This window comes from Hyphomonas sp., assembly GCF_013823385.1.
Classification (GTDB): domain Bacteria; phylum Pseudomonadota; class Alphaproteobacteria; order Caulobacterales; family Hyphomonadaceae; genus Hyphomonas.
This window is the reverse complement of sequence record NZ_PNMA01000011.1, coordinates 1-57671: the sequence shown is the minus strand read 5'-3', so window position 1 is coordinate 57671 and position 57671 is coordinate 1. Positions and strand designations below refer to the sequence as shown.

Below are 57671 nucleotides of genomic sequence, written 5' to 3'. Positions count from 1 at the left end.
TGCTCGAACACCGCCCGGTCGGCCAGCGGGCGGGACTGGTCGGAGGCAATCGCGCTGATCCGGCTCTGGGCCGCGCGGCTGGCGAAATAGGTGTCGGCCTCGGCCGCGCTCACGGGCGTCACCCCGCCGCGCACCCGCACCTGCCGGCGCTGGCTTTTCCAATGGAAACAGAGCGCAGCCACCGGATGAGCGGCCAGCTGCACGCCCTTGGTGCTCTCAAGATTGGTGAAGAAGGTAAAGCCCTCCGGGTCGACGCCCTTCAGCAGCACGATGCGCACATCTGGCCGGCCTTCGGCGTCAACCGTCGCCAGCGACATGGCGTTGGAATCGTTGGGCTCGCTGGCGCGGGCCTGCGCCATCCAGTCCTGGAAGAGGCCGATGGGGTTATCAGTCTCCGGCACCAGCGGGCGGTCGCCCTCGGCAGCATAGTCAGCCGCGCTGGGGCTGGGCGGAATTACGGGAGAGGTCATGGGCACGCCCACCTTTTCGCGGTTTGTAAGGCTTCGTTTTTCATATAGGACGAGGCCCGCAGCCGCGAGAGGATAGCCTGTCACATGTCGCACAATACATTTGGCCACCTGTTCCGCGTCACCACCTGGGGCGAAAGCCATGGGCCGGCCCTTGGCTGCGTGGTCGATGGCTGCCCGCCCGGCCTGCCGCTGGACGCCCCGTTCATCCAGCAATTCCTCGACAAGCGCCGGCCGGGAACCTCCCGCTTCGTGACGCAACGCCAGGAGGCCGATGAGGTGAAAATCCTCTCCGGCGTCTTCGAGGACGACCGCACCGATGGCCCCGTCACCACCGGCACGCCGATCTCGCTGATGATCGAGAACACCGATCAGCGCTCGAAAGATTACCGCGAAATCCGTGACCGCTACCGCCCCGGCCATGCTGACTATGCCTATGACCAGAAATACGGCGTGCGCGACTATCGCGGCGGCGGGCGTTCCTCAGCGCGGGAAACCGCCGCCCGTGTGGCCGCCGGCGCGGTGGCGCGGCGCGTGCTCGGCGAGGGCATCCTCATTCGCGGCGCTGTCGTGCAGATCGGCCCGCACATGATCGACCCGGAAAACTGGGACTGGGCGGAAACCCAGAACAATCCCTTCTGGTGCCCGGACGCAAACATGGCCGCGGAGTGGGAAGACTATCTCGACAGCGTGCGTAAATCCGGCAGCTCGACGGGGGCGATTGTTGAAGTTCACGCCTCCGGCGTTCCGGCCGGCTGGGGCGCGCCGGTCTATGGCAAGCTCGACGCCGAACTTGCCGGCGCGATGATGAGCATCAACGCGGCCAAGGGCGTCGAAATCGGCGCAGGCTTTGCCGCCGCCGCGATGAGCGGGGAAGAGAATGCCGATGAGATGCGCGCCGGCAATGGCGCGCCGCGCTTCCTCGCCAACAATAATGGCGGGGTGGCAGGCGGTATTTCGACGGGCCAGGATGTGGTCGTCCGTATCGCGATCAAACCGACCTCCTCAATTCTCAACGAAGTGAAATCCATCACCCGGGACGGCGAGGAAGTCGATGTGCGCACCATTGGCCGTCATGACCCTTGCGTGGGCATCCGCGCCGTACCGGTGGCCGAAGCGATGATGGCCTGCGTGCTGGCCGACGCCAAGCTGCGCCATCGCGGGCAGACGGGGCGGTAAAAACCATCAGCTGACAGAATAAAAAACCCCGGCGCGTTCTGCGCCGGGGTTTTTGTTCTGAGGTGCAAGGGAGGCTTAGAAGCGGACCACTGCGCCGATCGAGATCACGTCGGCATCATTGTCGTCGCCTTCATATTTCGTGAAGTCGCCGCGGATGCCGAAGCGTTCGGTGGCGAAGAATTTCGCGCCGACGCCGTATGCCACGCCGTCGAAATCACCCGAAGCCGAGCCGACGCCCGGAACGCTGGCGCTCAGTTCGGAGGTGGCGTAGCCAACCCGGCCGAACATGTGGAAACGATCAGAGATCGGAGCACGCACGACGCCGAAAGCGCCGATGGAGTGGTCGAGTTCGACCTTGCCCAGACCAACATCATCGTCTTTCACGCCAATGGATGCCTCACCTTCGACACCCAGGTGACGGGTGAAGAAGTAAGAGCCGCGGCCCGTCAGGGCGCCGAGATCGGCAGAGCCGATGTCAACGTTCGAATAGCCGGCGCTCAATTCGACATCGCCCTGAGCGAAAGCTGCAGGTGCAGCCGTGAGGGCAATGGCGAGGGAAGCAAGTGCGATTTTCATTATACGCTTTCTCCAAAAAACTGCGCTGAGCGCATGGCCGAAATAGCAATGAAAAATCCGTATGCCACCTTTCTTCGCAGCAATGTTGCGGAAATCCCTGACCCCTGTGTCAGAAAAGGCACGATTAATTACAGGCGCTTAATGTTTACCTTTGCGCAACATTCTGTCCACAGACAAAAACCCCGGCGCACGGGGCGCCGGGGAAGTGTTTGGGAGGAAATTGGCTGTGGAATTACATCAGAAGCGCATCACGCCGCCGATGGACACCACGTCGGCGTCGTTACGGTCGCCTTCGTGTTTGGTGAACTCGCCGCGAATGCCGAAGCGTTCGCTGGCATTGAATTTCGCGCCGACGCCATAAGCGACGCCCTTGATGTCAGCCGCTGCTGCGTTGAGCGCAGGATCGTTGGCGCTGAGTTCGGTTGACGAGTAGCCGAGGCGGCCGAACAGGCTGACACGCTCGGACACCGGCGCCTGCATGACGCCAAAGGCACCCAGCGAATGATCAAGCTCGACCTTGCCAAAGCCGAAATCGTCATCTTTCACGCCAACAGAGGCTTCGCCTTCAACACCGAAATTCTTGTTGAAGAAGTAGGTGCCCCGGCCTGTGAGCGCGCCGACTTCTGCCGGGCCGACATCAAAGTTCGAATAGCCGCCGCTGATTTCAACATCGCCCTGCGCGAAGGCAGCGGGCGTGGCGGCGAGAACAACTGCGAGGGAAGCAAGTGCAAGTTTCATGATCTACTTTCTCCTTATTACTGCGCCTGGCTTTCTGGCCGGGCACAGGCAGAGACGTAGCCACGAATCCTCCGTGTTCCATCTTTCCATACAGTCATTTTCCGGCTTTGCCGGCACACTGTGTCTGAAAAAACACGATTGATTGCAGAGACTTAATATAGTTGTCAGAGATGTGTCTTGCGCCAAGCCGTTACCTTGGTGAGGAACGCAAGTGTGCCACACTCCTTAACGAAACCGGCCTGCGTCAATGCGCCGTCCAGATCCCATGCAAGATAGTCCTTGTAATAGGGCTCATGAAAACCATGCGGGAAATATTCAAGCAAACCGTCCAGAGGCGGACGATCTGAAAACTGCAGGCTGTCTGCCAGAATGAACAGGCCGCCAGGCTTGAGGACACGGAGTATCTCGGACAGGACGCGCGGGCGCACGCGCGGCGGAAGTTCGTGGAACAGATAGATCGACACGGCGATGTCGAGGCTTTCGCTTTCCACCGGCATGGCTTCGGCCATCTCCTGGATCACGTCGGCCTGCCGCCAGCGGGCAAGCCGCGCGCGGGCCGCTTCGGTATAGGAGGGAGAGAGGTCAAGCCCGGTGACCTTGAGGCGCGGCCAGATCTCCAGCACCTTTTCTAGGAAGCGGCCATTGCCGCAGGCGACATCCATCAGATGAACGCCGCGCTGGTCGCGGCCTTTGAGGGCCTTGGCGATCTCGGCGAGCGCGGCACGGCGCATGGCGTCGGCCGTGCCGGAGAAGAGGGCTTCGACCTGGGTGTCGTAGAGCTCAGCGCTTTCATCGGTGAACCAGCCGCCGGTCTGGTAATGAAAGTTCTGCAGATAATAATCGGGGTAGCGGTTGGCGTTCCTGTGGAGGAAATCGCCGCCCGCCTGAAGATCACGCTGGAGCGCCTTCCCGTCCCTGGCGAGACGCCGTTCGTCCACCGCCTTCACATCCTGCTGGAAAGCGCGGGCGGCCTTCAGCGCGCCGGGAAGACCGGCCAGGCTCAGCTCGCGCGGCTCGGGATAGAGGCCGGCCTCGATATTGGCCCGGTCCTGAAGGAAAAGCTCGAAATAGGCGCGCCGCAGCTCTGCCATGTCGGGCCGGCCGCGGCTCGGCTGGAAGGCGGGCTCGCCGGGGCGGTTGAAGCCTTCGGCCCGGGCGCGGGCGGCCTGCATCTGCGCCGTATACCAGGCAGAGCGCAGCCCCTGGCCGGCCGCATACCGGGCCCGCCCTGCTGTTCTTGCGGCGATCCTGTGCCATTCCATGGGTGGAATATGTGCCCGGCAGGGCGGCGCGTCCAGACAGGTTTGGGGTGGGGGCAGTGCCTTCAGGTCCGGTTCAGCTTGACCGGGCCAGATTGGCGCAAACACTGGAGGCGCTCGGCCTTCATTCACAAGGAGTGTGGTGATGATGAAGATGGCCATTCTCGCCTGCGGCGTCAGCCTTCTGGCCGTTTCCCTGCCTGGCGAGGCCCATGCCCAATACGGCTATGGCTATGATCCCTACCCGGCGCCGGCGCGCAATGTGCAGTGCGAGCGGCAGAAATCGTCTGACGGGACGGCCGGCGCGGTCGTCGGCGCGGTGGTTGGCGGCCTGATCGGCGGCGCCATCGGCAACAATATCGACAATGACCGCTACTACACCGAATACCGCCGCCGGGGACCGCCGCGCACCTATAAGGAAAGCCGATCCAATTCCGGCCAGGTGGCCGTTGGCGCGACGCTGGGCGCGCTGGTTGGCGGCCTCGCGGGCAGCGACATCGGCAAGAAATCCTCCGGGGATTGCCAGGTGGCGTATGCGCCGGTCAGCAGCTATTCCTCGGTGCCTTACGGCTCGATCCCTCAGACGACGCAGGGCCTCTATGGCGGGGCCGAGGTGATGCGCGGGGCGCCCAACACCTATCCCCATCCGGCGCCGCAGCCTTATCCGGCATCAGGCTATCCCTCCTCCTATCCGGCGCCGGCGCCTGCCCCGTCCTATCCGCCCTCGGGCGGGTATCAGTATGGCGGCGGCCAGCCAGCTTCCGGGGGCCCGGACTGCCGGGTGATCCACCGCGAAACGCAGATGCCCGATGGCCAGGTGATGCGTGATCCGGTGACCGCCTGCTGGAACGACCGCACCCGCCAGTGGCAGATCCAGGATGGCTGGGGCGAGGAAGAACTCTACGGCTACTGAGGCAGCCTGACGCGCGGCAAGAAACGGAATTGCCACCAGGGGGAAGCTGATGTTCACTGCGCGCTGGTGCGGATCTGAACGGAGTTTTTCCATGCGCGTGTCCCTGATTACTGCCGCGAGCCTTTCGGCCCTGCTTCTGGCGGCGTGCGCGCCGGCAAACGAGCAGCCTGCGGGCGACGCCGCCGTGGCCACGGTGGAAGCTGAAGCCGTGCACGACGATCATGCCGGGATGCATGGCGATGACATGGGCAGCGCGGCTGACGCGCCGGTAGACCGGGGCATCATTGCCGGCACGCTGGCGCTGGTCGAAGGCAGCCTGCTGATGCCGCCCGCCGGGCGTGATGTGACCGCTGGCTTTGGCACTTTTGCGGCGGGCGCGCGGCCGGTGACGATCATTGCGGCCGAGGCGCCGTTTGCGCAGGCCGTTGAGCTGCACACCCATGAGATGAGCGCCGATGGCAAGATGGCGATGCGCAAGGTGGATGCCTTTACCGTGCCCGCCAATGGCGATCATTCCCTGACGCGGGGCGGCGACCATCTGATGTTCTTCGGCGTGCAACCCGACAGCCTCACGCCCGGCACCGCAGTTACGGTCACCGTCCGTGTACAGTTTGAAGATGGCACTACGGAAGATGTGGACGTGCCGCTGACGGTTGCTGCGCGCGACTAGATCTGAGGCCTGCGGGCGAGGAAGAGATATTCCCGGTTCCCGTCTCCGCCTTCAATCGGGCTGGGGATGGGCGCTTCGGCCCGCCAACCATTCTCTGACAGGAAGACCGGAAACCGTGCGAGGGCCTCGCGCACCGCTTCTTCATCGGTGACGATACCGCCCTTGCCGACATTCTCCGGCCCGACTTCAAACTGGGGCTTGAACAGGGCGATGAGCCGGGCGCCTGGCGCGGCAAGCGTCAGCGGTACGGGCAAAACCTTGTGCAGGGACACAAAGCTCAGATCACAGACGATGATCTCCGGCGCAGCCTTCAGATGAGCGGGCGTCAGATCGCGGGCATTCAGCCCTTCGAAGGCCGAGACGCGCGTGTCCGCAGCGATCTTCGGGTGGAGCTGGCCGTGGCCGACATCAATGGCGGTGACATGCGCCGCGCCGCGCTGCAGCAGGACATCCGTGAAGCCGCCGGTGGAGGCGCCAAGGTCAAGGCAGGTCTTGCCGGTGACATCGATGCCGAACGTCTCGAGCGCATGGGCAAGTTTCAGCCCGCCGCGGGAGACATAAGGATGGGCCGCTTCGGCCTCGATCCGGGCGCTGCGGGCGATCATGTCCGAGGGCTTGCGGATCAGCTGGCCATCGGCCTTGACCCGGCCGGCTGCGATGGCCGCCTGCGCGCCCGCCCGGCTTTCAAAATGGCCGAGGGCGACCAGCATCTTGTCGGCGCGATCACGCTCGGGAGGCGGCGCGTCTGTCATCAGGAGGGATCCTTTCCGGGCTTGGCAGGAGCCATACCCGCAAAAGGATAGGCGCGGCCAGTGTCAAGGTCACGCCCGGCGGGGCTTGCGCCGGGCGCGCTTGGCCGCCACCATGGGCGCCGATGAATTGCAGAGACTGCATGGGACCGGGAGCTTTCCTTACATGACACGACTGACACGCCGCGCCGCCCTTGCCGGGGGCGCCGCCACGCTGGCCCTCGCCGCCTGCTCGCCAAGGGCGACAGACACTGCCTCCAAGCCGGACATCGCGGCGGCGCCCGCCGGCTTCCGGGACGGGGTCGCCATCGCGGCCGCCATCGCTTCGGGAGAGACGACGGCTCTGGCAGAAGTGGAGGCGGCGATCACGCGGGCGCGGGCCGTTGAAGGACAGATCAACGGCATCGTGACCGAGACCTTCGAGATTGCGCGCGCTGATGCCGGCGGGGTGCTGGCCGGGCCGTTTGCGGGCGTGCCGAGCTTCATCAAGGATCTGATCGACTGGCGGGGCGCGCCGACGCTGAGAGGCTGCCGGGGCCTTGAGGGGCATATGGCAACCGCAGACAATGTATTTGCCGCCAGATGGCGGCGGGCGGGCATTGTATCGCTGGGCAAATCGGCAACGCCGGAAGCGGGCCTGATTTCCTCCACAGAGTCTCTGGCTAATGGCCCGACCCGCAATCCCTGGGATGTCTCCCGCATACCAGGCGGATCATCCGGCGGCGCCGCCGCGCTGGTCGCGGCCGGCGTTGTGCCCTTTGCCCATGCCAGCGACGGGGGCGGGTCCATCCGTATACCCGCATCCACCTGCGGCGTGTTCGGGATGAAACCTTCGCGCGACCGCCTGCCCTATACGGAGCCCGGCGCGGCGCCGCCGCCGCTTCAGATTTCGGTGAACCATGCCGTAACCATCAGTGCACGGGATTCCATTGAGCTTTTCCGCGCGGCGGAAGTGCCCGGCGGAGCGTATCCCGCGCTCGGAGAAATCCAGCCCCTGACCCGGCGCCTGAAGATAGGCTTTGCGCCCGAACCGATTGGTGGAACAATGCTGCATCCCGATACGCGCGCCGCAATCGAGGATGTCGCGCAGCTTTGCCGCGAGCTTGGCCATACCGTGATCGATTATACCCTCCCGATGGACGGGCCGAAATTCACCGACGCGTTCATCATGTACTGGGCTGCAGGTGCCGGAGAGTTTGCGCGTCAGGTCAGCGCCTATTCCGGCAAGCCGATCAGCCCGGACATTCTGGAACCCTGGACTCTGGGCCTGGCAAACATGGCGGCCAGCCGGATGGACGACCTGCCGGGCATCATCGGCTATCTGCTGGCCTTCGAGGAAGAGTATCACAGCTTCTTCAATGATCTCGACATTCTGCTGACCCCGGTAACGGGAAGCCCGGCCGTGGCCATCGGGGAGCAGGCCCCGGACAGGGACTTTGACGCGGTGATGGACAGCGTGCTGAGCTTCGTTGCCTACACCTCGCCGATGAATGTGGCGGGCGCCGCCTCGATGAGTGTGCCGCTTTCCTGGTCGCCGTCGGGCCTGCCCATCGGGGCAATGTTCTCCGGACGGCGGGGCGATGACCGGCTGATGTTCGAACTGGCGCTGGAACTGGAGGCCGCCCGGCCCTGGGCTGGGCGGAAACCGCCTGTCACCGCTCTGTAATATTCGCAAGAATTAATCAGGCAGATCAAGCAATTAACCAAAGTGGTCCAGTCCTTTGCAGGCTGGAAACCGGTCGTGTGCTAGAAATCTTTTAGCACAAACCCTGACTCTTGCGTCAGGATGCCCTATTTTACCGCCCGTCCTCCCAGGAAAGACCCGCAAAGTGAACCGTTCCGTCCTGATCGCCGCCATCATTCTGGCGGCTATTGTCGCCTACTTCGGACTTCGCAGCATGGTGCGGGGAAGTATCAGCACGGAGAAACCCGCGGCCGAAGCCTCCACCCGTTCCGATGTGCCCCAGGCCCTCGTCACCGAGGCGCAAAGCCAGCGGCATACGATCCGGATTGCCGCCAAGGGGCGCACGGCGCCGGACAAATCGGTGACGCTGAAGGCGGGAACCTCCGGCACGGTGATCTCAACGCCGGTACGCGAAGGCACGTTCGTCAAGGCCGGTACGCTGCTCTGCGGGCTGGAAGTGGAGGCGCGCAGCGCCCGGGTGAAAGAAGCCGAAGCGGCCCGCGACTCTGCGCTGGTGGAGTATGAAGCTGCCGTGAAGCTTGCCGAGAAGGGCCTGACGCCGGCAAACCGCGAGGCCTCGGCCAAGGCCAGCCTTGACGCGGCTGAAGCGGCTGTGAACTCGGCCAAGGTGGAACTTTCCCGCACGCAGATCCGCGCGCCGTTTGATGGCGTCTTCGAACGCCGCATGGCGGAAGCGGGCGATTATCTTTCTCCGGGCGGCGCCTGCGGACTTCTGGTCGATCTTGATCCGGTGATCGTGGCGGCAGAAGTGACCGAAGCGCAGGCCGGCCTGTTGCAGACGGGCATGGCAGCCGAAGTGGTGCTGGCTGACGGCCGCAAGTTCCCAGCCAAGCTGCGCTTTGTAGCGCGCACGGCAAACGAACAGACCCGCACCTTCCCGATTGAAGCCGAGCTGGATACCGGCGACGCGCTGGTGGCAGCCGGCATCACGGCATCGATGTCCATTCCCGCCGGCGAGACGGACGCAACGCTGATCAAGCCCTCGCTTCTTACCCTGTCTGATGGCGGCCAGCTGGGCGCGCGTTATGTGACCGAGAACAACACAGTCGCGTTTGCGGCGGTGCGCATCATCGACGAAACGAGCGAAGGCGCCTGGGTGACCGGCCTGCCTGACCGCGTGCGGCTGATTGCGATGGGCCAGGATTATCTCAATGACGGCGTGACGATCAAACCGGTCGCCGCCGATGGAGCCGGAAAATGACCGGTATTGTCGATTGGGCAATCGGCCGGACCCGGATGATCCTTACCATCCTGGTCTGCGTGCTGATTGCGGGTACGGCGACCTATATCAACATGCCCAAGGAAGCGGACCCGGATATTCCGATCCCCTTCGTGGCCATCACCGTGCCGCTCGCCGGCGTGACGCCCGAAGACGCCGAGCGCCTTCTGGTGCGCCCGATCGAGCAGGAGATCCAGTCGCTTGAGGGCCTGAAGACCTTCAACTCATACGGCACCGAGGGCGCTGCCCAGCTGGTGCTGGAGTTCGAGATCGACGCGGACATCAATCAGGCTGTGCTCGACGTCAAAGACAAGGTGGATATGGCGAAACGCTATTTCCCCGATGACGCCCGCGAGCCGATTGTCACCGAGTTCAATGCGGCGCAATTCCCTGTGCTGGTGGTGAACCTTTATGGCGACGCGCCTGAGCGCGGCCTCGCCCGGATTGCCGACAATCTCAAGGACCGGTTGGAAAGCAACGGCACGATCCTGGAAGCCCGCGTGCTGGGCAAGCGCGAGGAACTGCTGGAGATCGTCGTCGATCCGGTGAAGCTGGAAACCTACAATATTTCCTATCAGGAGATCATGGCGGTCGTCTCAGCCAACAACCGGCTTGTGGCGGCAGGCTCCATCGAGACCGGCCAGGGCAGCTTTGCCGTGAAGGTGCCCGGCATAATCCGCACCGGCGCCGACGCGCTCTCCCTGCCAGTCAAGCAGACCGAAAATGCGGTCGTGACGCTTGGCGACGTGGCCGATGTGCGCCGCACTTTCAAGGATCCGACCGGCTTTGCCACCTTCAATGGCGAAAACGCCCTCCTGATCGAAGTGGTCAAGCGCAGCGGCGCGAACATTCTTGATACGGCCAATTTCGTGCGCGAAGCGGTGGCCATCGAGCAGCAATCCTGGCCGCCGACAGTGCAGGCGGTTGTGACCTCAGATACGTCCGAGATGATCGGCACACAGCTGGGCCAGCTGCAAAGCTCGATCATGACGGCCATCCTGCTGGTGATGATCATTGTTGTGGCCGCGCTCGGCCTGCGCTCGGCCGCGCTGGTAGGGATCTCGATCCCGGCGACCTTCGTGATGGCGTTCCTGCTGCTCGGCGCGTTCGGCTTCACGATCAACATGATGGTGATGTTCGGCCTGGTGATCGCGGTGGGTATGCTGGTGGATGGCGGCATTATCGTCACCGAATATGCTGACCGGAAGATGGCCGAGGGCCTCAACAAGCAGGAAGCCTATGCCCTGGCGGGCAAGCGGATGTTCTGGCCAATCGTCAGCTCGGCGCTGACGACGCTGGCCGCGTTCGTGCCGTTCCTCTTCTGGAACTCGATGCCCGGCAAGTTCATGGCCTACCTGCCGATCACCCTGATCTTCGTGCTGACGGCTTCGCTGATTTCCGCGCTGATCTTCCTGCCGGTGATGGGGGCAACCTTTGGCGCCCGTCCCGGCGGCACCGATGAAGACCTCGCCGCTCTGGCAGCAGACGCAGATCCGCGCAAGGCGAAAGGCTGGCTGGGCGCCTATGTGCGCGTGGTCAGCGAAACGATCCGCCGGCCCCTGCTGACGACGGGCGCGGCTTTCGGGCTCGTCATTCTGATCTTCATGTGGTTTGGCTCAGCGCAGCACAAATCCGAACTCTTCCTCGATATCGAACCGGAACAGGCCTATGTGTTCGTGCAGGCGCAGGGCGCGCTGTCCGCAGCTGAGCAGGCTGAACTGGTGAAACGCGCCGAAGCGGCCATCGCTGACCTTGACGGGATCACGGCGCTGTCGACGCGCGCAGGCGCATCCGGCAGCAACGGGGTCAACATGAACGCCTCTGGCGGCATGCCGGCCGATACGATTGGCCAGATCCTGATGGATCTGAAGACGACCGCTGACGGCCCCTATAACGGCCGCGTGACGCTGGAACGGGTGCGCGAGCGTCTCTCCAATGTTCCGGCTCTGCGCTTCCAGATCAGCCCGCGCGAACAAGGCCCGCCCGGCGGCAAGGATATCCAGGTTGCCCTGCTCGGCTTTGACAATGGCGAGCTTCATCAGGCTGCGGACATGATCCGGGGATGGCTCGAAGCGCGCGAGGATGTGCGCGAGGTCGACGATTCCCGGCCGCTGCCGGGCGTCGAATACCAACTGACGGTCGACCGGTCCGAAGCCGGCAAGTTCGGGGTGGACGTTGCCCAGGTGGGCGCGGCGGTGCAGCTTGTCACCAACGGTATTCTTGTGGGCCGCTACCGCCCGGACGATTCCAATGATGAAATCGATATCCGTGTACGCTTCCCGGAAGATGCCCGGTCTGCCTCCGCGCTCGATAGCCTGCGGATCGCAACCCCGCAGGGGAATGTGCCGCTGTCGCTGTTTGTTGACCGCGAGCCTGCCCCGCGCGTCAGCACGATTGAACGCCGGGATGGCAAGCGCGTGATTTCCGTACGCGGCAACGCAACGGAACAGGGCGCGGGCGCCGCCATCGTGGCGGAGCTCAAGCAATGGATCGACGCGCAGGACATGCCTGCCGGGGTCGAGGTGCGCTTTGAGGGCGCCGACGAGGACTCCGCAGATGCCGCCGCCTTCTTCAGCGGGGCTGCGGCGGCTGCCCTCTTCATGATGGCCGTGATCCTGCTCTGGCAGTACAACAACTTCTGGCAGGTGATCCTGACCCTGACTGCCGTGATCATCTCCACGGCCGGGGTGCTGGTGGGCATCAACCTCGTATTGCCCTATGTCAGCATCCTGATGATCGGAACCGGCATCGTGGCGCTGGCCGGTATCGTCGTGAACAACAATATCGTGCTCATCGACACCTTCAACCGCCTGCTTTCGGATGGGCGCCCCCCTGAGGAAGCCGCCCTGGCAACCGCAGCCCAGCGTATCCGCCCCATCCTTCTCACCACCGGCACAACCGTCTGCGGTCTGCTGCCCATGGTGCTGCAGATGACGGTGGTCTTCTCCGAAGGGGCGATCAATTTCGGCGGGGCGACCTCTGAATGGTGGGTTCAGCTGGCAACCGCCGTGGTGTTTGGCCTTGCCTTCTCCACCATGATGATCCTGCTGGTCACGCCAACCTGGCTTCTGGTGCCCTACCGGATGAAGCGCCGGGCACGCCAGGTCATCAACTGGCTGAAACCCTATGTGCGCAAGCTGCTGAGCTGGCTGCGGGCCCGCAGGGGCGGAAATCGCACGCCGCCCCCATCGGGCAGTGTCGCTGCCAATGAGGATGGAAAACCGTCCAAGGAAATTCTGCCGGCCGCAGAATAATCCGGCCGGTCAGCCAGCTTTCAGCCCGCCGGGCGGATGCGGTAGACGACCGTGGCGGTCATCACGGCGCCTGCCGGGCCGGCGGCAGACCCGCTCGTGAAGAGAATGGTGCGCGTCTTGCGGTCAATCCGGGGCGTATAGACGAGGGCGCCGGGCGCTTCAGCGGTGGCGGAAAGATCAAGCGTTACCGACACCAGATCCAGAGCGTCCGGCGCGCAGGCGGCTTCTGCATCGGCGCGGATCGCCTGCATGAGGCGAACGGCGATGGCTTCATCCGCGTGAAGGCTTTCAATCGTCATGATGGCGGGCCCCTGTCAGTCCGTGCGTCAGTTCTGACGAGGGGCTCTAGCGGGCTTGGAGAGGCTTGAAAAGCCTCGCCCGTGCGTCAGGCTGCGCGGGCAGCAGCCGCCGCTGCCGTCTCGGCGTCATACGCAATCAGGGCGCCAAGCTGGCCCAGCCCTTCAATCCCGCAGACATCGTGCATCCAGCTGCCGATGGACGGCAGGAGACGGCCCATGGTTTCGTGATCGATGCCAGCCGTGCGCAGCGCGCCGAACATATGCTCGACAACCCGGCGCCGGCCGCCGGGGGTGAGCTCGATCAGGCGGGCAATTTCACCGGTGGGCGCGCCGATTTCAGCGCCGGCCGAGGCGGCAAGGGCGCGCGCGCCCGGAACGGTGCGGAAGGTGACAGCGGCCAGCGGCGCACCTTGACGGTCAGCGCCATTGAGCAGGATGCCCAGCGCCTTGCGGGCGAGGGATTCCTCGAGACCATTGGTGTTAGCGATGTGCGCTATGAGATCATTTATCATGGCGAAGGCACTCCTAAGATCCAACGGCCCCGTGGAGCCCGCACTAAACGCGAGGTGTGGTTTCCGATTTCTGAATCGGGTGAATCTTTTTGGGTCACTTATCAAGAAAGGGGTTAAGCAGCGTTAGGCCGGGGTAAACAAACCGCGCGCGTTTGTTTACCTATGGCCGGAGGGAGGGCCTCTGCATGATCCGGATCGGCATTCTCGGCGCAGCGAAAATTGCGCCCAAGGCCCTGATCCCGCAGGTAAAAAAGCGGGGTGATTGCTGCATCACAGCGATCGCCGCGCGGGATAGCGGGAGGGCCGCACTCTTTGCCGGCAAGCATGGCATTGCGGAAGTTGTGGAAAGCTATGAAGCGCTGATCACGCGGCCGGATATCGACCTGATCTACAACGCCCTACCCCCGCACCGTCATGCGGATCTGTCGATTGCGGCGCTGGAGGCCGGCAAGCACGTATTGTGTGAAAAGCCCTTCGCGATGAATGCGCAAGAGGCCCGGAGAATGGCCGCGGCAGCAGAGCGGGCGGGCAAGCATCTGATCGAGGCGTTTCATTACCGCTTCCATCCGATGTTCCTCGATATTCTGGAAAAGGTGCGCTGCGGCGCCATCGGCAGGCTGTGCGCGATGAAAGCGGATTTCTCGGTGAGAATTCCCTATGCACCAGAGGAGCTGCGCCACCGGCCGGACCTGGGCGGCGGCGCGCTGATGGACCTTGGCTGTTATCCGCTTCACTGGCTGCGCACCGTTGCCGGCAGCGAGCCGCGCCTTGTTTCCGCCCGCATGGAAGAGGGCGCGCCCGGTATCGACCTTCTCACCGAAGCGGAGCTGGAATTTCCCGGCGGGGTTCCCGCCCGGCTCAGAACCAGCATGAAGCCGGATCAGAAGTTCAAGGCGTTGCTGGCCATCAAGGGCAGCGAAGGCATCCTGCGCGCCACGAACCCGATCCACCCCAGCTTCGGGAACTCCATCTCGATCCAGCGCAGCGGAGAAATTACCCGTTACTCCGTAGCCGGAGAAACGACCTATGACTATCAGCTGGCCCATGTGCTCGACGTGATTGCGGGCCGGGCCGCGCCCCTGACAGGCGGCGCGGACGCCGTGGCCAATATGGCGATGATCGACGCGATCTATGAGGCGGGCGGACTGAAGGCGCGAGGGAACTGATCAGGCAGTTTCGTTCGCCATCTCGATCCACTCTTCGACTTCCTCCTCCTCCAGCGTTTCCCCCGGCCGCAGGACACGCGAGCCGGCAGATGTCTGGAGGAACTCCATGGCAAGTTCGAAGATCGTCGCGGCAGACGCGTTCGCCAGATCCTCGCGCGAGGAAATCCCCGCGCCCACCAGCAGCTGGGCATCATGCACCCGGAGGCCCGGCACTTCGATCATCAGCGTCGCCTGCATCTGCCAGGTCTCGATGGCGTCCACCGTGATGTGCCGGACACCGATGGCTTCTGCCGCCTCATCCGGGTCGCAGATCAGCAGATCGCCCACGGTTTCAATGCCGGCCCTGGCAAGATGCGCGGCCGTTTTCGGGCCGATGGACGGGGCCTCCACCACGGGCGAGTCAAAGGTCAGCGAAGCGCGGTGACGGCGCGCGGCGGCCGGCGCGATGATGGCTGGCGGCGCGGGGTCGCCTTCCTCCTCAGTCTCGTCTTCGGCATCTGCCTCAAACTCGTCCTCCAGGTCTTCCTCTTCTTCATAGACGTCCCCCTCGTCTGAGGCGTCGAGTTCTGTCTCGTATTCGTCTTCCATATCGGCTTCGGCGTCTGCATCAGCCTCTTCGACGATGTCTTCGTCTTCATCCTCGATCGCTTCGAGGATCTCTTCGTCCTCAGCGTCGAGTGTTTCGCCGGGCAGATCTTCAGCATAGTCCTCAGACTGTACGAACTCCGGATCCCGCTTCGTGCCCAGCGGCGCGATGGGCTCCGCATTCAGTTCTTTCAGAGAGATCCGGCGCACTTCCTTGGCGTGCTGCTCACGGATAAGCTTGTCGTCTTCCGGCAGAGTACGGATGACCTTTCCGGTCTTCTGGTATTCCTTGTACATCTTCTCGACCTGGCGGCGGTCGCCCATGTCTTCGAGCTTTGCCGTGATCCAGCGCAGGGGAATGTCCAGCGTTTCGATATAGCCCTGCAGGGTGAGGTTGACCTTGGGCGGAGAGACGGCGGCCTCTTCTATGGCCCGCGACATGATCGCGGCCAGGCCGGCGGTGGCGTAGGCGATCAGGTCCACAATGGCGGCGCGCATCGTCTCGTCGAGGCCCGAGGGCGGATCGGCCACACCAGCATCGATGTCATAATGGTCGATGAAAACATTATAATAGGCATGCGAGCGGAGGGCGCCTTCGCGCACCATGTCCGACACAAAGCCGAGCCCGGCCGGCACCGTGATGTCCGGATAGCCCTGCTCGGCGATCCGCGCGTCGATTTCGGGACGCGACTTGGCGATGCTCCACTCCACGGCGCGGTGAATGACGCCTTCGGCTTCGGTCTGGCCGGTGTGGAAAGGCTGGATCGGGTCTGCGTAATAGTGGCTGAGCACGCCCAGCGCCCATGCGGCATCACTCCAGCGCTTGCGGCGCAGCAGGTCTACCGCGACGGCATACCATTCGGCCGCCTTGGCGCGCGCCCCGCCCCATTCGCCCTCGCCGACATGCAGGACATGGTTCTTGAAATCCTTGAAGGTATCGTCGGGTGCCTTGGCGCCTTTCAGAAGGTGCTCATGATGCACCAGCATCAGCGATTTCCAGCCTTCGGCTTCGGGCCCCTCGATCAGGGAGAGCGCATCAAACGCGATGAAATGATGCGTCGAGCGGCAGCGGTGCGCGCGGATAACGCGTTCAAGCAGGGTCATGGTCTCATCCTGAGAGCAAATCAGGACGCTATTGGTGGCGTGAAATGGTGAATGTGCTGTTAACCTTATTTCACCTTCTGCGCTTGGCAGGGGGCAACCCGCCATGATAAATCCGGCCTATCGCAACAGGCGCTGAGCGCGGCCGTCATCCAGGCAACTGGAGAGGCAACCGCGGCGCGACCAGTTCCTGTGCGCGGGGCTCTGCCATCAAGGCCCCACTCCCAGGAATGTTTCAGCCGGGAGTGAGCCCAATGAAGACCATTATCGAACCTTTCCGTATCAAATCGGTCGAGCCGATCCGCATGACGACCCGCGCCGAGCGCGAGCGCCTGCTGGCGGCGGCCGGCTACAACCTTTTCAAGCTGCATTCGGAGGATGTAATCATCGACCTTCTGACCGATAGCGGCACTTCCGCCATGAGCGCGGCCCAATGGGGCGCGGTGATGACGGGCGATGAAAGCTATGCCGGGGCGCCGAGCTTCTACCGCTTCGAAGCGGCGGTGAAAGACCTGATGGACTTCGCCCACATCATTCCAGCCCATCAGGGCCGGGCCGCCGAACATCTGCTTTTCAGCCTGATCGCCAAGCCGGGCGACCTTATCCCGTCGAACACGCATTTCGATACAACACGCGGCAATATCGAGGCGATGGGGGCAGAGGCCCTCGACATTCCGATTGCCGAGGGTCGCGTGCCGTCGCTGGATCATCCGTTCAAGGGCAATATGGATCTGGCTGCGCTGGAGCGCGTCCTGGCAGAAGAAGGCCACCGCATTCCCGCCGTGATGATGACCATCACCAACAATGCCGGGGGCGGGCAACCTGTCAGCCTCGAAAACATCCGCGGCGCGGCCGCGCTGGCGAAAGCGCATGGCAAGGCGTTCTACATTGACGGCTGCCGCTTTGCGGAGAATGCCTGGTTCATCAAGCTGCGCGAGGAAGGCCAGCAGGATCGTTCGATCAAGGACATTGTGCGCGACTGTTTTGCCGTTGCCGACGGCATGACGATGAGCGCCAAGAAGGATGCCTTCGCCAATATCGGTGGCTGGCTGGCGCTGAACGATGATGCCCTGGCCGAGCGCGCCCGCACGCTGCTGATCCAGACTGAAGGCTTCCCCACCTATGGCGGCCTGGCGGGCCGCGACCTTGACGCCATCGCGCAGGGCCTGAAGGAAATCATCGACGAGGATTACCTGCGCTACCGGGTACGGAGCAATTCCTATATCACCGAGCGTCTCGACGCGATGGGCATTCCGGTGGTCAAGCCCGCCGGCGGGCATGCCGTGTTCATCGACGCGCGCGCCTTCCTGCCCCACATCCCGCCGCTGGAATATCCCGGCCAGGCGCTGACCTGCGCGATGTACGAAACCGGCGGCATCCGCGCCTGCGAAATCGGCACCGTCATGTTCGGCCGCAAGCCGGACGGCACCGAAGCCCCCGCCGCCATGGACCTCGTCCGCCTCGCCATGCCCCGCCGCGTCTACACCCAGAGCCATGCGGATTATGTGGTCGAAGTGCTGGAGGAAGTGGCCGCCAGCAAGGACAAGCTCAAAGGCCTGCGCATCGTGAAAGAGCCGCCCATGATGCGGCATTTCACGGCGGAGTTTGAGAAGCTTTAGGGGCCGGCATTTTCATAGACATTTCCACCAGAACGTGGGACCTCTTCTCCTATGGAGGAGATAATGAAACGGTATTTCTTCAGTGCGGTAAACTCGGACGGCGAAAATGCAAATGTGTTTATCGATGCCGATAGTCCTGAATCTGCCATCACTCAGTATCATCTTTGGTCGGCAAGAGTGATGGGCACCATTCAGACCGTATTCCAGATGTGGCGATTGCCCGACGTGGGGACAACAGAGCGCGCTTTAGAATGGTATGAAGACGTATTTCGCTTTAACTGAGTCGGCTTCAATAAATTTCTAGAGTTACGCTCATGGTCAAAGGCATTTTTGCGCATCGTCCTGATTCGATCTATGATGACTTGCCCGAAACCCGGTATCAGTTTCCAAAGATCTACAAGTCTCGCGTTGATAAGCTCATCGGCGATTGGATCATATACTACGAACCCCGGGGTGGCGGTGGGCGCCTTGGATACAATGCCGTGGCGAAGGTTCAGCAGGTAATTCCCGATCCGACCATAGCAGACATGTTTATCGCGATTATAGAGCCCGGCTCCTTCCTGCCGTTCGAGCGGTTTGTTTCCTACTATTCAGAAACTGGATTTCTTGAAAGCGGGCTGGAGACCGGAAGCAACAAGCCAAGCGGCTTGATAAGAAACGCAGTCCGCGAAATATCGGATCATGATTTCTATCGAATCCTTTCGAGGGCTTTTGAAGCAGATGACCAGACTTTGCCTCGGGTTGGAGAAGGTCTAAGGGAAAGCCACTATATTGGCGTTCAAGAACACGCTACGGGGTTTGACTTCGAGATCGAGCGGCCACGAATTGAACAGACACTGAACCGAGCCGTCCGAGATCGGATCTTCCGAAAGACCGTAATAGAAGCATATGATCGAAAGTGCGCCGTGACCGGTCTGCAGCTAATAAATGGCGGCGGCAGAGCAGAAGTTGAAGCGGCACATATCAAACCGGTTGCGAATGGCGGCCCTGACAGCATCCGCAATGGAATTGCGTTATCCGGAACCGTACATTGGATGTTTGATCGAGGCTTGATCTCCTTCTCAGATGATCTCGACCTTTTGGTTTCCCGCCAAGTCAACAATCCAGATCAAATCTGGGTATTGGCCAACAAGGATCGAAAAGCGCATCGACCAATTGATGAACAATTGAGACCACACCCGAATTTCCTAGGGTGGCACCGTGAGAACTGTTTCAAACACTAGTGAGTGCTTGACGCCCCTTCGGTCATACCGTCCAGTCTGCTCAAAACAGCAAGTTTGGGAGGAGACAGATCATGGCCGAGGATGGCGCACCGGCAGTTTTTGCAGGCTTCAAGCGGGGCCGGATGGATGATGAGATCGTCAATCCGGAGCTTTATGCCAGTGAAGAAATCCACGATGTCTATACGCGGCTGAGGCGGGAAGACCCGCTGCACTGGACCGAGCCGGAAGGCTTCCGGCCGTTCTGGTCGGTGACCAAACAGGCGGACATCCTCGAGATAGAGCGCCAGCATCCGATCTTCATCAACAGCGCGCGCACCTATCTCAGCCCGATTGCCGGCGAGGAGTGGATCAAATCCACGACCGGCGACACGCATCTCTTCCGCACGCTGGTCGATCTTGATGATCCCATGCACATTAAGCTGCGCGCGCTCACGCAAGGCTGGTTCATGCCGCCGAGCCTGCGCAAGCTGGAAGACCGGATCGCCGGCCTTGCCAAAGAGCATGTCGATCATATGCAGAGCCTGGGGAGCGAGTGTGATTTCGTCAAGGAAGTGGCGCTCTGGTATCCGCTGCGGGTGATCAATTCGATCCTCGGTATTCCGCGTTCGGATGAGAAATTCATCATGAAGATGACGCAGGAAATCTTTGGACCTGGCGACCCTGATGTCGCCGCCGAAAGCAGCAATGTCTCCGAGGACGGCGCGTCGATGACCAGCGATCAGGGCATCAACCTGCTGCAGACCGCCCAGGAACTCTTCGCCTATTTCGGCGCGATTACAGCTGACCGCCGTGCCCACCCGAAGGACGACCTTGCCAGCATCATTGCCAATGGCAAGATTGACGGCGCGCCCATCGGCGAGCGCGAGGCCATGAGCTATTATATCATCGTGGCCACTGCCGGCCATGACACGACGAGCTCAACCGCCTCTGGCGGCCTGCTGCAGCTGATGCGCCAGCCCGATCAGCTGATAAAGCTGAAGAATGACCTCTCATTGCTGCCCAATGCTGTGGAAGAGATGATCCGCTGGGTGACGCCGGTAAAGCATTTCATGCGCACCGCGACGCAGGATTATGATCTGCGCGGCAAGACCATCCGCAAGGGCGACGGTCTCGCCCTCTTCTACTGGTCCGGCAACCGGGACGAGGAGGTGTTCGACCAACCCTTCGAATTCCGGGTCGACCGGGATGTGAAGAAGCAGGTGGCCTTCGGGCACGGCGTCCACCTCTGCCTCGGGATGCACCTTGCCCGGATGGAAATCAGGGCGCTCTTTGCCGAGCTACTGCCGCGCCTCAAATCCATCGAGCTGGCCGGAGAGCCAAAAAACACCCGCGCCAATTTCGTCTCTGGCCTGAAGAGCCTGCCGGTCCGTTTCGAGTTCAACTGAAGCTGGGCCCCAAAGAAAAAGCCTTCGCGGTCATTCCGCGAAGGCTTTTTTGCATTTGAAAGGCAGGGCGTCCTTATCTCACCGCGAAATCCGTCGGCTCGGTGCTTTTGCCCTTGCCGTCGGTTTCGCCCTTGGGCTGGCCGTGCTTGCCGGGGCCCATGAAGCCGAACATGTGGCCGGCCACTTTGCGGATCTGGATCTCTTCGGAGCCTTCAGTGATCCGGTAGCGGCGGTGGTGGCGATAGATGTGCTCGAACGGCTTGTGGCGCGAATAGCCGATGCCGCCATGCACCTGCATCGCGCGGTCAGCCGCTTCGCAGACAAGGCGGTTGGCGTAGTAGTTACACATCGACACCTTGTCGGAGAGCTTGATCGCCACTTCCGGCTTCGACATCTGGTCCATTTCCCAGGCCGTCTTGAAGATCAGGAGGCGGAGCATCTCGGCTTGCGTGGCCAGTTCCACCAGCGGGAACTGGATCGCCTGGTTGGTGGCCAGCGCCTTGCCGAAGGGCTTGCGCTCGAGCGCATATTTCACGCTTTCTTCAATACAGTAGAGCGCCGCGCCGCAGGACGAAGCCGCCTGGCGGATACGGTTTTCGTGAACGAAATGCTGAGCAAGCGCGAGGCCGCCTTCGGGCGGGCCGAACACGGCGTCTTCGGGCACCCACACATCCTTGATGGTAAGGCGCGGGTGGTCGGTCGGCATGTTGAAGGTCCACATATACTCTTCAATGATCACGCCGGGATCGCGCGCTGGAATGAGCAGGCAGGTGATACCCTTGGCGTCCCCATCCTTTCCGCTCGTGCGGCAGAACAGCATGATGTGGGTGGCGACATGCATACCGGTGATCCACATCTTCTCGCCATTGATCAGCCAACCATCCTTGCCGTCTTTCTTGTGGCGCACGGCGCGGGTTTCCATATGCGTCGCGTCCGAGCCGTGATTGGGCTCTGTCAGGCCGAAGCAGGCGATGAACTTGCCCGCAAGCGCAGCCTCGGCGAGGTGTTTCTGATCTGGGCGCGCAAAGTCGCGCAGCATCAGGATCTGCGGGAAGTTGCCGACGATCGAATGCTCGTTCTGCAGGTCGTTGTGCAGGCCGAGGCCCTTGCGGGCGAAATGCTCGCGGATGATGGCCATGCCGAGATTGGTGCCGTCCTGGCCGCCGAATTCCTTGGGCAGGGCGTAGCGCAGGTGGCCGGCCTTGTCGGCGCGGCGCTTGGCTTCCTTCAGCAGCTGCTCCCATTCCGGGCGCGGCAGGCCGCCATTTTCGAAATCGGTGCGCGCCCATTCACGCCGATGATCGAAGAAGCGTTCATTGTCGTCCTGGGCCTGAAGCGGCTTGATCTCGTCTTCGATAAATTTGTCCAGCACCACCAGATAGTCGGCGATGTCCTTTGGGATGTTGAAATCCATGGGCGTTTCCTCGGGCTGCGTCAGTATGCATTCACCTTACGCCACCTCCGGCGCTGGACAATTTGTGCCGCCGGGGCAATGAAGCCGACGGAATGTGCTGCAGCGCAGCAAATGGAACGATCCGTTCTCCAAAATCCTGAATTCAGCACTCTGAACGCTTGACGAAATGTTCAGCATTCTTTAGCCTGAAAATTAGGCAGCAATGCCCCACCGAAAAAAATCGCAGCAACAACCAACCGAACACAGGCAACCTCCCATGCTCCGTTCCGCTATCGCCGCTCTGGCCCTCGCTGGCCTCGCCCTTCCGGCTTTCGCCAGCTACACCTTCGAAACCGCTCAGCCCGTCTCGCAGAAGCGCGTCATCGCGGAAAGCGTCGTCTGGACCTGCGACGCGACCGTCTGCACCGGCGACCTGAAGCGCAAAGCCCCGACCGTGCGCGTCTGCAAGAAGATCGCCAAGGAAGTTGGCGCTGTCACCGCTTTCCGCAACGCTTCTGCTGAGCTGACCGCTGAAGAACTGGCCGAGTGCAACACCGCCGCCAAGAAATAAGGCTACCCTCTCCAAGCCTTTGTTATGAGCCGCCGCGCAATTTACGCGGCGGCTTTTTTTGCGTTTTGCGGGCATTTCCGAATTCACCGCGATGTTAACTTACAATTGGCGAAAATCGTGATTAGCTTTGCCTTGCGCTGGATGGTCCAGGGCAAAAGTACGTGCCTGCAGCACGCCTGAAAGGAGGTGATCCAATGTCGAGTGAGAAACCAGGTGAGGCCGTTGGGTCTGTATCCTATGGTGTCTGGCTGGAGCAGCCTCCGGTCAGCGCCTAGAGATACAGGTTCGGCGCTGAAACGCGCCGCGATCTGACGGGCCCCACGGGGCTCACGGAAGCCGCCCCTCGACAGGGCGGCTTCTTTGTTTTCAATCATCACACAATGGCCATTTGCGGCAGGAAACGGGTTCGCGCAGGGCCGCAATTCCGCTAACAAGCCGCCAGAAACCATTCCCGGAGCAAGAATCATGACCGCGCTGACTCACATTCCCTCTGGCTGGATGATTGGCGGAGGCGGGCCGCTGGCGGTGATGGCCGGGCTCAACGTATTGGAAGACGAGGGGCTGGCGCTGGAAGTGGGCGCCGAGCTCAAGCGCATCTGCGCCGATCTTGGTCTGCCGTATGTGTTCAAGGCAAGTTTTGACAAGGCCAACCGCTCCTCGATCACCTCCTATCGCGGCCCGGGCCTGGAGGCGGGGCTGAGCATCCTCGCCCGGGTCAAGGGCAAGCTCGGCGTACCCGTCGTCACCGACCTGCATGAGCCGGGCCAGGCCGAGCCGGTCGCCGCCGTTGCCGACATCATCCAGCTGCCGGCCTTCCTTGTGCGCCAGACCGACCTCGTCATCGCCACCGCCAAGGCCGCCGCAAAGGAAAAAGCCCTGATCCAGGCCAAGAAGGCCCAGTTCATGGCGCCCTGGGACGCAAAGAACATCGTCTCCAAGATCGCCGAAGTCGCCCCGGAGACCGGCGTCATCCTCTGTGAGCGGGGCGTGAGCTTCGGCTACAACAATCTCGTCGTGGACATGCTCTCCATTCCCGAGATGAAGAAGCTCGGCTGCCCGGTCACCATTGACGCCACCCATGCCGTCCAGCTGCCCGGCGCCGATCCGCGCACCGGTGGAGCCTCCACCGGCGGGCGCCGCGACGGGGTTGCCATCATCGCGAAATCTGCTGTGGCGGCGGGCGCCGACGGGGTGTTCCTGGAGTTCCACACAGACCCCGACAAGGCCCTCTGCGACGGGCCAAGCTGCCTACCCCTCTCCGGCGCCGCTGACCTTCTCGCTACCCTCAAAGCCGTCCACATGGCCGTGAACGGATGACGAGGGCCGGCGCGGCTCAATGCTCGCTGAGCAGGATACCGCGCAGATAGTCGCCGTATTCGTTCTTGTAGCCGGCCGCGAGCTTTTCCAGCTGCGCGTCGCCGATGAAGCCGCAGCGCCAGGCAACTTCTTCCGGGCACGCCACTTTCAGCCCCTGGCGCTTTTCCAGAGTCTGGACGAACTGTGATGCCTGGATGAGCCCGTCAAACGTGCCCGCGTCCAGCCATGCCGTGCCGCGCGGCAGGCGTTTCACCTTCAGCAGGCCCTTCTGCAGATAGAAATCGTTGATCGAGGTGATCTCAAGCTCTCCGCGGGCGGAGGGTTTCACCTCGCGGGCAATATCGACCACCTGCTCGTCATAGAAATAAAGTCCGGTCACGGCCCAGTTGCTGCGCGGCTTAACCGGCTTTTCCTCGATCGAAAGGGCAACGCCTTCCTTGTTGATCTCCACCACACCAAACTCGGACGGATTGGTCACCTGGAAGGCAAACACTTCGGCGCCCTTGGTGAGGCTGCCGGCTTCCTGCAGGTCTCCGCGCAGGCCTGCGCCGTAGAACATGTTGTCGCCCAGCGCCAGCGCGCTCGGGCCCCCGCGCACGAAGTCCGCGCCGATCAGGAACGCTTCGGCCAGACCGCGCGCTTCAGGCTGCTCGGCATAGGTGAAGTTCATGCCCCAGTCTTCGCCCGTGCCAAGAAGGCGCTGATACGCCGGCAGGGCCTCGGGCATCGAGATCACGAGAATGTCCCGGATACCCGCCATCATCAGTGTCGTGACGGGATGGAAGATCATCGGCTTGTCATAGACCGGCAGCAGCTGTTTCGAGACGCCGCGCGTGATCGGATAAAGGCGCGTGCCTTTGCCCCCCGCCAGAATAATGCCCTTCATGCACTCCAACCTTTCGTTCTGACCAGTTCTTCCACCACGCTGCGGGTGCTGTCCCGCCAGGGCGGCAGTGTGATTCCATAGGCTGCCGCCAGCGCGCTGCAGTCCAGCCGGGAATTGGCTGGCCTCTGCGTCGGCGTGGGATACTCGGCAGTTGTGATCCTTTTAATACGGGCGCCGGGCCCGCCAGCCGCCGCGCTCACCGCGAAAATCTCTTCGGCAAATTCCGCCCAGCTTGCTTCGCCCTGCGCCGTCATGTGAAACACGCCCGGCATCAGCGACGCCGCCTCGCGCCCATAACCCTGCGCAATCGACCAGAGGCCGGCGGCAATCGCGCCCGCGCTCGTCGGGTTGCCCCGCTGGTCATGCACCACGGCAAGCTCCTCGCGCGTCTCGCCCACGCGCAGCATCGTCCTGGCGAAATTCTTCCCCCACGGACTATACACCCACGCCGTGCGCAGGATCACCGCCTGCGGATTTCCCGCCGCCACGGCCCGCTCGCCCTCCAGCTTGGAGCGCCCATAGGCGCCGAGCGGGGCCACAGGATCGCTCTCCACATAAGGCGAGCTCTTTTCGCCATTGAACACATAGTCCGTGGAAAGATGAAGGATCGGCGCCCCGCGCGCTGCCGCCGCCTGCGCCAGCGCCCCGGCGGCCACAGCGTTCACCGCCCGGGCCGCCTCCGGCTCGCTCTCGGCCTGGTCAACCGCCGTATAGGCCGCCGCATTGATCACGATATCCGGCGCCACCGTTTCCATCGCCCGCGCGATGCTGGCGCTGTCCGTTATGTCCATCTCCGGCCGCCCGAGGCAGACCGCGTTCACGCCTTCGGGCACGGAGGCAGCAAGCGCGCGCGCCACCTGCCCGCCCCTGCCGGCAATGAGGACAGTTAATGTCGTCATGGAAACTCTCTTACTCCAGGCCGCGCGCGGCGTCAGGCCGGGGCCTTCTCGGCAAGGCCGAGGCGCTGCCCCGAATACACGCTCTTGCGCAGCGGGGCCCACCAGGCCTCGTTCTCAAGATACCAGGCGATCGTCTTGCGAAGACCGCTCTCGAAGTTTTCCTGCGCGCGCCAGCCAAGTTCGCCCTCCAGCTTTGTCGCATCAATTGCGTAGCGGTGATCATGCCCGGGACGATCGGCAACGAAAGTGATCAAATTACGGCGCGGCGCCGCCCCCGGCATCACCCGGTCGAGCTCATCGCAGATCGCCTCGACCACCTGCAGGTTGGTGCGCTCATTGCGCCCGCCGACATTATAGGTCTCCCCCGGCCGGCCCTTCGACGCGATCATCGCCAGCGCCCGCGCATGGTCCTCCACATAGAGCCAGTCGCGGATATTGTCGCCCTTGCCGTAAACCGGCAGCGGCTTGCCCTCCAGCGCGTTGAGCGTCACCAGCGGGATCAGCTTTTCCGGGAAATGATACGGCCCGTAATTGTTGGAACAGTTCGACACCACCACCGGCAGGCCATAGGTGCGCTGCCACGCCTTCGCCAGATGGTCCGAAGCCGCCTTCGACGCCGAATAGGGCGAGGACGGGTCATACGGCGTCTCTTCAGTGAAAAGGCCGGTATCGCCGAGGGAGCCATAGACCTCATCGGTCGAGACATGCAGGAAGCGGAACGCGTCCTTCGCGGCGCCCGTCAGGCCGTTCCAATAGGCCCGCGCCGCCTCGAGCATGCTGTAGGTGCCGGTGACATTGGTTTCGATAAAGGCCTGCGGGCCGGAGATGGACCGGTCGACATGGCTTTCTGCGGCAAGATGCAGAATCTGTTGAGGTTTTTCACGCGCGATAATTTCGGCCATCTGCGCCTGATTGCAGATGTCCTCGACGATCAGCTTCACCCGGCCGGTGTCTTCCACCGGGGCGATGCTGCCGCGCGTGGCGGCATAGGTCATCTTGTCGATGACAACGACCTCGACGCCCAGGTCCCTGACCAGATGGCGGACAACCGCAGATCCGATGAAACCAGCTCCCCCTGTAACAATGACCTTAGACACGGGAACACTCCTTCATGTGCAGGTTTTCGATCACGAAAACAGCTCTCAGGTTGAATCTCATTGTCACTAGCCACCCTGGCAAGGCCCCCGCAAGCAGTTTTCCCCAGCTTGTCGAGGATACGTTGTCCTTCAGGCCGCCGGAAAAGATGCCTTCTGAAATGTCATCCGGCCGCCGCAAAGTTAAGCTCATAGCTATGAGGAAACGGGTTCGTCAGCCCGGCAAATTCCGCTAACTAGCGGCCAAGATGATTTGCGGAGTAGCTTTGGAATGATCGCCCTGCCCCATACACCTTACAGCTGGGCAATTCTGAGGAGCGCTGCTCTGGCGGCAAAGGCTGGCCTGCTGCGCGGACTGAAGCCATGACAGCGCCAGAAATCTCAGTCGTCATCATCAACTACAATGGTGGCTTGTTCCTGCAGGATGCGGTGGACTCTCTGACGCGGCAAACATTCGCGGATTTTGAGCTGATCGTCTTCGATAATGCGTCGACGGATGGATCGGCAGATGCCCTGGACCTGTCTGGGATAGCGCAAGCGCGGCTGATCCGGCATGAATCCAATATCGGGTTCGCAGCGGGCAATAATCGGGCAGCAGAACAGGCGCGCGGCAAATGGCTTGTGCTGCTTAATCCGGACACGGTCGCTTCGCCTGACTGGCTGGAAAAGCTCATTGCCGCCACCCGGACATTTCCCGCCTGCAGGACGTTTACGTCGGCGCAGCTTGATATGAACGCGCCGGGGGTGCTGGATGGCGCGGGCGACGCTTATCTGATCTTCGGCTTTCCCTGGCGCGGCGGATTTGGCAGGCCGGCAAGCGAACTCCCCGCTACGGGATGGTGCTTCAGCGCCTGCGGCGCGGCCGCCATGTATGACATCTCCCTCTTCAGGGAAGTGGGCGGCTTCGACGAGCGCTTCTTCTGCTATTGTGAGGATGTCGATCTGGGATTCAGGCTCCAGCTGGCTGGCCATGATTGTTTGTTTGTCTCCGATGCGACCGTTCTGCACGCAGGTAGCGGTATTTCCGGCCGCAGGAGCGATTTCTCCACCTATCACGGCACTCGTAACCGTATCTGGACCTATTTCAAGAATATGCCCGCCGCCGTGCTGATCCTGACGCTGCCAGCGCATCTGATCTTCACCCTGTATGTATTTCTCAATGGTCTGAAGCGCTCAAATACCAAAGCCATGCTGCGGGGCCTGCGTGATGGGTTCGGGGGGCTTTCTGAAATCTGGAAGTCCAGCCAGTGGAAGTGCCTCAATCGGCGGAAGGGCATGATGGACCTGTTGCGTACCATGGCCTGGAATCCGCTCTGGGCGCATTTGCACAAAGTGCATGTCCGTAGACTGTAGCTAGCTGGTACGTTTCGTGACCATCTTGTGAGCGTGCCCGTCTCCAACTGCGCACACCCCGGGCGAAATTGCAGAGAGAAGCACCGCAAGGTTGTGCGCCCCAGCTCTTTCATGCAAAACCGGCAGGGGATGTTCATGGCGGAATCGGAACGCCCAAGTGAGTAGCTTACCTGCGCTTTCCGATGCGGGGGGACCCTTGATGACCGAAGATCAGACCACACTTTCCGGACGCGTGCGCCGGATTGCCTGGATATGCAGCAGTGTTGACTTCGGGGTCGCCAGCATCCGCTATCGCCTAGTGTATCCTGCAGCATTTCTGAACAAGCAAGGATGGGAAACCATTGTTACATCTTCGCCAGATTCCCTGATCAAACACCTGCCGGAACTCGACGCCATCGTTATCGTCAAGCGGCTTGATCCTGCCATTATCCGGATTGTGAGCGAGGCAAATGACGCGGGCGTGCCCGTCATTCTCGATCTATGCGATGACGTACTCGCCCAGGACTACCGCGCGACTGGGCATGAGATGTTCCGGATTGTCTTTGATGCCATTGCCCCGCGCGTATCCGCCCTCGTAACGACGGGCAGCTATCTCAAGCGCCGGTTCGAGGCCTATGGTTTCAAGGCGCCGATTTTGATCATTCCGGACTGTGTCGAAACGCCCGCACTGGCCGAGCTTGGCAAAAATTTTCTGAACCGGACTGTCAAACCCAGCACGCGGCAGGCGGCAGCAGCGTCGGCCGCCAAACGAAAGCTGAAATCTGCACGGGACTTTCTGTATCGCCTTTACAAGGCGTTTCGCCATCCGCGGCGTTCCATGCTGGACCTGCGCAAAGCCTTCCGGACCGTCATTCACGGAGATGGCAGCGCCAAGGCTCTGGATATCGAAGCGGCGAAGAACGATCCCTATTTTCTCGAAGCATTGAACGACAGGCGCAGAAGCCTGATTTGGTTTGGAAACCATGGCGGGCCGCACAGCGATTTCGGGATGGCGACGCTCCTGAGAATCGCGCCGGAATTGCGGGAAGCCTACCGCCGGTCCCCCTTTGTGCTGATCGTGGTCAGCAACGACCAGGAAAAATGGAAACACCTGATAGAGCCGATTGGCGTCCCGACCCGCTTTGTGCCCTGGAGCCATGAAGGCACTCAGATTCTGCTGAAAAGAGCGCGCGCATTTATCATGCCAACCGGCAATGACAGCTTTTCGCTCAGCAAGTCCGCCAATCGCGTCACGCTGGCTCTAGAGCAGAACACACCTGTGATCGCCGAGCCCCTCGAGAGCCTGGAATGGATGGAGAGCGGGGTCTACCAATCCGGCATCGCCGAAGCGATTGTCACCTGCCTTGAAGACCGCGAAACTGCCCTAAGGGCAGCTCAAACGCTTCGAACGTCGGCGCATCAGCACTTTCCGATCAACAGGATCACCCAGCTGTGGGAAGAGGCATTCGACACGGTTCAGCCATATGTCAGACCGCGCGGACAGTATGGCGAACTGGAACTCCGGGAAAATCTCCTTGTGCTGATTAACAATGCCACCGACCGCCCAATCGCCATGGCGGTTCTGGATGCCGCGCGCAGGTCAGGCATTGAAACCGGCGTGATCGTTTCGCGAGAGGCATGCTTCCGGAATCCGCAGTTGATAGAGGATCTCATTGCGCGGCGTATTTCACCGACCTTCATTCAGCGGCGGGACACCCGGCGCACCGATTTCAGATGGCTGCGGAACGCATCCGCCTTGTTCTGTCCTTCAGAATCCAATCTGCCTGCCCATGCCGTACCCCATTGGCTTACCAAGATTGCAAAGCTGGCGTCAGTGCGCACCTATACTGCGCAGCATGGGCTCTGCAATATTGCCCTGACCGACCCGCTGGCAAAAGATGCCGAAATAGCCTCGGAGACAATCTTTACCTGGAATGATCCGGCACTGCTGCCGGAATGGGTCGAGCCTTCCATCCGGAAGCGGAGCGTTGCCATCGGGAGAATTACAGAATCGCTTGCTACGACACTTCAGAACACCCGGCCACGCGACCGGCGCCCTGAGCGCGTTGGAATTTTCGAAAACCTGCATTGGCATGCCTATCCAGACAGCTTCCGCGATTCGTTCAAGGAGATGGTTGTTGCCCTGGCCGAGCGGCATCCTGAAACCGAGTTCGTCATATTTCCTCATCCGGCAGGTTTGTGGAGTGTCAAATTCATCAAAACGACAGGACTGCCGGCCAATCTCTCGATCATTAATCCGGCAAACCGGGACAACCTCGGCCAGACGGGCGTTGCGGCGCTGGCCTCGCTAGACCGGGTACTGACAACCCCGTCGAGCGTGACAGTCGATGTCGCGCAGATCGGACTACCTGTTACTGTATTTGCACCCCCGGAGTTTGATGTATCGCTGTATCGTGGGCTCAGGATCGTCCATACGGTGGAGGATGCCTCCGACGCCTTGTTCGCAACGCCGGTCGCGGAGCTGAGCACCGGGATGAAGGCGTTTCTTTCCGCTGCGCTGCTTGATGTAACCGATGCGGCAGAACGAGCTGTCCAGCACATGTTCCTGGACCAGATCCAGAGTGCCCTCGAATCGACACCATCGCGCCGGCAAGCGCAGCATTAGATAGGGTGCACAGCAGATTAGCTCCTTGTTTTCACGGGATTTGATCACCGGCCGCTCCCGGGAGCTCAGCCACATATTGCCGGGCGCCCCCCCGATCCGGTATGAGTGCTGCTGGCGTCAAAAATCCGCCACTTGGCAGGGAGTGTAGTCATGATCATCGACCAGTCCTTAGCGATAGAAACGCTGCGCGCGGCCCCCGTGATCCCTGCTCCCTCCGAGCATATCGTCATCCCCGATTTTCTATCAGGCGAAAGCTACGCTGAGCTGCAGGCCGCGATGCCGTCTACGGATCACATGACTCGATATGAAGCTCCTCACGAGTTTCGATACTTTTACATGCTGGACAATTCCGGCGTCGCCGCGCTTGATGCAACCATTCGCCCCGTTTGGTCTGCTATTGCCAGCTTCTTTCAAGGCTCCGAGATGTTGACCGCGCTGCACGACAAGTTTGCGGAGACCATCCGGGACCAGACCCGTCATCGCCAAAGGCTCATCGAGAAAGTATCTGACGCTTCGGGCATCCTTGAAACACCCCGCCTGATGACCACGTCAGACTGCCAGGACTTCCTTCTTAAACCGCATACGGATAGTGGGCCGAAGGTCGTGACCGTGCTCTACTATCTGGCGGAACAGGGTCAGCCGGAAGAATGGGGCACAGAGTTCTATGCGCCGATCGAACCGGAGTTCCGCTCCTTTCCCTCTCACCATTGGGAGCGGGAAAATTTCCATCTGGTCGCCCGCGCGCCCTTCAAACCCAACACACTTGTTGCATTTGTTAAAACGGATGCATCCTTCCACGGGGTGCATGCCACAGGCCTTCTGGGAAAACGCCGCAACATGATCGTGCTGAATGTCGAGCTTGGCGAGAGAGACGACTTCGATGTCCGGTTTCGGATTAACCCGGCCTATTTCACTAGAGATCCGGTTCCTGCGGGCGCGGCCGGCTCAAACGCGTAGCCAAATTTGACAGCGGTCTTTTCAACGACCGCCCAGGCACGTTCAAGCTGGCTCGCATTGAATACATCGCGGTATGAACTGGGTTTTCCCCGGTTGAAAAAGTGCGCGCCACTTTCTGCGGCCCTCAGGCGTTCTGGGGTGGAATAGCGCCCCACTTTTTGACCCGCGCTCCGCGCCGACGATATTTCTGCCTGCTCAAACGCCCGCAGCTGGTCAAAGGCCGTTGCTTGAGCGCATTCGGCCGCTGTGCCCTGGTCAAGGTCAATACCCAGCGCTGCGGCAATGCGCTTGATATTGCCCTCGGCGTCCGAAATCAGGTCTTCGTATTTTACAAACAGCGTGGGCATCGGCGGCGACAGAAACCAGCCCTCCGCATTGCCCGCCCAGGCCCCTGTGGCGTAGTCCGCGTTGAACCAGAGAGGGTTTCCACCATTCACAATGAATTGCTCTGTCCATTCCACGCCGTCATCGGAAGGATCTATTTCGCCCGTCAGGCGGGCATAATTCAGCGCCGATTGCATGACATCGAGCGGATGGCGGACGACATAGATCGCTTGCTTGTTTCGCTCTCCCAGCTGGCTGACAGCCGAAGCTGAAGCATGTGTCTTGCAATAAACTGGCGCATCTACATCCGAATCTGCCGCACGCGGACGAATTGACCGGCAGAAATCGGGCGCATCGTCGACATAGGCAGGCAGGCGGCTGGAAGCAAAAGTGTCCAGTTCAGGCGAGCTGTGAGGCAGACGGCGATGATGCAGCCAGAAAATGATGAAGCGTAACCAGGTATTGCCGGATTTGGGGTAGCTGGCGATCCATGTGATATGAGGCTGCATCACAGGCGTCCTTCTCTTGCATAGGTTTCCTTTGCCCAATCCGCCAGCGATGTGAGGCCTTCATCGAGACTGACCTTCGGCGTCCAGCCTAGAAGCGATGTAGCGCGGGAAATGTCCGCGACGGCATACCGTATATCACCCGGGCGGAATTTTCCGCTTACGGAATAGTTACTCCGCGTCGCCCCTAAACGCTCCAGCAGGGTCTCCGCCACTTCACGGATGGTTGCCGGATAACCACTCCCGATATTGACGGGCCCCGAAGGCGGCGTCTCCGCAGTTCCGGCGGCCACCAGGGAGGACACGACATCGTCAACAAATACAAAGTCGCGGACGATTTCACCGTCTTCGTAGATTTCAAGCGCCCTGCCGGAAAGCACTTGCGAGGAAAAGATCGAAAGCACGCCCGTATAGGGGTTACGCAGACTTTGACCAGGACCATAGACATTCTGAAAACGCAGGATCGCGACTTCGTAATCTCCTTCCGCGCCGCACTGCTCCAGCAGGTATTCCTGCATCAGCTTCGTGGACGCATATACAGAGGCTGGCGCGGGCGTAAGAGCCTCCGGTGTGGGACAGGGGGTCAATGCCCCCCTGCCCTGCAGAACGGGCAGATAGCGGCCCGCAGAAAGGTCTTCCGGCGTGCGCACCGGGCCAACAACAAGGTCTCCTTCCGGCGTGCGATAGGCGCCTTCGCCATAGACAGCCCGCGAGCCTGCAAGAACCACTCTGCACTTGGGTGCCCCGCCCTTGCGGGCAACCCGCAGCGCTTCAATCAGCCAGGCTGTGCCCATGACGTTGACGTTGTTATACCGCGCTGGCTCGTCATAGCTCTGCCCGGTTCCTGTTTCGGCTGCGAGGTGGAAGACAAGCGAAGGCTTTGCGGCGCACACCGCCTCCCGGAGCGCCTCGGCATCGGTCACGTCGCCCCGGATGAACTCGGTTTCCCCGCCGAAGGAAGGCGGTTGGGCATCAGCGCCATGCACTTGCGGATGCAGGTTGTCAAACACGACAATACGGGAAACGTGAGGCCGAAGCGCAGCCACGAGGCGGCTGCCAATGAAGCCTGCGCCGCCTGTAATGAAGGCTGTCCGGTCTGTCATTGGCATCAATCTCCTTGGGGGCATTCAGTCCGCGGGCGGGCTTTTCAAGCCTGATTAGCGATTACCGCCACCGGGGCAAGACCAGAGGGTGAATTCCGCAGCCGCGCTAGGCAGTGCCGAGGAGGCGCTTGAGGATCCGGCGGGCACGCCCGGCAAGACGGGCCGGGCCGCTTGTGGCAGGCAGACTGGCATGCGACCTGTAGCCGGCTTTCCGGTCAAGTTCGAGATGCGCCCTGATTGTGTCTGCCGGTAGCGGCCCTTCCAGCGGCAGGGTCAACTCGCGGGCCATCGATGGCCGCACAAATCCCGCAGCAATCTCTTGCCGGACAAAATCGGCCTCCATATCCCCGGCGCGAACAAGATCGCGCAGCTCCCGCGACCACAGCCAGCCATTGGGATTGCCAGCATATACCCATGGCTGGGTCATCATGTCCGTGTAGTGAAGCAGGCAAGTCGTGTCGTCAGCATGCTCAAGGCTGTTCCAGCGTGTCGGCACGCCATAGCTGATTTCATTCTCAGCCAGGATGCACAAATCACCCATCAGCTGCTCATACGTATAGCGGGGGCCGAGGCCTGAAATGATGGCGGGCGCATCCCAGTCCAGCCGCGCGCAATCAAGCACCATGACGGAGCACTGCTTGCGCCGGCGCGCGCCCGGAACAGGCGCTGTTCTGGCGATCCCCTCTGGAAGCTCTTCCTGGCAGGCCGCCTTGGCCTCACCCAAAGGCAAACTCCACAGCTCTGCGATATCCTTCAGCACCAGCATGTCCGCGTCCAGGTAGATCGCGCGGCCGGTTCGGCCTGCCAGTTCGGGGATGGCAAATCGCGCAAATGAAAAACCCGTCCGGGCACGGTGCGCCGGGTCTGGCGGCTGAGGCAGGTTGAGCCCTCCCAAAGAGTGCACCTCCACTTGAAGGCGGGTACGGCGCCTGATGGAAGCGCCCAGCACTCTGAAGGCAATTTCCTGGGAGCGGTCGGTCCCAACATAGACCCGCACAGGCTGTTCCGGCGCGCTTTGCGGCGGCGAAGGGCGATCTGGTGAACTCAACTGGAAGCCTCCGGCCTGCCAACGGGATGTTGAGGCCGATAATCGCTGCAATCGGAAAGCAGGACAAGCACCCGCGCTGCTTGCAGGGCCTGGCGCCTGCATTCTGCGCAGATCACCGCCCTTATCCTGCTGCCAGGCGTGCCGCTTTCTGGCGCCGGTACGGGCGCCGCATGAAGGATAAGCAAGGGTCAATCCAGCGGAATGGCAGGCCGCCTTAGTCTCAAGGGCCCAATCGAAGGAAACCCAACGTGACTGATTTCTCCCCCCGCCTTGGCCTTCCATACCTGCAATCGAATCAGGCGCAGAAGCACGTGACCCTGAACTCGGCGCTCCGTCAGCTCGACGCTTTGGCCCAGATGCATGTTCAATCACGCAGCATTTATGAGCAGCCCGCGACGCCCGCGCCGGGTGACGCCTATATCCTCAATGCGGCCCGGTCAGGGACCAGTTGGGGCGCGCTTCCGGAACACACCCTCGTTGTCTGGGAGGATGGGGTCTGGCAGGCTTACACACCCCGGGCAGGCTGGCAGGCCCTGGTAATTGACGAAGCCGCGCCGGTCTTCTTCGATGGCAGCAGCTGGAAAGCCGTTGCGCCGCGCTCTGCAGAGAATCATCTGCTCAACGGTGCGTTCCAGTTGTGGCAACGCGGGACTGCCTTGACGCTGCCCGCCACCGCCGGAACAGCCAGCTACACAGCGGACAGGTGGGCGGTTATCCAGACAGCTCCCGCCCATGGCCTCGCGGTCACCCGGGTGGCAACAGGCATGCCCCAAACCCCGGATGCAGCACGCCTGACGCGGCCGCTCGGGCAAGCCGCAGCGGGGGAAGTTCATTTTCTGCAGGCGCTTGAAAGTCAGGCAAGCGCCTGCCTCGCCGGCGAACCGGTCTGCGCTGCCATCCGCCTTCGGTGTGGAGCCGGTTTTGAAGGCAGAACCGTCACCCTTGAAATCATCACCGGCCGGGGGGCCGATCAGGGCGCCGCGCTGCTGGCGTCAACCGGCTGGACCGGGCAGCAGGTCATTGCCAGTGCCGCTCTGCCGGCAATTGCCAGCGGGTTCGTAGAGCATTTTGTGTCTGGCGTCGTACCATCGGACGCTACACAGCTCGCTGTGCGCCTGCGCGTGACGGCCCCGGATATTGCTGCGGCGGATGATTGGCTGGAGATCACCTCAGCGACGTTGCAGGCAGGCTTCACCCCCATACCCGCGCCGCCACGGCCGGCGGCCCTCGAAATGCTGCTGGCACAGCGTTTTTTCCGTGTGCAGGGATTTGGTTCCGGCGCACCCCTCGTGGCGGGGGAAAGCACGGCGCAAGCCTTCGTTGCGGCTGTCTCGGCAACCGCTGCAAGGCTGATCGTAGACTTGCCGGTGGCAATGCGCCGGCCGCCGGACGTGGCGTTCTTCCGAGGCGCCTATGCCGCTGGCGCCGATGCAATATGGAATATCCGCAGTGGCGGCAGCTGGATCAATGGCAGCTCCACGACCCTTGAAGTGCGCACCGAAACGCAACTGATCATCGAAGTCTCAGCCAGCGTGACGGAAGGCCTGTCCTACCGCATCAATGGCGGCTGGGCAGCCGATGCCGAACTGTGAGGCCAGCGCGGAAAGGAGGTGCCGCTGCGGCCTTGCATTGCGGGGCAAGATCGGCTTCCTTCCCACCAGAATCCCGCCTGCGTAGATATGCAGCCTACCCTCAAGGATCTTCCATGAATCTGCACTATCTTGTGGACGTCAAACACTGGGCGATCGAGATGTCCGAGGGGATCGAGCCCATGCGCACAAAGCTGCAGGGAGAGGTCGCTCTGGGCATCCGGTTTCCCGCGTCCAAGGAATCCCGTCTGACCATCAAGGGCGGCGCCCGCGCGCCGCATATCAAGAGCGGCACAGACGAAATAGGCTGGGCTGCCATTCTGGAATCCTCCCTGCTGAATGTGCACGGCGCAACGCTCGAAGTTTCGTTGACCGATGGTCACAGCCGGAGCACGCGCAAGATAAAGCTGGAGCCGGGAAAGCAAGTGCCTGTGCTCTTTCCGTCTTCTCTGGAACTGGATGATCCGTTTGCGGCCAGCGATATCATTATCGACTGCCGCTCTACAGGCGGCTCGGTCTCGTTGATCACCAGCCGGCGCGTTGATCGCACGCCTCTTTACAAGCTGGCAAAGGGCACCGGGATCGAGATCGGGCCCGGCCCACGTCCTCAGATTCATAACGGACCGGGTGTTTCGGTTCAGTATATCGAAGAAAAAGGCGCCGAAGACTGGCTGAAGACCTACAAGCCGGATGTCTCCGACGATGCCTGGAGCGCAGACAACTACATCATCGGCAAAGCCAGTAACCTGCCGGTCGAAGATGGCTCACTTGATTTCATCTTCTCCAGTCACGTGCTCGAACACCTTTACAATCCGCTCGGGCATCTTGCCCACTGGCGTCAGAAGCTCCGCAAGGGGGGGTATGTTCTCGGCGTCGTGCCATGCCTGGACGGCACGAAGGATTTTGTCCTTCCTCCCACCACGCTGCAACAGCTGATCTCCGAGGAAGCTACCGGCAGCTTTCATACACCGCCGGAAGCGTTTCATCACTGGGCAGCATCACACCGGCCGCATGAACGAGACCCCGGCAAGGTTGCCGAGAAACTCATGGAGCAGGCATTCTCCATTCACGTTCATGTCTATGACAACGTGCTGGCAACGACCATGCTCCGTCATTGCGTAGAGAAGCTCGGCTTCAGCGACTATGCGATCTACTATAAGCGCAACTCCAAGGATTTCGCGTTTGCGCTGAAATCCTGAAGCTGCGCACCGGCCGGGGATCAAGCCCCGGCTTTGGCCTTCATCGGCGGATCATAGTCCTTCAGGAACTGCTCGAAGTACTGGTCGTAGAACTCATCCTTGAAGAAGATGTAGTTCAGGCCACCCTTCTTTTTTGCACGCATGCGGACGATATCTTCTTCGGAGAAGATCATCTTCCTGTTGGTCCGCAGCTGCGCAAGAGAATAGCGCCAGCCATCGGCAAGCATCTCGTCGATGATGGCTGAGCATTTATCATGCTGGAAGTCGATCTCGATCAGAACCGATTTGAGCTCCGGCGCGCGCAGCACCTGGCGCATCCCTGCGAACACCCGGTCTTCCAGGCCATCCACGTCGATCTTGATATGGTTGGGCTGAGGCAGTCCGTGCTTGAGTACCAGATCATCCACCGGCAGAGAGACGCACCCCTGATGCAGACGCTCATTCATCTTGGTCGCCTTGTCACCGAAATAGTGATCGCCCGACCAGGTGCTCTCGTTGAAGTCGTGGTGCGAGTATGAGTATCCGAAAGCCCCAAGGAACAATTCGCCCACGCGCACTTCATTGCTGATCGCAATGTTATAGGCCGTCACCCGGTCGTGCAGGCGGTTGATGAAGATGTTCTTGTTCAGCTCACCATAGTTGAGGGCCTCAGGTTCAAATCCATACGTGCGGCAGCCCGTAACAGCCGACGCATAGATGGAATACATCCCCACATTGGCGCCAATGTCGAAAAAGACATCGTCCTGCGTGAAAGTTTCAAGCCAAGGGATCGTGGTTGGCTCCTTGGTCATCAGGGAGTGCACACGCTTCGCCGCGAGACGGTTCGACGCCACGTAGCGCACCACCTTCTTCTCGAACTCGAAATCAAGACAGTCGACCGTGAAAAAATCACTCTCGAACTTACCGTTCTTGACCTTGCCGACCCCGTTGAGGTTTGAGCCGGACCGGGGCGCTTTGCCCCATCGTGTTTCATAGGCCATAGATTTTTTCCGTTTCCTGAGGACTGAATTTGAAATGACGGGAGCGTATGGGCGCCAGGCAATCAAGCCGGGCAGAGCAGTTCCTGACGCCGCGCATCGGTCCGTGCAAGATAATGACGCGCTGGATCCGCCATATTGCTGCGCTCCACCACACTTTCGCTGGATATGGCCTGGCGGCCATAGAATATCTGGTGAGCAACCGTCCGGCTATCGACGAACCAGATTTCGCCCGGCTCGAAGAAGGCTAGGTGACGAGGCTGCTTCATGTCCTCGTAGAGCCCGTTCAGGCCGCCGAACACATGGAAGTTCAGCGCCTTGTTGATATCCCCGGCATTGAGCGACTCCAGATCCTTGCGGGGCAGTTCCGCCAGACGGTCACGAAGCATGTCGGATAGGCGCCAGCTGGTATGCCAGATCCGGTGCGCACTATCGAGGTTCACAAAGACCCTGAAGTGATGGGTCGGAATCTCTTCCTTGTAGACATCTATATGCAGGTTTTCATTGAATGTCGGAGATCCGCGATAGGTCACCCTCTGGCGATCGATACGGTAGGGACCGGCGGTCTCATTGAGCAGTGAAACGACCTGGCGGAGAATGGAGCCGAGTTGCTCGCGGAAATAGGCCGCGCGGGTCCTGTCCCCCCCGAAACAATCCTTGGCCAGCGACGGGTAGAGATCGTTGCCCTTCGCGTATTCGTCAAGATATTGAAAAGCTTTGAACTTTTTATACTCCCGCGTCGGGGGCAGCTGAAATGATGCAAAAAAATCCGCATCAAAATCAATCTTGCGATTGCGCAGCAGGATAACCTTCTCATCCTCATAGAGCGGGATGAGCTCCTTCAGCGCGGCCGGATCGGTTCCGTCAATCTCGGCAAAGTAATCTGGCAAGCGGGGATCGCGAAAAATCAATGCCATCACCGGAACTCCGTCTCGTCGCCTTCAAGCAGGATCATGCATAGTTTGCCAGGCTGCGTTCCGCAACCCTGAGGCGCCGGAGATGTCGCCGCGTCTCAGGCAAAGGGCGAGACCGCAATTTCTGCAAGTGAACCCATCCGGAAAGCGGCTCTGTCAACAAGTCATATGCCCCAAAAGCAAGCGCCGCCTGCCTTGCGCGCGAACGGACGGATCCCTTCCGGCCTGACAAACAAGATAAGTGTTGGAGCGTTTCGCGCTTTGATTTATCAAGAGCGGGTTGGCGGGAGGGACGGCAATGCTGGACGCGGGGGACATGAAAAAGCTGCTTCTGGAGCTATCCCCGGAGATTCCCTGGGCGCATCATTTCGAAGTGAGCGGTGTACATACAATTTCACCGGACAAAGATGAAAAGTTTTTCAGGAAGGCAACCGGCCTGAAAGAACTGGGTCATCTCGCGCTTCGCCTAGCCAAGGCATACAGCACCGGCAACTCCATAACCGGCAAGTCTATTCTGGATATCGCCAGCGGAGAAGGCGGGCATTCGATGGCCTTTGCTCAGGCCGGCGCCGGCAAGGTCCTCGGCGTCGAGGGGCGCGACCTGTATTTCAGAAGGGCCACCGCCATTGCCCGAGCCATGGATGTGACCAATGCCACTTTCCGCCTCGGCGATGTGCGCCATCTCACCCCTGCCGATACCGGCCAGTTCGACATAACCCTCTGCTTCGGGATACTTCATCATCTCGGTCAGAATGATTTCAGCGCCTTCCTGAAATCGATGGGGGCGCTGACGAATGACATGATGATCCTCTACACCCATGTGGCGAATGAAAAGGTTGCCCGTGACTATGCATTGAAGGGCCCGGTCACCCTCGAAAGCGGCTATAAAGGCTGGCTTTTCCGGGAACATGCGGACGGGGCATCGGACAAGGAAAAAATCAATCAGGTCCGCGCCTCCCTGGACAACACTTTCTCCTTCTGGGCCGATAACGAGTCGCTCGTGAAAGCCTTGAAGAAATCGGGCTTCAAATCAGTGCTGAAGGTCTATGAACCTCATGTTTTCGGCGGCATGGACAACCGCGATTTCCGGCAGGTGGTCATTGCGAAGAAGGACGTCTGACGAGTACAGACCGGCTGCGCAAGCCTGAGGCGCCAGCGACACCCTCATTCTGGCCAGGAAACCAGACTCATGCTTTTCAGAGTTGCTGCTTGGCCCACACGCCCATTTAAAAGCTGATTGCAGGTTGTAGGAATTTGCGGAAGGGCGGGCGATGCCAGCGCGCTCCCATGCAGAGTGAGGTATCCTTGGTTTTTTCCAGTCTTTCATTCCTGCATATATTCCTGCCGATCATCCTCATCGCGACACTTCTGGCACACGCTGCAGGCCGATCCGCAGCATCCAATCTGGTCCTTCTGGCCGCCAGTTTGGTGTTCTACATGTGGGGCATCGGTGCTTCGTTCATCGGCATCCTGCTCCTGGTCATCACGTTCAACTACGTATTGGGCCTTTGGGTAGACCTGAACCTGAAGGCGGGGCGGCGTTCCCGGATGGCGGTTACCTTCTCCGTCATCTGCAACGTCGGCGTTCTAGGCTATTTCAAATACGCCAATTTCTTTGTGGCGGAGACCGAAGGGCTGCGGGTGGCCCTCGGATTCGAACCCTGGCTGTGGACAGATGTCATCCTGCCGATCGGCATCTCCTTCTTCACATTCCAGTGCATGAGCTATGTGTTCGACATCGCCGCCGGACGGGCGCGGGCGATGAAGAACCCGCTCACCTTCGCGCTCTACGTGGCACTTTTCCCGCAGCTCATCGCCGGACCGATCGTGCGATACGGCCTGGTTGCCGAACAATTGCGGGAGCGGTCCATAACCAGCCGCGATCTGAGCGAAGGCGCCACCCGCTTTGTCCACGGGCTGGTCAAGAAAGTCATCATCGCCGATAGCGCAGGCGCCATCGCTGACAGCATATTTGCCTTGCCCTCCGGCGAGATCACCACAACCGCCGCCTGGCTCGGCGCCCTGGCATACACCGTCCAGATCTATTTCGACTTCTCGGGTTACTCCGACATGGCCATCGGCCTTGGCCGTATGTTCGGCTTCAAGTTTCCGGAAAACTTCAACCGCCCCTACCGCTCTGTCTCAATTACGGATTTCTGGCGGCGCTGGCACATGACATTGTCCAACTGGTTCCGCGACTATGTGTATATCCCGCTGGGCGGGTCGAGAGGCGGGCCGGGGAAGACCTATGTGAACCTTGCCACCATTTTTGTTCTCACCGGTGTCTGGCATGGCGCAAACTGGACCTTTCTGGTCTGGGGCATCTATAACGGCCTGCTGCTGATCATCGAACGCATCACCGGCATCCGGAACCACGCCGACGGGGCCACCCTTTCGCCCCTTAATCTCGCGGCGAGACGCCTGATTGTCCTGCTGCTCGTGCTGATCGGCTGGGTCGTGTTCAGGGCGCCGGACATCGGCTACGCAATGGACTTCTACACGGCGATGGTAGTGCCCAGCGGCTTCAGCCTGCCGGCGATCGTATCGCTTGATCTGCGCACAATGGACCTGATGGTTGTAGCGATCGGGCTGGTCATCGCCATAGGCGTGCCCACCCAGGTCCGGGGCCCCGAGGTGTATCAGGGGCGGCTCGGCGCAGTGGCCTTGTCGGGCCTGATGTTCGCCGCCTTCCCCTTTGCCCTGATCAAGGTCATGGCGGGCACCTACTCACCCTTCCTCTACTTCCAGTTCTGACAGGTGGGATGAACCTGATGCGGTCTGATTTTTCCCGGCTTTTCTGGTTTGGCTGGTTTCTGGCAATGCTCCTGGTGCCCGCCGGGATGTATGCCGCCGGCATGCGCGCCAGACCGATTGAGGAACGGCCGATGTCCCGGCCACCGGACTTCAACACGGCCCGGCTGTTCGATCCGGCCTATTATGGCGCGCTCGACAAGGCGCTGGTAGAACAGAACCCTGCCCGGGAAATGGCCATCAAGGCGTATGCAAGGCTGGGCTATTTCCTGTTTGGAGACGTAACGGGCACGCAGGTCGCCGCCGGCAAGGACGGCTGGATCCATCTGCGGCAGACGCTGCTGGGCGACTGCATTCCCGAAGAGCGCATGAAAAGCCAGGTCGATAATCTGGCGGCCCTGGGCAACGCGCTGGAGGCCAGCGGCAAATCCTACCTGTTCACGGTCGCTCCGGACAAGGAAGCGATCTACAATGACAAACTTACCCCTGCGCAGGCCGAACTCAGTGCCTGCAGGACCGCCAATCGCGAACAGCTCGACACGCTTCTGAAGCAGAGCGGCATGGAGTACTTTGATGCGTGGAGCGCCTTGAGAAAGCTCCGGGCTGAAATCGCCCAACCGGTCTACGTGCCTTACGAGACACACTGGACCGAATACGGATCAACCGTTTTCATAGAGCATATTGTTAAGCTGTTTGCCCCGGAGCTCAACCTCGGGCCACTTGTCGAGATTGAGCCCCAGACGAAGACACCCGATCTCGGGCGCATGGCCGGAATGTACTTCCAGAGGGACTTCGCCCGGGTGAGATTTGACCGGGGCGGCCATCAGAACAGGAACAGCAATCAGGTGCCCCACCCGGAACCCGGCAGGCCCTTTGTCCACAATACCTCCACAAGCAACGGTGCGCCCCTCAGTTCCCGGCGCGTCCTGATCCTGCATGACAGTTTCATGTATGAGGCCTGGGATCAGGTTTCTCAGTTCTTTGGGGATACCCTCTACATGCATTGGGATTCCCTGACACCCGAACGGCTGGCGACGCTTGTGTCGACAGCCGATGTCATCATCATCCAGACTGTTGAGCGTGAAGCGTTCGAGCGCCTGTCCACTCACTTTGAAACGGACGCTTATGCCAGCGCCATCCTCGCCTCGTCGCCCGAATTGGAGGCAGAAGCCGAGACATTCTGGCCGCGCCCGCCGTCCGATGCCCCGTGAACCGCAGGCCTGCAGGTGCCCGCACCGCTGCAATGGACAACCGTGATTTCCGGCAGGTGACCATCACCAAAAAGGTCGTCTGATCCATGTAACTCCAATAGCGTCGTCGTTTTCAGGATTGTCGGCTCAAGATATCGGAAGCCAGCACCATGCTGTTCAACTCGTTCGAGTACGTTATCCTGCTTGCGGCGAGCGCCTTTCTTTATTGGATAGCGCCGTGGCAGAAAGCCAGGCTGGTTATCCTGCTTGTTGGATCCTGCATATTTTACGCAAGTTGGGATTGGCGTTTTCTGCCTTTGTTGCTGGGCGCGATCATAGTCACTTTTGCGCTTGTTCGATGGAAAGTCGTCCGCCAGCGGATCGCGGAATCTCCAGGCTTTGGCTGGCTTGCCTTGACGGTAACGCTGAACCTACTCTTGCTCGGCATCTTCAAGTACACGAACTTCGCCATCGAAACCGCGATGATGGCGGGCCAATCCATCGGCGTCGCATCTGGGAGTTTTTCTCCACTCTCGATCATTCTGCCACTGGGCATCTCGTTTTTTACATTTCAGCTCGTAGCCTACGCTGTAGATGTCCACCGAGGGACGCTTGAAGAAGAAAAATCCCTTCTGAAGTTTGCGGTCTTTGTTGCCTATTTTCCGCAATTGATCGCGGGACCGATCTGCCGGGGCAAAGAGCTGCTTCCGCAGTTGAATGTACGCCAGCCTTTTTCGGTCTCGGCAATTGCCCAGGGCCTGCTGATGCTGTCAGCGGGTTACCTGATAAAGGTGGGCGTTGCTGACAACCTCGCCTCCTATGTTGACCTTGTCTTTTCCGCTGAAGACACCCCTGCACAGCAGGCGATTGTTTTCGCGACCTTGTCGTTTGCCATGCAGATTTTCTGTGACTTCTGGGGCTACTCCGTCATGGCGCTGGGATCCGCCTGGCTTTTCGGCATCATGCTGCCTGTGAACTTCAACCTTCCCTATCTCGCCACCTCCTTCCAGTCATTCTGGCGGCGGTGGCACATGACATTATCGTTCTGGCTAAGGGACTACCTTTACCTGCCGCTCGGCGGAAACAGGAAAGGTCGTTTGAGAACCTATCTGAACTTGGCAGTTGTGATGGTGTTGGGAGGGCTTTGGCACGGAGCTGCATTCACCTTTCTCATTTGGGGCGCGATTCACGGGGCGGCATTGGCGATCGAGCGTTTCATCTCGCGCAGACTGAACGCCGGCGTGTCCGGATCGGCAAACCCGTTGCCCGGCGCAAAACTGATCCAATCAGTGGGCAAACTATTCACCTGGACCATCACAATGTTTGTTGTGCTGGTGGGCTGGATATTCTTTCGCGCCGAATCCACAGGCCAGGCTTTGGCGTATTCGGACGTTTTCATTCGCGCCGCGTTTAGTCCAGCGTCATGGATATCGATGCCCGCCGATGAACAGCTTCGTGTTGCCCAGTTATTCCTTCTGGCTGGATTGATCCTCATGTTGCCGCTTCATTGGCTCAACCTGATGGGAAACAATCAGAACTTTTACGAAAAAGGTCAGGTATGGCAGTTGAGCCCCCGTAACGGAGAAACATTTGCCGTTGGGGTCGCAAACCGGCCGTTGTTACACCTGCGCTACAACAACATTTCTGTGCCGATGCCGAATGTCATCAAGGTGGTGCTCGCATTCTGGCTCTTCGTTGCTGGTTATGTGCTCTCCGCCGGACTTACGGTTCCGTTTATTTACTTTCAGTTTTGATGGCGGGGGCCAGCGACGCGATGACAAACTTACGTGGAGCCATGGTCTTCCTCGCAGTCGCCGTTTTCGGAATCGCGGTTCCTGTGTATTGGCTCGGGGAGACGGCTGATCGATGGCTGTTCACCCAAGTATCCTACACGAACTCTCCTCAATTTGATGCCAAGCTTGCCGCGCTAAAGGCTGACGCAGACGAATGGAACCTGATTGTCTCCGGCAGCAGCGAAGTCAGATGGGGCGTAAACCCTGATAAATTGGATGAGGCGTTCAACAGCGCGGCCAACGGAGTTACCGTCAGGTCCTTCAATCTGGGGCTTGATGGTTTCGCACCCGGGCTGACCTACACACTCTTGAAGCATGGCAGGATCTTGGCTGAATCGAATCAGCCAAGAGTTCTTCTGATAGGACTGAACCTTGCAGAACCCATTGCCATCGTAAGCCTCGAATATGCACCGGACTCCTGTGGAGAACTGAAGAAGCCCATTTTGACGTCTCCTTTTGCAATCGACACCGGCCTGAACGTCATTTGTGAGGATCCCGAAGATCTCAGCCTTTCAGAATCTCTTTTGCGGCGGATCAAACTCCTGAATTACAGAAAACCGATACGCGCTTTGGTGACCGGTCAGGAGCTGCCTGAACTGTCCAGCGACATAACTGACAGGGGGTTCCAGCCCTATCCGCCGGCAGGTGCGGATTACTACGTAACTTTTGAAGCAGATCAGGCGCGAATGCGGCGAGAGGAGCCAGAGCGCTACGCTTCATTACCTGATCACATTTGGCCGAACGCTGCTGCGGACGGCGGCGCTTTGGACGAATTTCTGGCTCTCGGCGAAGAACTTGGCGTGACGGTAGGTTTCTTCTTTCTACCTACAAACCCGGTATACTTTGATACTTTTGGAAAAATCGCAACTGTTGAGGAGAATCGCCGCCTGATGCGCGAATGGGCGGACAGTCGCGGCGCCCTGTTTATCGACCTCGGCATAAAGCGCGAATATGATCCAAATGTGGATTATGCTGATTTTCGCCACCTTTCGGGCCTAGGCGCTGACAGGTTTTCAGGTGAAATGGGCAAGGCACTGGCTCAGGACGCTGAAATCAAGGCGTTGCTGGCATCGAATTCCGAGCATAGGTAGCGTCACCGGAGAGACAAATAAGGCGTTCCACAGCATGGGTGATCTCCCTGTAGATTTGCAGATTCTGCTTCAGGCGACGAATATCTCGAAGTCCTTCGAGACAACCGCGACACCGCCGCAGCTGTTTCTCGAGGCCCTGACGGGCTTGCGCGGCAAGAGACCGGTGGCCGAAGCGGTCAAACCCCTGAACCTGTCGGTCTATAGGGGCCAGTCGGTGGGCATTCTGGGGCGCAATGGGGCGGGCAAAAGTACGCTTCTGGGCATGCTGGCAGGCCATTTCGCGCCGACAACCGGAAAGATCGAACGCTTCGGCCGCGTGTCGGCGCTGGTGGGAATCGGCCAGCACTTCAACGTCAACGAAACGGGCCGTTATAACGCCAGGCAGTTTGCCAGCATTCAGGGCATCACCGGCAACGAAGCAAAGGAAACGGTTGAGCGCATCAAGGAATTCTCCGAACTCGGATCATATTTTGACCAGCCGGTGAAAACCTACTCGTCCGGCATGCGCGCCCGGCTCAGCTTTTCCTGTGCAACCTTCGTGAAGGCAGACCTCATCATCATCGATGAAGTGCTCGCCGTGGGCGACGCTGAGTTCCGCTCCAAATGCTACGGCCATATTGAAGCCACAATTGATGCGGGCCAGACCTATATCATGGTCAGCCACTCGCCTGCCATCATCGGCAATTACTGCTCCCGCGCCATTGTGATGAAACAGGGTGAACTGATCTTCGACGGCGATCCGCTCGGGGGCATGCAGGCCTATGAGGAAACCCTCAACGTAGCCCCGCGCAAGCGCCGCTCGGCCGAAGAGCTGGTGGCCCTCAGGCGGGCCGCCACGGGGCAGGACTATGAGGGCCCTGCCATCGAAGTCACGGGCGTAACGGTCCTGACACCGCCCGCCCTGGTCCCTGCGGAAGGCGCCGCCGAAGTGTCTGAGCCCTCCATCGGCGGCAAGGTGTTCCTTAAGGGGGGGGACGAGTTTGTCCGGATGAAGGTACAGCTGGCCTGCCTCCAGGATATTGCCCGCCCCCGCATTGCTGCCGGGTGGCGCAGCTCCAAGGGAATCGTGTTGGCCGCCGTGTCCGAACTCGTCCGCGAGGAGGGCTGGGTTGCCGGAGAAGAGTACGAAGTGGAGCTGGCCTTCAAGCCACGCATGGTCGTTGGCGCTTATCTGCTCCGCTTCACAATCGCCGATTATGACGGCGGGGAAAAAGCCCTTCGCCTTGAAAAGGAAGGACTTATCGAACTGCATATCGTCGATGGCTGCCGCGCAGGACTGGTGGACGTTGATTTTAACGCCTGTGTAAAGCGGGTGCGGGAAACACCCCGCTTACTTGCGAGCGACCAAGGCGCAACGTAAGTTCGACCGCTTTCAGCCTGTTGAGTATTGATTGATGATTGAAACAGCATCGCAAACCGATGCCCTTCCCGGAACGGGTGAAGAGCGCGCGCCTGCTACCCCCTTCCATTTCGAAGCGGAGGCCGGGCCTGAGCTGTTTGCTGGCGCCGGCAGCACGCCCCCATCTGATGCGCGGCTGAACCCCGCCTATTTCGAGCGCATCCCGCTTCTGGAGATCACGGAGGCAACCCTTGCCAGAGGGCGCCTGCTGCATCCGGAGTACTATCAGAAACATGGCAAGTTCTTCATTGCCGAGGCTGGCACCTATCGTGGCCGCGGACTCTTGTCCGTGCTGGAGGTCGCGAAAAAGGTGAATACGAATGTCTATGTGTATGCGCTGGACAGTTTCGAGGGGCTTCCCCCTCTGTCCGCAAGGGATTCGGAAACCGCGCCGGAAAATGCGTCCTATCGCAAACGCACTCTGTTTGCGGACGTTACCGAGCGAGAAGTGCACGCCTATATCGGGCCGGCGCACAAGCCAAACTACGAACTGGTCAAGGGTTTCTTCTGCGACACCCTGCCGACCTTGCCTAAGATAAAATACCTAATGGCCATCATCGATTGCGATCTCTACAGTTCGCACATGGATTGCATGGAATATTTCTACAATCGCCTGTTGCCGGGTGGGGTTATGTTCTTTGATGATTATCATTCAAGCCACTATCCGATGGCAAAGATCGCCGTGGATGAGTTCCTGGCCAGCCGGCCGGAAAAGCTGATGCATGTCGGCTACGGCACGCCCAAGGGCAACAATGTCAAAACCTATATCGTGAAATCATGACCGCAGGCGCCCTCAGCAAGGAATCGCTTCCTCCGCGCGCGCCGCGAAAGCATCAGACACAGCTTGGCAAGCGGCTGAAGTTTGCGTGGACCAGCGGCATCCGGGAACTGAGAAAGCGCTTCGAGGATTCCCTGCTCGGTGGTCTCTGGCTGTTCCTCGGGCCTGCCTTGCTGATCGGGGTGTACTGGGCCGTCTTTGATCTGGTTGTCGGAATCGAATTCACCGACCCGCGAACCGGCAATGCGGTGCCGTTCCTGGCGGCATTCGCCGTGGGTTTCTTTCTCTATCTGACCTTCTCCGAGATGATCGGCAGCAGCGCAAACTGGTTCAAGTCCAAGCGGCGTCTGGTGCGCGAGTCCGACCTGCCGGTCTGGACGATCTTCGCCAGTCTGACGGCGCGGGTGTTCATCCAGTTTCTCTTCTACATCGCGATTGTTCTGATCGTCTGCTGGAGCTACGGGCTCGCAACCGTTCAGGGCTCCCTGCTCTATGTCGCCAGCAGTCTTCTGGTGTTCTGGGTATTTGCCGGCTTTGGCCTGGTCACCGCTTATCTCGGCACCTTCTTCGGGGATGTGAAGGAGATTGTGCCCGTCATCATGCGGATATTGTTCTACACCTCATCCATCACCTTCCCGCTGAGCCTGGTGCCGGAAACCTTCCGCTGGATTCCCCTCATCAATCCGCTGACCTGGCCCGTCGAGATGATGCGGGATCTGTTGTTGTGGGACGCGCACAACTGGATGCAGTTTCTCGGGCCGATCTTTCTGATCGGGCTTGCAATCTGGTCAATCGCCCTGTTTTTCCATTGGCGCCTGGCGCCGAGACTTGCGGACATCGTCTAACCTATAGGTGAATGCTTGCCATTTCATGCCTCTGGAATAAACAGGGGTCAGACCGTCGAAAGGACACAGAAAACATGTCTCAGGACCTGGTTCGCGTATTCGTGGGAGCCGACAGATCACAGGCTCTGGCTGTGGATGTTCTCGCCTATTCAATCCGCCGTCATACTGACATGAAAGTGGATGTGGTCTCCATGGCGGACGTCATCCTGCCGGAGCCGCAGGATATTCGTCAGGGGTCCCGCACAAACTTTTCGTTCACCCGCTTCGCCATTCCAGCGCTCTGCAACTATCAGGGCCGCGCCATCTACATGGACGCGGACATGCAGGTCTTCAAGGATATCCGGGGTCTCTGGGAAGTGCCCTTTGAGGGCCGCGAAAAGATCCAGATCCTGGAAGACATTCCCGAAGAATTTCAGCCCAAGGAAGGCCAGCTTGGCGCCCCGTCGCGGCGCAAGAAGCAATCCTCCGTGATGGTGCTGGATTGCGGCAAGCTCAATTGGGTCGCCGAAGACATCATCTCCGGCCTGGATGGGCGCTACACCTATGACGAACTGCTTTCGGAAATCTGCATTCTGGAGCCCGATGAAATCGGCTGGCGGGTGCCGTGGGTCTGGAACTCCCTGGAAACCTATATCGAGGGCACCACAGCGCTCACTCATTATACGGACATGTTCATCCAGCCATGGGTTTCCAACCAGAACCCCATCGGCTGGGTCTGGATCAATGAGGTCCGGCGGATGCTGTCGGAAGGCGCGTTGAGCTGGAGCCAGATCGAGGAAGAAATCAAACTCGGCTACTTCCGCCCCTCGCTTCTGACCGAGCTGAAAATGAATGACGATCTGAGCGTGCCCGATGCTGCCCGCACCGCACGTCTTGAAGAGATCGACGCCAAGGCCGGCTTCGTGAAGCACGCGGAGGTGTATCAGAAGAAGCGCGAGCGCAAGAAAGCAATCGCCGCATACGAAGCCCAGCTCGCTGCGCAAGCTGCCGAATAAGACCGGAAAGCCCCGCAGTATGCCTGTTCAGGAATTTTCGCGCGCGATTGCCAAAATCTCGAGGAAAGTCAGCGGCCTGTTTTCAGGAGCGCCTTCGCCTTCGCCCTCGCCCCTGCCCATCCGCGCGCCGGTGACCGCCAAGCCTTTTGCTCCCTTGCTGCATGATGCGGGCAACAGCGCAGCGGCCATTCGGATCCTTGTTTTCGCCGATGGGCCGGGCGCGACCCAGACCATCTCGTTCGATCTGCCGCTCCTACCGGCTCGCGAAAGCGGCAAGGTTCAGCTGACCATTCTGAGCGAAGCGGACTTCGAACATCTCTGCGGGGCAGACGCGGACCAGCGCGTACACGACGCGCTGAGCCAGTATGACCCGACACATGTCATTGTCAGCCGCTTTGGCGGGCGCGGCGCTTCCGGCATTGTTTCGGGCTGCGAAAAGCGCGGCCAGAGTTTTGTGATGCATCTCGATGACAATCTGTTCGAGGTGCCCGAAGCGCTCGGCCCGGCAAAATTCAACAAGTACAACGCGCCTGCCCGTCTGGCCCGCATGCGGCTTCTGTGCGAACGCGCCAGCACTGTTTATGCGTCCACGGAAGAACTGGCCCGTCAGCTGGGAACACTCGGGCTATCAACGCCCATATCGGCCGGCGCCATGTATTGCGCCGCGCCGTGCGCTCCGGTTCCCTATGCGCCCGCCACGCCGGCGGTGATCGGCTATATGGGCAGTTCCGGCCACGCGCGGGATCTGGAAATGATCGTTCCGGCGATTGCAGAAGCCCTGCGTGAATATCCGCAAGTCCGGTTTGAAACCTTCGGCTCGATCAAGATGCCCAAAGCCCTGCAGGCGGAGTTTGCCGGGCGCATCTCGGCGCGGCCCGCGGCAGGGTCTTATCGCGAGTTCATGTCTGCATTTCAGGCCATGGCCTGGTCGGTCGGATTGGCGCCTCTGGAGGCAAATCCATTCAATGGCTGCAAGGCAAACACGAAATTCATCGAGTATACGGTCGCCGGGATGCCCTGCGTGGCCAGCGACACCCTTGTCTACCAGTCCAGCCTTGCCGGGGGCCGGGGCATCCTGGCCAGCACGGAGCAGGAATGGCGCGACGCGATCCGCCAGCTGCTCGGCAATCCCGAAATGGCCCGGAAAATGGTGGAAACCGCGCAAGATGATCTCAAGACACGCTGGTCGCAGGCGCGTCTTCTTGAGCAACTCGTCGATATCTGCAATCTGCCCAAGTCCCTGCTCGATCACTGAAGAAAAGAAAGTGTTGCGATGACCGACCTAAGCGAAAAGAAGAACGCCAGCAGTGAGCCAGCTTGGGTTGCCGCACCTCAGGATGATCCGATGGCGATCAGCCTGCGCCTGGCCCTGGGATACGTCTCCGGCAAGAAGGAAACCCACTACGCAGCCGAACTCGGCGTCTATCGCGGCCGCAGCCTGCAGGTGCTGATGTCGGAAGGCATGGCCACCGGCGCCAATTTCAACTGGATCGGCATCGACACCTTCTCCGGCCTTCCGCCCCTGGGCGAGAAGGACCGTGAGCTGGCGCCGGAAAACTCGCCCTATCTTCTGCGTCCGATGTATGACGACACCACCCTGCGGGAAGTCGAAGCCTTTCTGGAGCCGATGGGAATGGGCGACCGGCTGAAGCTCTATGAGGGGCTGCTCGCGGATGTTCTCCCCAGCCTTCCCGAGCGGATGTACACCTTTGTCAACATTTCGATCAAAACCTATGAAGCGCATCTGCAGGCGCTGGAATATTTCTATCCCCGCATGCGGGAAGGCGGCGTGATTGTCCTCGATGATGTCTACAATCGCCGCTTCCCCATGGCAGAAATGGCCGTAAACGAGTTTCTGGCGGACAAGCCGGAGCAGATCTTCCAGCTGACAGGATCGGACAATGTCGGCTTGGTCAAACGGGGCCTTCTGGTAAAGCACGGGCCAGACACGATAGCCCGCATCAAGCGTTGATGTTCCTTCCGTGAAGCTTGCCCTGTTTTTTCACCTCAGTGGTGACATCGACATGCTTGGCCCGTTCCTGTCGCCGGCAGGAACGGATCAGGCAGCTGAAGAAGTCGTTCTGGTGGCTGAACAGCTTCTGAAGAACAGCCCGCGCCTCTCCATTCTGCTGGGTGCCCGTGGCCGTGCGCCCACCGTGATCCTCCCCGCCGATGCGTCCCCCGAAAGCCTGCGCAAGGCTCTGGAAGGATGCACAGCGCTGCTGACCTCGTCAGAAACGAGCCTCCGCCCCCACCGCCTTGCGCATGCGCTGACGCAGGAGGCCAATGCCCTCGGCCTGCGCACGGCCACCCTGCAGCACGGCGTCGAAAATGTCGGGCTCACCTATTTCGATGACCGTCAGGGAACAGATGTTCTGTTTGCGTCGCAGATGGTCTTCAGCTGGAACGGAACCGCGCAACTGCCGGGTATTGTCGCGGCTGAAACCCGGGCCAAGGTTGTCGATGGCGGGCTGCCCGGCCCGCTGGACGATCAGGTTTTCGCGCCCTGGCGTGAGCGCCTGAATATTCCCTCCAATGGCCGCCGGATTGTCGGCGTGTTTGAAAACCTTCACTGGACGCGGTTCAGCGATGCCTACCGGCAAAGTTTCCTCGCCGACCTTCAGGCCATGACAGAGGCCTTCCCGCAGCTTTTCTTCCTGATGAAGCCCCATCCGGAAGGCCGGTGGCTGACGCAGCGTTTTGGCGGCAAGCGCCCGGCCAATGAAAACCTGCTGGTGGCAGACCCGGCGGCTCCTGTCTGGAACCTGCTGACTGCGCCGTCGCTCATGCCCCTCCTGGAGGGTGTGATCACCACGCCGTCAAAGGTCGCGCTGGATGCGGCCATCGCGGGCGTTCCTGTCGGCGTCGCCGCCTATGACGCGCCTTACGAAATGTATGGGCCCCTTCCCCAGCTTCAGAGCCGGGGAGACTGGCAGGCATTCCTCTCCGCCATCGACGCCCGCAATACCGGCAATACGCCCGCTATGCTCCAGGACTATGTCTCGAGAACCGCCTCCAGCGTCGGCCAGCCCGCCCGGATACGTCAGATGTTAGCGCGGTGACCTGAGCCGTGCCTGAGCCGTGCCTGAGCCGTGTTTGTGGCTTGAAGCAGGTTTTGCAAGTCTGCTACGGCTTCTGCGAATGTAATTTGGTTGATTGTTTGAATACTGAGGGGCTCGGCAAGAATGTTTGAAAAACAATGGATCCCGGAAGTCGTCCTGGTGACGCCCAAGCGCTTCTCCGACGATCGGGGCTACTTTTCCGAAACATTCCGCGCCTCCAGCTTTGAAGAGGCCGGGATCACCGGGCCTTTTATCCAGGATAATCATTCCCTCTCTCGCGATGCCGGGGTCATCCGCGGCCTTCACTTTCAGATCGCGCCATCGCCGCAAGCCAAGCTGGTGCGCTGTACCCGCGGCGCCATCTATGATGTCGCCGTGGATATCCGCCGCGGATCGCCCACCTATGGCAAATACGCCGCCGCCATTCTCAGCGCAGAGAATGGCTGCCAGCTTTACATACCGGTAGGCTTTGCCCATGGCCTCTGCACGCTCGAACCTGACACAGAGGTGCAGTACAAGGTGACGGGCTATTATGATCCCGCCTGCGACAAGGGGCTCGCCTGGGATGACCCCGAAATAGCCATCGACTGGCCCCTGGGCGCCAATTCGCCCATCCTGTCGGCCAAGGATCAGGCCCAGCCGCGCCTCAAGGACCTGCCGGCATACTTTGCCTGATTGTCCGGCGGACACCTCTATCCCTGATTGAAAATCCTGCAATTTAAGCGCCCAGACATGCCCTGCCGCCCCGGCGGGGGCCCCGCCGTCAATGCCGGTTGCCACCTGAGAGTGCGCGTGGTAACTGCCAATCAACATATAAAGGATCGTTGATATGACCGCAAAAGCCCTCCCGAAGGACTATTTCGTCAAGGACATCTCCCTGGCCGAGTTCGGCAACAAGGAGATCGCCATCGCTGAAACGGAAATGCCGGGTCTGATGGCTGCGCGCGAAGAGTTCGGCCCCAGCCAGCCGCTGAAAGGCGCCCGCATCGCCGGCTCCCTGCACATGACGATCCAGACTGCCGTGCTGATCCAGACGCTCGAAGCGCTCGGCGCAGACGTCCAGTGGGTCTCCTGCAACATCTACTCCACCCAGGACCACGCTGCCGCCGCCATCGCCGCCAACGGCACCCCCGTCTGGGCCTATAAGGGCGAAACCCTCGAAGAATACTGGGACTATACCGACCGCCTCTTCCACTGGCATGACGGCGGCGCCCCCAACCTCATCCTCGATGATGGCGGCGACGCAACGCTCTACCTCGTCCTCGGCGAAAAGGCCGAAGCCGATCCGTCCGTCCTGAAAAATCCGCAGTCGGAAGAAGAGAAAATCCTCTTCGCCCAGATCCGCAAGCGCATCGCCGCCAGCCCCGGCTGGTTCGGCAAGACCAAGGCCGGCATCAAGGGCGTTTCGGAAGAAACCACCACAGGCGTCAACCGCCTCTACCAGATGGAAAAGCGCGGCGAGCTGCCCTTCCCGGCGATCAACGTCAACGACTCGGTCACCAAGTCGAAATTCGACAACAAGTATGGCTGTAAGGAATCCCTCGTCGACGCCATTCGCCGCGGCACGGATGTGATGATGGCCGGCAAGCGCGCCTTCGTTGCCGGCTATGGCGATGTCGGCAAGGGCTCGGCCGCCTCCCTCTCAGGTTCGGGCGCCCGCGTGGCCGTCTCCGAGATCGACCCGATCTGCGCCCTGCAGGCCGCAATGGACGGCTATGAAGTCACCACGATGGACGAGGCCGCCCCGCTGTTCGACATCTTCGTTACCGCCACCGGCAACAAGGACATCATCAAGGTCGATCACATGCGCGCCATGAAAGACATGGCGATCGTCTGCAATATCGGCCACTTCGACAATGAAATTCAGGTCGATGGCCTGAAGAACTTTCAGTGGACGAACATCAAGCCGCAGGTCGACATGATCACTTTCCCGGACGGGAAGCGCATCATCCTTCTCTCCGAAGGCCGCCTGGTGAACCTTGGCAACGCCACCGGCCACCCCTCCTTCGTGATGTCGGCCTCCTTCACCAACCAGACGCTGGCCCAGATCGAACTCTGGACGCGCGGCAGCGACTACGCCAACAAGGTGTACACCCTGCCCAAGCATCTGGACGAGAAAGTCGCCCGCCTCCACCTCGCCAAGCTCGGCGTCAAGCTGACAGAGCTTTCCGGCGAGCAGGCTGCCTATATCGGCGTGGAATCGACCGGCCCGTTCAAGCCGGAACATTACCGCTACTGATCCAGCACACCTGGGGACGCGCGTGTCGCAAACTTTCATCCTTACCCTGAGCTGTCCGGACAGGGTTGGCCTCGTGGCCAGCCTTGCCCGGCTGATGGAGGAACATGGATGTTTCATTGCGGCCTCGCGCACCTTCGGTGATCCGCTGACGAACCGTTTCTTTGCCCGGCTGGTCTTCACGCCGCCGGGCAATGGCCGCTCGCTTGATGCCATCAAGGCCGCCATGGCGCCTCTGGCCGCCGAGATTGAGGCAGACTGGCAGATCCGCCCGTCAGAGGAAAAGCTCCGCACCCTGCTTCTGGTGTCGAAATCAGACCATTGCGCCAACACGCTGCTCTATGCGGCCCGGCGGGGCGAGTTGCCCATCGAGATTGCCGGCATCGTCTCCAATCATGACACGCTGAAGCCCACCTTCGCCCATTGGGGCTTGCCCTGGTTTCATGTGCCCGTCACGGCGGCCACCAAGCCCGAGGCCGAAGCGCGTCTTTACGACATCATCGCGGAAACGCGCTCCGAACTCGTCGTCCTTGCACGGTATATGCAGGTGCTCAGCGAAGATGCCTGCCGCCGCCTGGAAGGCCGCGTCATCAACATCCACCATTCCTTCCTGCCCGGTTTCAAGGGCGCCCAGCCCTACCACCAGGCCCATGCCCGCGGCGTGAAAGTCATCGGTGCCACGGCGCATTATGTCACCGCCGATCTCGATGAAGGCCCGATCATCACCCAGGCCACCGAAACCATCGACCACACCTTCACCCCTGAAGACATGGTTGAAACCGGACGCCACATCGAAGGCACCGCCCTCCTGCGCGCCGTTAAGGCGCATGCGGAGCATCGTATTTTCCTGAATTCCGGCCGCACAGTCGTGTTCGCCCGGTAGCCATTTCCAAGAGGAGCCCATCAATGCCCCTGAAGTCCCATGAGTTCACCAGCGAGAGCGTCGCCGAAGGCCATCCCGACAAGGTTTCCGACCAGATTTCGGATGCCATCGTGGACCTGTTCCTCAGCAAGGACCCGACCGCGAAAGTCGCCGTCGAAACCCTCTGCACGACCAACCGCGTGGTTCTCGCCGGCGAGGTGCGCACCAATAATGGCGCCGTCGTCACGCCTGATGAGATGAACGCTGCGGCCCGCGCAGTCGTCAAGAAGATCGGCTATGAGCAGGAAGGCTTCCACTGGCAGAACATGACCGTGGACAACTACGTCCACGGACAATCTGCCGAAATCGCCCAGGGCGTTGAAGCCGGCCAGGGCCTCTTCAAGGAAGAAGGCGCCGGCGATCAGGGCATCATGTTCGGCTACGCAACCGACGAAACGCCGGAGCTGATGCCTGCCACCCTCGTCTACTCTCACCAGATCCTGGAAAGGCTCGCCGAGCTGCGCCATTCGGGCAAGAACCCGCAGCTGGAGCCGGACGCGAAAAGCCAGGTGACGCTGAAATATGAGGGCTCGAGGCCTGTCGGCGTGAACGCCGTCGTCGTCTCCCACCAGCACAAGGCCGGCGTCAGCCAGGAAGAACTGCGCGAGATCATCCGCCCGGTCGTCAAGTCCGTGCTGCCGGAAGGCTGGTTCCCGCCGGAAGACAAGTTCTACATCAACCCCACCGGCAGCTTCGTCATCGGCGGCCCGGATGGGGACACCGGCCTCACCGGCCGCAAGATCATCGTCGACACCTATGGCGGCGCAGCCCCCCATGGCGGCGGCGCCTTCTCGGGTAAAGATCCGTCCAAGGTCGATCGCTCGGCGGCCTATGCCACGCGCTATCTTGCCAAGAACATCGTGGCCGCGGGCCTTGCCAGCCGCTGCACCATCCAGGTCTCCTATGCCATCGGTGTTGCCCAGCCGCTGTCGATCTATGTCGACACCCACGGCACCGGCCAGGCCGACGAAGCCCGCATCGCCAAGGCGCTGCGTGACCTGTTCGACCTTTCGCCCAAGGGCATCCGCACGCATCTGAAACTGGCGAGCCCCATCTACGCGCCCACCGCCGCCTACGGCCATTTCGGCCGCACTCCGGGCACGGACGGCACCTTCACCTGGGAAAAAACCGACCTCGCCGACGAACTCAAACGCCTGGTCAACTGATCAGATCGGGGGATAAGCCAAGGGCCTATCCCCCGTCCTCCCGGAATATGCGCAGCGATTATCCGGGCCCCAGAATCCCCCCACACCTC

General features: G+C 60.6%; 51 protein-coding genes (1 of these 51 running past the window's edge). 34 read left to right on the top strand and 17 right to left on the bottom strand.

Going from position 1 to position 57671, the window contains the following annotated elements; all coding sequences use genetic code 11:
- Nucleotides 1-470, bottom strand: the 5' portion of a protein-coding gene (pdxH, locus tag C0456_RS08700) for a pyridoxamine 5'-phosphate oxidase (RefSeq protein ID WP_291050597.1). 190 nt of this gene lie to the left of the window's left edge; the window shows 470 of its 660 coding nt (coding positions 1-470); it begins with the start codon at nt 468-470; the stop codon falls past the left edge of the window.
- An 84-nt stretch (nt 471-554) separates the two neighbouring features.
- On the opposite strand from pdxH, the gene aroC reads away from it, so the two are divergent.
- Complete coding sequence (gene aroC / locus C0456_RS08695) at nt 555-1646, top strand: chorismate synthase (protein WP_291050594.1); 1092 nt, start codon at nt 555-557, stop codon at nt 1644-1646.
- A 75-nt stretch (nt 1647-1721) separates the two neighbouring features.
- Here the strand turns inward: aroC and C0456_RS08690 are convergent, their stop codons facing one another.
- The 3 genes from C0456_RS08690 to C0456_RS08680 form a co-directional block, all read right to left on the bottom strand.
- Nucleotides 1722-2222, bottom strand: coding sequence for a porin family protein (locus tag C0456_RS08690; protein ID WP_291050589.1), 501 nt, complete (start codon nt 2220-2222; stop codon nt 1722-1724).
- A 237-nt stretch (nt 2223-2459) separates the two neighbouring features.
- On the bottom strand, nt 2460-2960 hold the full coding sequence (locus C0456_RS08685; RefSeq protein WP_291050586.1) for a porin family protein: 501 nt from the start codon (nt 2958-2960) through the stop codon (nt 2460-2462).
- A 164-nt stretch (nt 2961-3124) separates the two neighbouring features.
- A complete protein-coding gene (locus C0456_RS08680) occupies nt 3125-4222 on the bottom strand; it encodes a class I SAM-dependent methyltransferase (RefSeq protein ID WP_291050583.1) in 1098 nt (365 codons plus the stop codon).
- A gap of 142 nt (nt 4223-4364) precedes the next feature.
- Between C0456_RS08680 and C0456_RS08675 the strand changes: the two genes are divergently transcribed.
- Both C0456_RS08675 and C0456_RS08670 read left to right on the top strand, forming a co-directional pair.
- Complete coding sequence (locus tag C0456_RS08675; protein ID WP_291050580.1) at nt 4365-5132, top strand: glycine zipper domain-containing protein; 768 nt, start codon at nt 4365-4367, stop codon at nt 5130-5132.
- A gap of 91 nt (nt 5133-5223) precedes the next feature.
- Nucleotides 5224-5802 (top strand): copper chaperone PCu(A)C, encoded by a 579-nt coding sequence (locus tag C0456_RS08670; RefSeq protein WP_291050577.1) that lies wholly within the window; start codon nt 5224-5226, stop codon nt 5800-5802.
- Here C0456_RS08670 and C0456_RS08665 read toward each other — a convergent pair.
- Nucleotides 5799-6554 (bottom strand): TlyA family RNA methyltransferase, encoded by a 756-nt coding sequence (locus C0456_RS08665; RefSeq protein ID WP_291050574.1) that lies wholly within the window; start codon nt 6552-6554, stop codon nt 5799-5801. The genes C0456_RS08670 and C0456_RS08665 overlap by 4 nt on opposite strands.
- Nucleotides 6555-6717: 163 nt before the next feature.
- On the opposite strand from C0456_RS08665, the gene C0456_RS08660 reads away from it, so the two are divergent.
- The 3 genes from C0456_RS08660 (at nt 6718) to C0456_RS08650 (ending at nt 12729) form a co-directional block, all read left to right on the top strand.
- Nucleotides 6718-8217, top strand: coding sequence for an amidase family protein (locus C0456_RS08660; protein ID WP_291050571.1), 1500 nt, complete (start codon nt 6718-6720; stop codon nt 8215-8217).
- A 163-nt stretch (nt 8218-8380) separates the two neighbouring features.
- Complete coding sequence (locus tag C0456_RS08655; protein ID WP_291050568.1) at nt 8381-9457, top strand: efflux RND transporter periplasmic adaptor subunit; 1077 nt, start codon at nt 8381-8383, stop codon at nt 9455-9457.
- A complete protein-coding gene (locus C0456_RS08650) occupies nt 9454-12729 on the top strand; it encodes an efflux RND transporter permease subunit (RefSeq protein ID WP_291050566.1) in 3276 nt (1091 codons plus the stop codon). Before C0456_RS08655 ends, C0456_RS08650 begins: the two co-directional genes overlap by 4 nt.
- Before the next feature lie 20 nt (nt 12730-12749).
- Here C0456_RS08650 and C0456_RS08645 read toward each other — a convergent pair whose 3' ends face one another.
- Together C0456_RS08645 and C0456_RS08640 are read right to left on the bottom strand one after the other, a co-directional pair.
- Entirely contained in the window at nt 12750-13028 is a 279-nt protein-coding gene (locus C0456_RS08645) for a hypothetical protein (protein ID WP_291050563.1), read from the bottom strand.
- Between the two features lie 86 nt (nt 13029-13114).
- Nucleotides 13115-13540: a hypothetical protein gene (locus tag C0456_RS08640; protein ID WP_291050561.1), complete on the bottom strand. Its 426-nt coding sequence runs from the start codon at nt 13538-13540 to the stop codon at nt 13115-13117.
- A 185-nt stretch (nt 13541-13725) separates the two neighbouring features.
- Between C0456_RS08640 and C0456_RS08635 the strand changes: the two genes are divergently transcribed.
- Nucleotides 13726-14706: a Gfo/Idh/MocA family oxidoreductase gene (locus C0456_RS08635; protein ID WP_291050559.1), complete on the top strand. Its 981-nt coding sequence runs from the start codon at nt 13726-13728 to the stop codon at nt 14704-14706.
- On the opposite strand, the gene C0456_RS08630 is transcribed toward C0456_RS08635, so the two are convergent.
- Entirely contained in the window at nt 14707-16395 is a 1689-nt protein-coding gene (locus C0456_RS08630; protein ID WP_291050557.1) for a DUF4332 domain-containing protein, read from the bottom strand.
- 251 nt (nt 16396-16646) lie between these two features.
- Between C0456_RS08630 and C0456_RS08625 the strand changes: the two genes are divergently transcribed.
- The 4 genes from C0456_RS08625 to C0456_RS08610 all read left to right on the top strand — a co-directional run bounded on the left by C0456_RS08625 (nt 16647) and on the right by C0456_RS08610 (nt 20619).
- Nucleotides 16647-18011 carry a tryptophanase gene (locus C0456_RS08625; RefSeq protein WP_291050554.1) on the top strand — a complete coding sequence of 455 codons (1365 nt, stop codon included), beginning with the start codon at nt 16647-16649 and terminating at the stop codon, nt 18009-18011.
- A 63-nt stretch (nt 18012-18074) separates the two neighbouring features.
- Nucleotides 18075-18293, top strand: a complete 219-nt coding sequence (locus C0456_RS08620) for a hypothetical protein (protein WP_291050551.1) — start codon at nt 18075-18077, stop codon at nt 18291-18293.
- Between the two features lie 32 nt (nt 18294-18325).
- Entirely contained in the window at nt 18326-19234 is a 909-nt protein-coding gene (locus C0456_RS08615; protein ID WP_291050548.1) for an HNH endonuclease, read from the top strand.
- A gap of 71 nt (nt 19235-19305) precedes the next feature.
- Complete coding sequence (locus tag C0456_RS08610) at nt 19306-20619, top strand: cytochrome P450 (RefSeq protein WP_291050545.1); 1314 nt, start codon at nt 19306-19308, stop codon at nt 20617-20619.
- A gap of 73 nt (nt 20620-20692) precedes the next feature.
- Here the strand turns inward: C0456_RS08610 and C0456_RS08605 are convergent, their stop codons facing one another.
- Nucleotides 20693-22033: an acyl-CoA dehydrogenase family protein gene (locus tag C0456_RS08605; RefSeq protein ID WP_291050543.1), complete on the bottom strand. Its 1341-nt coding sequence runs from the start codon at nt 22031-22033 to the stop codon at nt 20693-20695.
- Between the two features lie 256 nt (nt 22034-22289).
- Between C0456_RS08605 and C0456_RS08600 the strand changes: the two genes are divergently transcribed.
- On the top strand, nt 22290-22583 hold the full coding sequence (locus C0456_RS08600; protein ID WP_291050541.1) for a hypothetical protein: 294 nt from the start codon (nt 22290-22292) through the stop codon (nt 22581-22583).
- A gap of 465 nt (nt 22584-23048) precedes the next feature.
- Complete coding sequence (gene kdsA, locus C0456_RS08595) at nt 23049-23900, top strand: 3-deoxy-8-phosphooctulonate synthase (RefSeq protein ID WP_291050538.1); 852 nt, start codon at nt 23049-23051, stop codon at nt 23898-23900.
- A gap of 16 nt (nt 23901-23916) precedes the next feature.
- Here kdsA and rfbA read toward each other — a convergent pair whose 3' ends face one another.
- The 3 genes from rfbA to rfbB are packed head-to-tail and all read right to left on the bottom strand — an operon-like array spanning nt 23917 to nt 26782.
- Nucleotides 23917-24786 (bottom strand): glucose-1-phosphate thymidylyltransferase RfbA, encoded by an 870-nt coding sequence (rfbA, locus tag C0456_RS08590; RefSeq protein ID WP_291050535.1) that lies wholly within the window; start codon nt 24784-24786, stop codon nt 23917-23919.
- Nucleotides 24783-25685, bottom strand: coding sequence for a dTDP-4-dehydrorhamnose reductase (gene rfbD, locus C0456_RS08585; RefSeq protein WP_291050533.1), 903 nt, complete (start codon nt 25683-25685; stop codon nt 24783-24785). The genes rfbA and rfbD overlap by 4 nt, the downstream gene beginning before the upstream one ends.
- Before the next feature lie 32 nt (nt 25686-25717).
- The gene (gene rfbB, locus C0456_RS08580; RefSeq protein ID WP_291050530.1) at nt 25718-26782 is read right to left on the bottom strand and encodes a dTDP-glucose 4,6-dehydratase; all 1065 of its coding nucleotides are present in this window, start codon (nt 26780-26782) and stop codon (nt 25718-25720) included.
- Nucleotides 26783-27142: 360 nt separating this feature from the next.
- Between rfbB and C0456_RS08575 the strand changes: the two genes are divergently transcribed.
- The 3 genes from C0456_RS08575 (at nt 27143) to C0456_RS08565 (ending at nt 31694) form a co-directional block, all read left to right on the top strand.
- Complete coding sequence (locus C0456_RS08575) at nt 27143-28132, top strand: glycosyltransferase family 2 protein (protein ID WP_291050528.1); 990 nt, start codon at nt 27143-27145, stop codon at nt 28130-28132.
- Between the two features lie 199 nt (nt 28133-28331).
- Complete coding sequence (locus tag C0456_RS08570; RefSeq protein WP_291050526.1) at nt 28332-30737, top strand: hypothetical protein; 2406 nt, start codon at nt 28332-28334, stop codon at nt 30735-30737.
- Nucleotides 30738-30887: 150 nt separating this feature from the next.
- Nucleotides 30888-31694: a hypothetical protein gene (locus tag C0456_RS08565; RefSeq protein WP_291050523.1), complete on the top strand. Its 807-nt coding sequence runs from the start codon at nt 30888-30890 to the stop codon at nt 31692-31694.
- Here C0456_RS08565 and C0456_RS08560 read toward each other — a convergent pair.
- From C0456_RS08560 to C0456_RS08550, 3 genes are all read right to left on the bottom strand, one after another.
- Entirely contained in the window at nt 31643-32527 is an 885-nt protein-coding gene (locus tag C0456_RS08560) for a sulfotransferase domain-containing protein (protein WP_291050520.1), read from the bottom strand. The two genes, C0456_RS08565 and C0456_RS08560, sit on opposite strands and share 52 nt — an antisense overlap.
- Nucleotides 32527-33627, bottom strand: coding sequence for an NAD-dependent epimerase/dehydratase family protein (locus C0456_RS08555; protein ID WP_291050517.1), 1101 nt, complete (start codon nt 33625-33627; stop codon nt 32527-32529). The genes C0456_RS08560 and C0456_RS08555 overlap by 1 nt, the downstream gene beginning before the upstream one ends.
- Nucleotides 33628-33733: 106 nt before the next feature.
- The gene (locus tag C0456_RS08550) at nt 33734-34522 is read right to left on the bottom strand and encodes a glycosyltransferase (RefSeq protein WP_291050514.1); all 789 of its coding nucleotides are present in this window, start codon (nt 34520-34522) and stop codon (nt 33734-33736) included.
- A gap of 401 nt (nt 34523-34923) precedes the next feature.
- On the opposite strand from C0456_RS08550, the gene C0456_RS08545 reads away from it, so the two are divergent.
- Together C0456_RS08545 and C0456_RS08540 are read left to right on the top strand one after the other, a co-directional pair.
- On the top strand, nt 34924-36267 hold the full coding sequence (locus C0456_RS08545; protein WP_291050511.1) for a DUF2793 domain-containing protein: 1344 nt from the start codon (nt 34924-34926) through the stop codon (nt 36265-36267).
- 113 nt (nt 36268-36380) lie between these two features.
- Nucleotides 36381-37463, top strand: a complete 1083-nt coding sequence (locus C0456_RS08540) for a methyltransferase domain-containing protein (RefSeq protein ID WP_291050509.1) — start codon at nt 36381-36383, stop codon at nt 37461-37463.
- Nucleotides 37464-37483: 20 nt separating this feature from the next.
- Here C0456_RS08540 and C0456_RS08535 read toward each other — a convergent pair whose 3' ends face one another.
- Nucleotides 37484-38443 carry an FkbM family methyltransferase gene (locus C0456_RS08535; RefSeq protein ID WP_291050507.1) on the bottom strand — a complete coding sequence of 320 codons (960 nt, stop codon included), beginning with the start codon at nt 38441-38443 and terminating at the stop codon, nt 37484-37486.
- Between the two features lie 62 nt (nt 38444-38505).
- Complete coding sequence (locus C0456_RS08530) at nt 38506-39360, bottom strand: hypothetical protein (RefSeq protein ID WP_291050505.1); 855 nt, start codon at nt 39358-39360, stop codon at nt 38506-38508.
- 292 nt (nt 39361-39652) lie between these two features.
- Here C0456_RS08530 and C0456_RS08525 point away from each other — a divergent pair, with 292 nt between their 5' ends.
- The 16 genes from C0456_RS08525 to metK all read left to right on the top strand — a co-directional run bounded on the left by C0456_RS08525 (nt 39653) and on the right by metK (nt 57582).
- Entirely contained in the window at nt 39653-40474 is an 822-nt protein-coding gene (locus C0456_RS08525) for a bifunctional 2-polyprenyl-6-hydroxyphenol methylase/3-demethylubiquinol 3-O-methyltransferase UbiG (RefSeq protein WP_291050504.1), read from the top strand.
- Between the two features lie 185 nt (nt 40475-40659).
- A complete protein-coding gene (locus C0456_RS08520; protein ID WP_291050503.1) occupies nt 40660-42108 on the top strand; it encodes an MBOAT family protein in 1449 nt (482 codons plus the stop codon).
- Nucleotides 42109-42125: 17 nt separating this feature from the next.
- Nucleotides 42126-43316 carry a hypothetical protein gene (locus tag C0456_RS08515; RefSeq protein WP_291050501.1) on the top strand — a complete coding sequence of 397 codons (1191 nt, stop codon included), beginning with the start codon at nt 42126-42128 and terminating at the stop codon, nt 43314-43316.
- 149 nt (nt 43317-43465) lie between these two features.
- Nucleotides 43466-45049 carry an MBOAT family O-acyltransferase gene (locus C0456_RS08510; RefSeq protein ID WP_291050499.1) on the top strand — a complete coding sequence of 528 codons (1584 nt, stop codon included), beginning with the start codon at nt 43466-43468 and terminating at the stop codon, nt 45047-45049.
- A gap of 41 nt (nt 45050-45090) precedes the next feature.
- On the top strand, nt 45091-46179 hold the full coding sequence (locus tag C0456_RS08505) for a hypothetical protein (protein ID WP_291050497.1): 1089 nt from the start codon (nt 45091-45093) through the stop codon (nt 46177-46179).
- 34 nt (nt 46180-46213) lie between these two features.
- Nucleotides 46214-47539 carry an ATP-binding cassette domain-containing protein gene (locus C0456_RS08500; protein ID WP_291050495.1) on the top strand — a complete coding sequence of 442 codons (1326 nt, stop codon included), beginning with the start codon at nt 46214-46216 and terminating at the stop codon, nt 47537-47539.
- A 34-nt stretch (nt 47540-47573) separates the two neighbouring features.
- Nucleotides 47574-48359, top strand: coding sequence for a TylF/MycF/NovP-related O-methyltransferase (locus tag C0456_RS08495; protein ID WP_291050493.1), 786 nt, complete (start codon nt 47574-47576; stop codon nt 48357-48359).
- Nucleotides 48356-49201: an ABC transporter permease gene (locus C0456_RS08490; protein ID WP_291050491.1), complete on the top strand. Its 846-nt coding sequence runs from the start codon at nt 48356-48358 to the stop codon at nt 49199-49201. Before C0456_RS08495 ends, C0456_RS08490 begins: the two co-directional genes overlap by 4 nt.
- A 74-nt stretch (nt 49202-49275) precedes the next feature.
- Nucleotides 49276-50196 (top strand): glycosyltransferase, encoded by a 921-nt coding sequence (locus C0456_RS08485; protein ID WP_291050489.1) that lies wholly within the window; start codon nt 49276-49278, stop codon nt 50194-50196.
- Nucleotides 50197-50215: 19 nt separating this feature from the next.
- A complete protein-coding gene (locus tag C0456_RS08480; protein ID WP_291050487.1) occupies nt 50216-51451 on the top strand; it encodes a glycosyltransferase in 1236 nt (411 codons plus the stop codon).
- Between the two features lie 18 nt (nt 51452-51469).
- On the top strand, nt 51470-52168 hold the full coding sequence (locus C0456_RS08475) for a class I SAM-dependent methyltransferase (protein ID WP_291050485.1): 699 nt from the start codon (nt 51470-51472) through the stop codon (nt 52166-52168).
- A 10-nt stretch (nt 52169-52178) separates the two neighbouring features.
- A complete protein-coding gene (locus C0456_RS08470; RefSeq protein ID WP_291050483.1) occupies nt 52179-53258 on the top strand; it encodes a hypothetical protein in 1080 nt (359 codons plus the stop codon).
- Nucleotides 53259-53381: 123 nt separating this feature from the next.
- Nucleotides 53382-53933, top strand: coding sequence for a dTDP-4-dehydrorhamnose 3,5-epimerase (gene rfbC, locus C0456_RS08465; RefSeq protein WP_291050481.1), 552 nt, complete (start codon nt 53382-53384; stop codon nt 53931-53933).
- A 154-nt stretch (nt 53934-54087) separates the two neighbouring features.
- Nucleotides 54088-55497: an adenosylhomocysteinase gene (gene ahcY, locus C0456_RS08460; protein WP_291050479.1), complete on the top strand. Its 1410-nt coding sequence runs from the start codon at nt 54088-54090 to the stop codon at nt 55495-55497.
- Between the two features lie 22 nt (nt 55498-55519).
- A complete protein-coding gene (gene purU, locus C0456_RS08455) occupies nt 55520-56377 on the top strand; it encodes a formyltetrahydrofolate deformylase (protein ID WP_291050477.1) in 858 nt (285 codons plus the stop codon).
- A gap of 23 nt (nt 56378-56400) precedes the next feature.
- Nucleotides 56401-57582 (top strand): methionine adenosyltransferase, encoded by a 1182-nt coding sequence (gene metK / locus C0456_RS08450; protein WP_291050475.1) that lies wholly within the window; start codon nt 56401-56403, stop codon nt 57580-57582.
- Nucleotides 57583-57671 lie beyond the last annotated feature (89 nt).

Bases quoted from the DNA above. Each gene is read 5' to 3' on its own strand.
- aroC (WP_291050594.1), top strand. From the start codon at position 555: ATGTCGCACAATACATTTGGCCACCTGTTCCGCGTCACCACCTGGGGC.
- C0456_RS08690 (WP_291050589.1), bottom strand. From the start codon at position 2,222: ATGAAAATCGCACTTGCTTCCCTCGCCATTGCCCTCACGGCTGCACCT.
- C0456_RS08685 (WP_291050586.1), bottom strand. From the start codon at position 2,960: ATGAAACTTGCACTTGCTTCCCTCGCAGTTGTTCTCGCCGCCACGCCC.
- C0456_RS08680 (WP_291050583.1), bottom strand. From the start codon at position 4,222: ATGGAATGGCACAGGATCGCCGCAAGAACAGCAGGGCGGGCCCGGTAT.
- C0456_RS08675 (WP_291050580.1), top strand. From the start codon at position 4,365: ATGATGAAGATGGCCATTCTCGCCTGCGGCGTCAGCCTTCTGGCCGTT.
- C0456_RS08670 (WP_291050577.1), top strand. From the start codon at position 5,224: ATGCGCGTGTCCCTGATTACTGCCGCGAGCCTTTCGGCCCTGCTTCTG.
- C0456_RS08665 (WP_291050574.1), bottom strand. From the start codon at position 6,554: ATGACAGACGCGCCGCCTCCCGAGCGTGATCGCGCCGACAAGATGCTG.
- C0456_RS08660 (WP_291050571.1), top strand. From the start codon at position 6,718: ATGACACGACTGACACGCCGCGCCGCCCTTGCCGGGGGCGCCGCCACG.
- C0456_RS08650 (WP_291050566.1), top strand. From the start codon at position 9,454: ATGACCGGTATTGTCGATTGGGCAATCGGCCGGACCCGGATGATCCTT.
- C0456_RS08645 (WP_291050563.1), bottom strand. From the start codon at position 13,028: ATGACGATTGAAAGCCTTCACGCGGATGAAGCCATCGCCGTTCGCCTC.
- C0456_RS08640 (WP_291050561.1), bottom strand. From the start codon at position 13,540: ATGATAAATGATCTCATAGCGCACATCGCTAACACCAATGGTCTCGAG.
- C0456_RS08635 (WP_291050559.1), top strand. From the start codon at position 13,726: ATGATCCGGATCGGCATTCTCGGCGCAGCGAAAATTGCGCCCAAGGCC.
- C0456_RS08630 (WP_291050557.1), bottom strand. From the start codon at position 16,395: ATGACCCTGCTTGAACGCGTTATCCGCGCGCACCGCTGCCGCTCGACG.
- C0456_RS08625 (WP_291050554.1), top strand. From the start codon at position 16,647: ATGAAGACCATTATCGAACCTTTCCGTATCAAATCGGTCGAGCCGATC.
- C0456_RS08620 (WP_291050551.1), top strand. From the start codon at position 18,075: ATGAAACGGTATTTCTTCAGTGCGGTAAACTCGGACGGCGAAAATGCA.
- C0456_RS08615 (WP_291050548.1), top strand. From the start codon at position 18,326: ATGGTCAAAGGCATTTTTGCGCATCGTCCTGATTCGATCTATGATGAC.
- C0456_RS08610 (WP_291050545.1), top strand. From the start codon at position 19,306: ATGGCCGAGGATGGCGCACCGGCAGTTTTTGCAGGCTTCAAGCGGGGC.
- C0456_RS08605 (WP_291050543.1), bottom strand. From the start codon at position 22,033: ATGGATTTCAACATCCCAAAGGACATCGCCGACTATCTGGTGGTGCTG.
- C0456_RS08600 (WP_291050541.1), top strand. From the start codon at position 22,290: ATGCTCCGTTCCGCTATCGCCGCTCTGGCCCTCGCTGGCCTCGCCCTT.
- kdsA (WP_291050538.1), top strand. From the start codon at position 23,049: ATGACCGCGCTGACTCACATTCCCTCTGGCTGGATGATTGGCGGAGGC.
- rfbA (WP_291050535.1), bottom strand. From the start codon at position 24,786: ATGAAGGGCATTATTCTGGCGGGGGGCAAAGGCACGCGCCTTTATCCG.
- rfbD (WP_291050533.1), bottom strand. From the start codon at position 25,685: ATGACGACATTAACTGTCCTCATTGCCGGCAGGGGCGGGCAGGTGGCG.
- C0456_RS08575 (WP_291050528.1), top strand. From the start codon at position 27,143: ATGACAGCGCCAGAAATCTCAGTCGTCATCATCAACTACAATGGTGGC.
- C0456_RS08570 (WP_291050526.1), top strand. From the start codon at position 28,332: ATGACCGAAGATCAGACCACACTTTCCGGACGCGTGCGCCGGATTGCC.
- C0456_RS08565 (WP_291050523.1), top strand. From the start codon at position 30,888: ATGATCATCGACCAGTCCTTAGCGATAGAAACGCTGCGCGCGGCCCCC.
- C0456_RS08560 (WP_291050520.1), bottom strand. From the start codon at position 32,527: ATGCAGCCTCATATCACATGGATCGCCAGCTACCCCAAATCCGGCAAT.
- C0456_RS08555 (WP_291050517.1), bottom strand. From the start codon at position 33,627: ATGACAGACCGGACAGCCTTCATTACAGGCGGCGCAGGCTTCATTGGC.
- C0456_RS08540 (WP_291050509.1), top strand. From the start codon at position 36,381: ATGAATCTGCACTATCTTGTGGACGTCAAACACTGGGCGATCGAGATG.
- C0456_RS08535 (WP_291050507.1), bottom strand. From the start codon at position 38,443: ATGGCCTATGAAACACGATGGGGCAAAGCGCCCCGGTCCGGCTCAAAC.
- C0456_RS08525 (WP_291050504.1), top strand. From the start codon at position 39,653: ATGCTGGACGCGGGGGACATGAAAAAGCTGCTTCTGGAGCTATCCCCG.
- C0456_RS08515 (WP_291050501.1), top strand. From the start codon at position 42,126: ATGCGGTCTGATTTTTCCCGGCTTTTCTGGTTTGGCTGGTTTCTGGCA.
- C0456_RS08510 (WP_291050499.1), top strand. From the start codon at position 43,466: ATGCTGTTCAACTCGTTCGAGTACGTTATCCTGCTTGCGGCGAGCGCC.
- C0456_RS08505 (WP_291050497.1), top strand. From the start codon at position 45,091: ATGGTCTTCCTCGCAGTCGCCGTTTTCGGAATCGCGGTTCCTGTGTAT.
- C0456_RS08500 (WP_291050495.1), top strand. From the start codon at position 46,214: ATGGGTGATCTCCCTGTAGATTTGCAGATTCTGCTTCAGGCGACGAAT.
- C0456_RS08495 (WP_291050493.1), top strand. From the start codon at position 47,574: ATGATTGAAACAGCATCGCAAACCGATGCCCTTCCCGGAACGGGTGAA.
- C0456_RS08490 (WP_291050491.1), top strand. From the start codon at position 48,356: ATGACCGCAGGCGCCCTCAGCAAGGAATCGCTTCCTCCGCGCGCGCCG.
- C0456_RS08485 (WP_291050489.1), top strand. From the start codon at position 49,276: ATGTCTCAGGACCTGGTTCGCGTATTCGTGGGAGCCGACAGATCACAG.
- C0456_RS08480 (WP_291050487.1), top strand. From the start codon at position 50,216: ATGCCTGTTCAGGAATTTTCGCGCGCGATTGCCAAAATCTCGAGGAAA.
- C0456_RS08475 (WP_291050485.1), top strand. From the start codon at position 51,470: ATGACCGACCTAAGCGAAAAGAAGAACGCCAGCAGTGAGCCAGCTTGG.
- rfbC (WP_291050481.1), top strand. From the start codon at position 53,382: ATGTTTGAAAAACAATGGATCCCGGAAGTCGTCCTGGTGACGCCCAAG.
- ahcY (WP_291050479.1), top strand. From the start codon at position 54,088: ATGACCGCAAAAGCCCTCCCGAAGGACTATTTCGTCAAGGACATCTCC.
- metK (WP_291050475.1), top strand. From the start codon at position 56,401: ATGCCCCTGAAGTCCCATGAGTTCACCAGCGAGAGCGTCGCCGAAGGC.